The sequence below is a fragment of the Paenibacillus sp. MSJ-34 genome (assembly GCF_018918005.1).
GTDB lineage: Bacteria > Bacillota > Bacilli > Paenibacillales > Paenibacillaceae > MSJ-34.
Genome location: NZ_JAHLPR010000027.1, coordinates 1 through 57,671, shown reverse-complemented (window position 1 = coordinate 57,671; position 57,671 = coordinate 1). Strand labels below are relative to the sequence as shown.

General features: G+C 53.2%; 53 protein-coding genes, 1 rRNA gene, 1 pseudogene and 1 riboswitch (1 of these 56 running past the window's edge). Of the genes and pseudogenes, 44 read left to right on the top strand and 11 right to left on the bottom strand.

What is annotated here, in order from left to right; all coding sequences use genetic code 11:
- The 4 genes in view from KQI79_RS14885 to KQI79_RS14870 are tightly spaced (at most 31 nt apart) and all read left to right on the top strand, a layout consistent with a single transcriptional unit that may run on beyond the window.
- Positions 1 to 326, top strand: the final stretch of a protein-coding gene (locus tag KQI79_RS14885) for an ABC transporter substrate-binding protein (RefSeq protein WP_216539047.1). The gene continues 1,033 nt to the left of window position 1, outside the view; 326 of the gene's 1,359 nt are visible here — the last part of the coding sequence; its start codon lies beyond the left edge, outside the window; the stop codon is at positions 324 to 326.
- Positions 327 to 341: 15 nt separating this feature from the next.
- A complete protein-coding gene (locus KQI79_RS14880; protein ID WP_216539046.1) occupies positions 342 to 1,262 on the top strand; it encodes a carbohydrate ABC transporter permease in 921 nt (306 codons plus the stop codon).
- A 12-nt stretch (positions 1,263 to 1,274) separates the two neighbouring features.
- On the top strand, positions 1,275 to 2,141 hold the full coding sequence (locus tag KQI79_RS14875) for a carbohydrate ABC transporter permease (RefSeq protein WP_216539045.1): 867 nt from the start codon (positions 1,275 to 1,277) through the stop codon (positions 2,139 to 2,141).
- Between the two features lie 31 nt (positions 2,142 to 2,172).
- Positions 2,173 to 3,264, top strand: a complete 1,092-nt coding sequence (locus KQI79_RS14870) for a family 43 glycosylhydrolase (RefSeq protein ID WP_253298164.1) — start codon at positions 2,173 to 2,175, stop codon at positions 3,262 to 3,264.
- A 318-nt stretch (positions 3,265 to 3,582) separates the two neighbouring features.
- Here KQI79_RS14870 and KQI79_RS14865 read toward each other — a convergent pair whose 3' ends face one another.
- Positions 3,583 to 4,197 carry a superoxide dismutase gene (locus KQI79_RS14865; RefSeq protein ID WP_216539044.1) on the bottom strand — a complete coding sequence of 205 codons (615 nt, stop codon included), beginning with the start codon at positions 4,195 to 4,197 and terminating at the stop codon, positions 3,583 to 3,585.
- Between the two features lie 220 nt (positions 4,198 to 4,417).
- Between KQI79_RS14865 and KQI79_RS14860 the strand changes: the two genes are divergently transcribed.
- From KQI79_RS14860 to folE, 7 genes are all read left to right on the top strand, one after another.
- Positions 4,418 to 6,202, top strand: a complete 1,785-nt coding sequence (locus tag KQI79_RS14860; protein ID WP_253298163.1) for a peptidase G2 autoproteolytic cleavage domain-containing protein — start codon at positions 4,418 to 4,420, stop codon at positions 6,200 to 6,202.
- 271 nt (positions 6,203 to 6,473) lie between these two features.
- Entirely contained in the window at positions 6,474 to 6,896 is a 423-nt protein-coding gene (locus KQI79_RS14855) for a GNAT family N-acetyltransferase (RefSeq protein WP_216539043.1), read from the top strand.
- An 87-nt stretch (positions 6,897 to 6,983) separates the two neighbouring features.
- Complete coding sequence (locus KQI79_RS14850) at positions 6,984 to 7,541, top strand: DUF402 domain-containing protein (protein WP_216539042.1); 558 nt, start codon at positions 6,984 to 6,986, stop codon at positions 7,539 to 7,541.
- Positions 7,538 to 7,975, top strand: coding sequence for a ribonuclease HI (gene rnhA / locus KQI79_RS14845; protein WP_216539041.1), 438 nt, complete (start codon positions 7,538 to 7,540; stop codon positions 7,973 to 7,975). Before KQI79_RS14850 ends, rnhA begins: the two co-directional genes overlap by 4 nt.
- 293 nt (positions 7,976 to 8,268) lie before the next feature.
- Positions 8,269 to 9,957, top strand: a complete 1,689-nt coding sequence (queG, locus tag KQI79_RS14840; RefSeq protein WP_216539040.1) for a tRNA epoxyqueuosine(34) reductase QueG — start codon at positions 8,269 to 8,271, stop codon at positions 9,955 to 9,957.
- 81 nt (positions 9,958 to 10,038) lie between these two features.
- The gene (locus KQI79_RS14835) at positions 10,039 to 10,245 is read left to right on the top strand and encodes a YneF family protein (protein ID WP_216539039.1); all 207 of its coding nucleotides are present in this window, start codon (positions 10,039 to 10,041) and stop codon (positions 10,243 to 10,245) included.
- Positions 10,246 to 10,269: 24 nt separating this feature from the next.
- Positions 10,270 to 10,863, top strand: coding sequence for a GTP cyclohydrolase I FolE (gene folE, locus KQI79_RS14830; protein ID WP_216539038.1), 594 nt, complete (start codon positions 10,270 to 10,272; stop codon positions 10,861 to 10,863).
- 54 nt (positions 10,864 to 10,917) lie between these two features.
- Here folE and KQI79_RS14825 read toward each other — a convergent pair whose 3' ends face one another.
- Both KQI79_RS14825 and KQI79_RS14820 read right to left on the bottom strand, forming a co-directional pair.
- A complete protein-coding gene (locus KQI79_RS14825) occupies positions 10,918 to 12,177 on the bottom strand; it encodes a Fe-Mn family superoxide dismutase (protein WP_216539037.1) in 1,260 nt (419 codons plus the stop codon).
- 133 nt (positions 12,178 to 12,310) lie between these two features.
- Positions 12,311 to 13,291: an alpha/beta hydrolase gene (locus KQI79_RS14820; protein WP_216539036.1), complete on the bottom strand. Its 981-nt coding sequence runs from the start codon at positions 13,289 to 13,291 to the stop codon at positions 12,311 to 12,313.
- A 328-nt stretch (positions 13,292 to 13,619) separates the two neighbouring features.
- Here KQI79_RS14820 and KQI79_RS14815 point away from each other — a divergent pair, with 328 nt between their 5' ends.
- On the top strand, positions 13,620 to 14,372 hold the full coding sequence (locus KQI79_RS14815) for an IclR family transcriptional regulator (RefSeq protein WP_216539035.1): 753 nt from the start codon (positions 13,620 to 13,622) through the stop codon (positions 14,370 to 14,372).
- Between the two features lie 115 nt (positions 14,373 to 14,487).
- Here the strand turns inward: KQI79_RS14815 and KQI79_RS14810 are convergent, their stop codons facing one another.
- The gene (locus KQI79_RS14810; RefSeq protein WP_216539034.1) at positions 14,488 to 14,796 is read right to left on the bottom strand and encodes a winged helix-turn-helix transcriptional regulator; all 309 of its coding nucleotides are present in this window, start codon (positions 14,794 to 14,796) and stop codon (positions 14,488 to 14,490) included.
- 261 nt (positions 14,797 to 15,057) lie between these two features.
- On the opposite strand from KQI79_RS14810, the gene KQI79_RS14805 reads away from it, so the two are divergent.
- Positions 15,058 to 15,456: a DoxX family protein gene (locus KQI79_RS14805; RefSeq protein WP_216539033.1), complete on the top strand. Its 399-nt coding sequence runs from the start codon at positions 15,058 to 15,060 to the stop codon at positions 15,454 to 15,456.
- A 438-nt stretch (positions 15,457 to 15,894) separates the two neighbouring features.
- Here KQI79_RS14805 and acnA read toward each other — a convergent pair whose 3' ends face one another.
- Positions 15,895 to 18,606 carry an aconitate hydratase AcnA gene (acnA, locus tag KQI79_RS14800; protein WP_216539032.1) on the bottom strand — a complete coding sequence of 904 codons (2,712 nt, stop codon included), beginning with the start codon at positions 18,604 to 18,606 and terminating at the stop codon, positions 15,895 to 15,897.
- Positions 18,607 to 18,864: 258 nt separating this feature from the next.
- Between acnA and KQI79_RS14795 the strand changes: the two genes are divergently transcribed.
- The 15 genes from KQI79_RS14795 to KQI79_RS14730 all read left to right on the top strand — a co-directional run bounded on the left by KQI79_RS14795 (position 18,865) and on the right by KQI79_RS14730 (position 31,594).
- Positions 18,865 to 19,884 carry an amidase domain-containing protein gene (locus KQI79_RS14795; RefSeq protein WP_216539031.1) on the top strand — a complete coding sequence of 340 codons (1,020 nt, stop codon included), beginning with the start codon at positions 18,865 to 18,867 and terminating at the stop codon, positions 19,882 to 19,884.
- Between the two features lie 40 nt (positions 19,885 to 19,924).
- Positions 19,925 to 21,082, top strand: a complete 1,158-nt coding sequence (locus tag KQI79_RS14790; RefSeq protein WP_216539030.1) for a D-alanine--D-alanine ligase — start codon at positions 19,925 to 19,927, stop codon at positions 21,080 to 21,082.
- 60 nt (positions 21,083 to 21,142) lie between these two features.
- Positions 21,143 to 21,466 (top strand): hypothetical protein, encoded by a 324-nt coding sequence (locus tag KQI79_RS14785; RefSeq protein WP_216539029.1) that lies wholly within the window; start codon positions 21,143 to 21,145, stop codon positions 21,464 to 21,466.
- 204 nt (positions 21,467 to 21,670) lie between these two features.
- Positions 21,671 to 22,441 (top strand): enoyl-ACP reductase FabI, encoded by a 771-nt coding sequence (gene fabI, locus KQI79_RS14780; protein ID WP_216539028.1) that lies wholly within the window; start codon positions 21,671 to 21,673, stop codon positions 22,439 to 22,441.
- Positions 22,442 to 22,552: 111 nt separating this feature from the next.
- Complete coding sequence (locus KQI79_RS14775) at positions 22,553 to 23,380, top strand: sulfite exporter TauE/SafE family protein (protein WP_216539027.1); 828 nt, start codon at positions 22,553 to 22,555, stop codon at positions 23,378 to 23,380.
- Positions 23,381 to 23,473: 93 nt separating this feature from the next.
- On the top strand, positions 23,474 to 24,343 hold the full coding sequence (locus tag KQI79_RS14770; RefSeq protein ID WP_216539026.1) for an inositol monophosphatase family protein: 870 nt from the start codon (positions 23,474 to 23,476) through the stop codon (positions 24,341 to 24,343).
- 110 nt (positions 24,344 to 24,453) lie between these two features.
- The gene (locus tag KQI79_RS14765) at positions 24,454 to 24,717 is read left to right on the top strand and encodes a hypothetical protein (protein WP_216539025.1); all 264 of its coding nucleotides are present in this window, start codon (positions 24,454 to 24,456) and stop codon (positions 24,715 to 24,717) included.
- Between the two features lie 139 nt (positions 24,718 to 24,856).
- Positions 24,857 to 24,991 carry a hypothetical protein gene (locus tag KQI79_RS28010; protein WP_301287925.1) on the top strand — a complete coding sequence of 45 codons (135 nt, stop codon included), beginning with the start codon at positions 24,857 to 24,859 and terminating at the stop codon, positions 24,989 to 24,991.
- Positions 24,992 to 25,200: 209 nt separating this feature from the next.
- Positions 25,201 to 25,443 carry a copper amine oxidase N-terminal domain-containing protein gene (locus KQI79_RS14760; protein ID WP_216539024.1) on the top strand — a complete coding sequence of 81 codons (243 nt, stop codon included), beginning with the start codon at positions 25,201 to 25,203 and terminating at the stop codon, positions 25,441 to 25,443.
- 474 nt (positions 25,444 to 25,917) lie between these two features.
- Complete coding sequence (locus KQI79_RS14755; protein ID WP_216539023.1) at positions 25,918 to 26,739, top strand: C40 family peptidase; 822 nt, start codon at positions 25,918 to 25,920, stop codon at positions 26,737 to 26,739.
- 227 nt (positions 26,740 to 26,966) lie between these two features.
- Complete coding sequence (bioD, locus tag KQI79_RS14750) at positions 26,967 to 27,767, top strand: dethiobiotin synthase (RefSeq protein WP_216539022.1); 801 nt, start codon at positions 26,967 to 26,969, stop codon at positions 27,765 to 27,767.
- Positions 27,764 to 28,756, top strand: coding sequence for a biotin synthase BioB (gene bioB / locus KQI79_RS14745; protein ID WP_216539021.1), 993 nt, complete (start codon positions 27,764 to 27,766; stop codon positions 28,754 to 28,756). Before bioD ends, bioB begins: the two co-directional genes overlap by 4 nt.
- A 33-nt stretch (positions 28,757 to 28,789) precedes the next feature.
- Positions 28,790 to 29,980, top strand: a complete 1,191-nt coding sequence (gene bioF / locus KQI79_RS14740) for an 8-amino-7-oxononanoate synthase (RefSeq protein ID WP_253298162.1) — start codon at positions 28,790 to 28,792, stop codon at positions 29,978 to 29,980.
- Positions 29,977 to 30,747: an alpha/beta fold hydrolase gene (locus tag KQI79_RS14735; RefSeq protein WP_216539020.1), complete on the top strand. Its 771-nt coding sequence runs from the start codon at positions 29,977 to 29,979 to the stop codon at positions 30,745 to 30,747. Before bioF ends, KQI79_RS14735 begins: the two co-directional genes overlap by 4 nt.
- Complete coding sequence (locus KQI79_RS14730; protein ID WP_216539019.1) at positions 30,731 to 31,594, top strand: methyltransferase domain-containing protein; 864 nt, start codon at positions 30,731 to 30,733, stop codon at positions 31,592 to 31,594. Before KQI79_RS14735 ends, KQI79_RS14730 begins: the two co-directional genes overlap by 17 nt.
- A 62-nt stretch (positions 31,595 to 31,656) precedes the next feature.
- Here KQI79_RS14730 and KQI79_RS14725 read toward each other — a convergent pair whose 3' ends face one another.
- Both KQI79_RS14725 and KQI79_RS14720 read right to left on the bottom strand, forming a co-directional pair.
- Positions 31,657 to 32,967: a glutamate-1-semialdehyde 2,1-aminomutase gene (locus KQI79_RS14725; protein WP_216539018.1), complete on the bottom strand. Its 1,311-nt coding sequence runs from the start codon at positions 32,965 to 32,967 to the stop codon at positions 31,657 to 31,659.
- Positions 32,968 to 33,782: 815 nt separating this feature from the next.
- Entirely contained in the window at positions 33,783 to 34,868 is a 1,086-nt protein-coding gene (locus KQI79_RS14720) for an LCP family protein (protein ID WP_216539017.1), read from the bottom strand.
- Between the two features lie 130 nt (positions 34,869 to 34,998).
- Between KQI79_RS14720 and KQI79_RS14715 the strand changes: the two genes are divergently transcribed.
- From KQI79_RS14715 to bcp (KQI79_RS14695), 5 genes are all read left to right on the top strand, one after another.
- On the top strand, positions 34,999 to 36,072 hold the full coding sequence (locus KQI79_RS14715) for an ABC transporter ATP-binding protein (RefSeq protein ID WP_216539016.1): 1,074 nt from the start codon (positions 34,999 to 35,001) through the stop codon (positions 36,070 to 36,072).
- The gene (locus KQI79_RS14710) at positions 36,065 to 36,859 is read left to right on the top strand and encodes an ABC transporter permease (protein ID WP_216539015.1); all 795 of its coding nucleotides are present in this window, start codon (positions 36,065 to 36,067) and stop codon (positions 36,857 to 36,859) included. Before KQI79_RS14715 ends, KQI79_RS14710 begins: the two co-directional genes overlap by 8 nt.
- A gap of 4 nt (positions 36,860 to 36,863) precedes the next feature.
- On the top strand, positions 36,864 to 37,649 hold the full coding sequence (locus KQI79_RS14705) for an ABC transporter permease (protein WP_216539014.1): 786 nt from the start codon (positions 36,864 to 36,866) through the stop codon (positions 37,647 to 37,649).
- A 41-nt stretch (positions 37,650 to 37,690) separates the two neighbouring features.
- Entirely contained in the window at positions 37,691 to 38,167 is a 477-nt protein-coding gene (bcp, locus tag KQI79_RS14700) for a thioredoxin-dependent thiol peroxidase (RefSeq protein ID WP_216539013.1), read from the top strand.
- A 327-nt stretch (positions 38,168 to 38,494) separates the two neighbouring features.
- Positions 38,495 to 38,956, top strand: coding sequence for a thioredoxin-dependent thiol peroxidase (bcp, locus tag KQI79_RS14695; RefSeq protein ID WP_216539012.1), 462 nt, complete (start codon positions 38,495 to 38,497; stop codon positions 38,954 to 38,956).
- A 442-nt stretch (positions 38,957 to 39,398) separates the two neighbouring features.
- On the opposite strand, the gene KQI79_RS14690 is transcribed toward bcp (KQI79_RS14695), so the two are convergent.
- Entirely contained in the window at positions 39,399 to 39,971 is a 573-nt protein-coding gene (locus KQI79_RS14690; RefSeq protein ID WP_216539011.1) for a hypothetical protein, read from the bottom strand.
- A 71-nt stretch (positions 39,972 to 40,042) separates the two neighbouring features.
- The gene (locus KQI79_RS14685; RefSeq protein ID WP_216539010.1) at positions 40,043 to 40,681 is read right to left on the bottom strand and encodes a DedA family protein; all 639 of its coding nucleotides are present in this window, start codon (positions 40,679 to 40,681) and stop codon (positions 40,043 to 40,045) included.
- 113 nt (positions 40,682 to 40,794) lie between these two features.
- Between KQI79_RS14685 and KQI79_RS14680 the strand changes: the two genes are divergently transcribed.
- The gene (locus tag KQI79_RS14680; RefSeq protein WP_216539009.1) at positions 40,795 to 41,994 is read left to right on the top strand and encodes a polysaccharide deacetylase family protein; all 1,200 of its coding nucleotides are present in this window, start codon (positions 40,795 to 40,797) and stop codon (positions 41,992 to 41,994) included.
- Between the two features lie 11 nt (positions 41,995 to 42,005).
- On the opposite strand, the pseudogene KQI79_RS28465 reads toward KQI79_RS14680, so the two are convergent.
- Positions 42,006 to 42,151, bottom strand: a pseudogene (locus KQI79_RS28465) (IS4 family transposase); the annotation flags it as partial.
- 19 nt (positions 42,152 to 42,170) lie between these two features.
- Positions 42,171 to 42,305, bottom strand: a complete 135-nt coding sequence (locus KQI79_RS28005; RefSeq protein WP_301287924.1) for a hypothetical protein — start codon at positions 42,303 to 42,305, stop codon at positions 42,171 to 42,173.
- A gap of 203 nt (positions 42,306 to 42,508) precedes the next feature.
- Here KQI79_RS28005 and KQI79_RS14675 point away from each other — a divergent pair, with 203 nt between their 5' ends.
- From KQI79_RS14675 to KQI79_RS14630, 10 genes are all read left to right on the top strand, one after another.
- Positions 42,509 to 43,915, top strand: a complete 1,407-nt coding sequence (locus tag KQI79_RS14675) for a cytochrome ubiquinol oxidase subunit I (RefSeq protein ID WP_216539008.1) — start codon at positions 42,509 to 42,511, stop codon at positions 43,913 to 43,915.
- Positions 43,899 to 44,915 carry a cytochrome d ubiquinol oxidase subunit II gene (gene cydB, locus KQI79_RS14670; protein ID WP_216539007.1) on the top strand — a complete coding sequence of 339 codons (1,017 nt, stop codon included), beginning with the start codon at positions 43,899 to 43,901 and terminating at the stop codon, positions 44,913 to 44,915. Before KQI79_RS14675 ends, cydB begins: the two co-directional genes overlap by 17 nt.
- Positions 44,915 to 46,654 carry a thiol reductant ABC exporter subunit CydD gene (gene cydD, locus KQI79_RS14665; protein WP_216539006.1) on the top strand — a complete coding sequence of 580 codons (1,740 nt, stop codon included), beginning with the start codon at positions 44,915 to 44,917 and terminating at the stop codon, positions 46,652 to 46,654. The genes cydB and cydD overlap by 1 nt, the downstream gene beginning before the upstream one ends.
- A complete protein-coding gene (cydC, locus tag KQI79_RS14660) occupies positions 46,651 to 48,411 on the top strand; it encodes a thiol reductant ABC exporter subunit CydC (protein ID WP_216539005.1) in 1,761 nt (586 codons plus the stop codon). The genes cydD and cydC overlap by 4 nt, the downstream gene beginning before the upstream one ends.
- Positions 48,412 to 48,835: 424 nt before the next feature.
- On the top strand, positions 48,836 to 49,828 hold the full coding sequence (locus KQI79_RS14655; protein ID WP_216539004.1) for an AAA family ATPase: 993 nt from the start codon (positions 48,836 to 48,838) through the stop codon (positions 49,826 to 49,828).
- The gene (locus KQI79_RS14650; protein ID WP_216539003.1) at positions 49,825 to 51,066 is read left to right on the top strand and encodes a DUF58 domain-containing protein; all 1,242 of its coding nucleotides are present in this window, start codon (positions 49,825 to 49,827) and stop codon (positions 51,064 to 51,066) included. The genes KQI79_RS14655 and KQI79_RS14650 overlap by 4 nt, the downstream gene beginning before the upstream one ends.
- Positions 51,053 to 53,506, top strand: coding sequence for a transglutaminase TgpA family protein (locus KQI79_RS14645; RefSeq protein WP_216539002.1), 2,454 nt, complete (start codon positions 51,053 to 51,055; stop codon positions 53,504 to 53,506). The genes KQI79_RS14650 and KQI79_RS14645 overlap by 14 nt, the downstream gene beginning before the upstream one ends.
- Before the next feature lie 156 nt (positions 53,507 to 53,662).
- Positions 53,663 to 55,201: a glutamine-hydrolyzing GMP synthase gene (gene guaA, locus KQI79_RS14640; RefSeq protein WP_216539001.1), complete on the top strand. Its 1,539-nt coding sequence runs from the start codon at positions 53,663 to 53,665 to the stop codon at positions 55,199 to 55,201.
- A gap of 157 nt (positions 55,202 to 55,358) precedes the next feature.
- A riboswitch (purine riboswitch) is annotated at positions 55,359 to 55,458 on the top strand.
- A 177-nt stretch (positions 55,459 to 55,635) separates the two neighbouring features.
- The gene (locus KQI79_RS14635; protein ID WP_216539000.1) at positions 55,636 to 57,018 is read left to right on the top strand and encodes an NCS2 family permease; all 1,383 of its coding nucleotides are present in this window, start codon (positions 55,636 to 55,638) and stop codon (positions 57,016 to 57,018) included.
- A gap of 531 nt (positions 57,019 to 57,549) precedes the next feature.
- A 16S ribosomal RNA gene (locus KQI79_RS14630) occupies positions 57,550 to 57,671 on the top strand; the annotation flags it as partial.

The window sequence follows — 57,671 nt, the reverse complement described above, 5'->3', positions numbered from 1 at the left end:
TTCTGCAATACTTGGTAAGCGAGGAAGTCAATCAAATCCGCGCGGAAGCGGGATTGTCGATGCCGATCTATAAGGAAATGGCCAATTCGGACGTGTTCCTGCGGCCGGATTTAAAACCGCAGCACGCGGAAGTTTTCCTGAAAGCGGCCGAGCATCAGCAGCCAGGGCCTTGGACGTATGTGCCGAACAATAAATGGTGGGATACGGTCAACCAAAATCTAGGGCAATTGTGGGAAGGCAAGAAGACGGCGCAGCAGTTGATGGACGAAATTAAGCCGGCCGTCGAGAAAGCGTTGAAGGAAGGAAATCCCGATCTTTTTCGGTAAGAGAGGTTGAGAATAATGGCGCAATCTATAACGGGCCCGTCCGTCCCGCCTAAGAAAAAATCCCGTTATTATCGAAGGGAGCATTGGTGGGGATACTTGTTCGTCGCCGCTCCGATTGTCGGGTTCCTGATCTTCGGCTTTATTCCGATCTGTTATTCGGTATACGTCAGTTTTACCACTTTCGACGGATTTGGAACGCCGGAGTTGCAAGGAGCGGCGAATTATGCGAAGCTGCTGTCCGAGGATCCGCTCTTCTGGAAAACGTCGTTGAACACGGTCTATGCGGCCGTCGGGATTCCGCTCACGATGGCGGTTTCCCTGGGCATTGCGGCGGCGCTAAACCAGAAGATTCGCGGCATCCGCCTGTTCCGTACGGCGTTCTTCCTGCCGACGATCAGTTCGGTCGTTGCGCTGACGTTGCTATGGAAATGGATTTTCAATTCCGATTTCGGATTGCTTAACTATTTGCTGGGATGGGTCGGCATACACGGCCCGTCCTGGCTGAACGACGAGAATTGGGCGATGCCGGCCATGATCGTGCAGGGCGTGTGGGGCGGTTTGGGCTTCAATATTGTGCTCTATTTGGCGGCGCTTCAAGGCGTGCCCGGCAGCTTGCACGAAGCGGCGGAAATCGACGGCGCGGGCGGTTGGCAAAGATTTCGCCATATTACGATACCGTGCATTTCGCCGACGACGTTATATATTTTGGTCACTTCCATGATCGGCGCATTGCAGGATTTCCCAAGATTCCAAATTATGACCGAAGGCGGGCCGAATTTCTCGACCATGACGATCGTGTACTATATTTTCCAGAACGCCTTCCGGTATATGGACATGGGATACGCCGCGGCGATGGCCTGGATGCTGGGCATTGCGATTATGATCATTACGGTATTGAATTTTTACTTCTCCAAACGTTGGGTTCATTACGATTAAGGGGGCGGGAATATGGCGCAAGCAGCTTACCATTCATTGTACGTTCAACGCCGGAGAAGAGAACAAGTGAAACAAGCGTTTGCTTATCTTTTTCTGACGATCGGATCTTTCATTATGGCGGTTCCGTTTCTATGGATGCTGTCGACATCGTTGAAGGCGGAAGGCGCCGTGTTCGATATGCCGCCGCGCTGGATTCCGGAAGTATTTGCTTGGGAGAATTACACGCTCGTGTTTACGAAGGCGAATTTATTCGGCGGCTTTATCAATACGATGCTCATTATTATGCCCCCGCTAGTCGTCGGTCTGTTTACAAGCTCGCTCGCGGCATACGGATTTGCGAAGCTTAGATTTCCGGGGCGGGATCTGTTGTTCGCCCTGCTGCTGGCCACCGTTATGATTCCCGGCGTCGTTACGATGGTGCCCGCGTTTATTCTGTACAAGTATCTCGGCTGGATCGACAGTTGGAGGCCGCTGATGATTCCGGGAATGTTCGGCGCGGCGATGACCGTATTTTTCCTGCGCCAATTTTTCAAGACAATTCCTTCCGAATTGGAGGAAGCCGCCAAAATGGACGGATTGAATCCGTTCGGCATTTTTGCCCGCATCATCGTGCCGCTGTCGAAACCGGCGCTGGCGACGCAAGCGATTTTCGGCTTTCTGGGCGGGTATAACGATTATATGGGACCGCTCATTTACATTAACAGCCCGGAGAAGTTCACGCTCCAGTTGGTGCTCGCTTCCTTCCAAGGCGCGTACCGCGCGGAATGGACGTTAATTATGGCGGGCTCGGTGCTGGCGTTAATACCGACCGTCGTATTATTCTTTTTCGCGCAAAAATATTTCGTGGAAGGAATTACGATGACCGGTTTGAAAGGATAATTCGTACTCGAGAATACGGGGGGAACGGGATTTGACCGGAAACAAACGATTCATATGGATTGGTATTGGCTTGATCGTCGTACTGGCCTGCGTGGCGGCCGCATTGGCGGCGGGCGTTTGGACAGTGAAACGGAATGGGGGCGAAGCGGGTGATTCCGCGTCCTCAACTTATCGGAATCCGGTATTCGAACCGGTATTTGCCGATCCGGCATTGATACGCGGGGAGGACGGTATGATCTACGCATATGCCACCGAAGACGATTGGGGCGACGGGGAAGGAAGCCGCGTCGTTCCGATTCTACGTTCCGGCAATTTGCAGGATTGGGAGTATGTCGGCGAAGCGTTCGACCGGAAGCCCGAATGGAAGGGAGGCGGAGTATGGGCCCCCGACATCGCTTATTATAACGGGAAATATTATTTGTATTATACGATGTCGTTATGGGGCGATCCGGACCCGGGCATCGGCGTGGCCGTGGCGGATTCCCCCGAAGGACCCTTTACGGACCGGGGCAAAATTTTCACAAGCTCGGAGATCGGCGCTTACTCGATCGATCCGATGTTCTTCGTCGAAGACGGGAAGCCGTATCTGTTCTTCGGGAGCATCGAAGCGGGCATCTTCGGGATTGAATTGACGGCGGACGGAATGCAAACGGCGGGCGACAAATTTCAAATCGCGTCTTCGGGATATGAAGCTCCTTATATGATTAAGCGGAACGGGCATTATTACTTTTTCGGCTCGATGGGAACATGTTGCGACGGCGCCGACAGTACGTACCGCGTGGCGGTCGGCAGAGCGGAATCGCTGAAAGGGCCTTACTTGAACCGCGAAGGCGGGGATCTGCTCTATAATGAGGGAAATGTCATGTTGACCGGATATTTCCCGCCTGAACCGGAGGGCGCACCGTTCGTCGGCCCGGGACATAATGCCGTCATAACGGACGACCGCGGGACGGATTGGATCGTATATCATGCGATCGACGTCAACGCTCCCAAAGTGGGAAGCGGCGCAACGCGCAGGCCCCTCATGATCGATCCGATCGTATGGGAGGACGGCTGGCCCACCGTGGCCGATGCCAAGCCGAGCGTCGGGGAAAGGGAAGGGCCGGTCTTTCATCGGAAATGAGCTCGATCGCGGCATGGTAACGGTTCGAAAGAGACAGTCGACGAACTGTCGTCGCCATTCAAAACTGTAACGGAACTGGAAGACCTTAATGTGGCAAAAAACAGTCTTTTTGAATTCTAACGGAAGCCAGCGCTCTTATTTGTTGTTTTCCAAGCAAGAAATGAACAAATGAACGCAAATAAGGTTCCTCACTTCCGTTACATTTTGAAAAGTCTCGATTTTGTACAAATAGAGTCTCCTGTTTCCGTTAGACGTGAAAAGGCTGCATCCGGTAGAATCCATCTACTCGCGATGCAGCCTTCTTCTTGCCGAAACGTCTTATTTTTTCGCCGCTTCGTAACGTTTGCCCACTTCGTCCCAGTTGACTACGTTCCAGAACGCAGCAATGTAGTCAGGGCGTTTGTTTTGATATTTCAAGTAATATGCATGCTCCCAAACGTCAAGCCCGAGGATTGGCGTGTCGCCTTCCATGATCGGATTGTCTTGGTTCGGCAAGGAATATACTTTCAATTTGCCGGAAGGGTCAACGGCAAGCCATGCCCAACCGCTGCCGAAACGGGTAGCAGCCGCTTTGGCGAAATCTTCTTTGAACTTGTCGAAGCCGCCAAGCTCGTTGTTGATCGCTTCGGCCAATGCGCCTGTCGGAGCGCCGCCGGCGTTCGGGCCGATCGTCGTCCAGAACAAGGAGTGGTTCGCATGGCCGCCGCCGTTGTTGCGAACGGCAGTGCGGATGCTCTCCGGCACGCTGTTCAGATCGGCGATCAGATCTTCAACGCTCTTGCTTTGCAATTCAGGAGCGGACTCCAGCGCCGCGTTCAAGTTGGTTACATAAGTGTTGTGGTGACGATCGTGGTGAATCATCATCGTCGTTTCGTCAATGTGCGGTTCGAGCGCGTTGTTTGCATAAGGTAACGGTGGTAATTGATGTGCCATAATTGAATACCTCCCAAAATATGTAGTCTTCACTATTTTATTAAACCTTATTTTTCATAATAAATCAATATAAATGTTTAAAAAGTCGAACGCTTTTCATTCCCCGACTAGGATTGCCGTGTTTTCGTCGGTTTATACAGGGGAAAACCGCGGTCGCCGCTTCCCGGACAGGCGTTGCGAATACAATATAGCATTTCCAATAGAAGAAAGGATGATCGCAATGTCAAACGAATGCAATCGCAACGCGCCGGGACAATGTGCGGACGCGGAAGGAAGGGATACGATCGCCGACGGGACGGCCGCACATGCGGAAGGAATTGCTACCGCCGCCCATGCTGCCGCATCGCATGCCGAAGGATTGTCCACGCTGACATACGGGCCGGCGGCGCATGCGGAGGGAGCCGATGTTTGGGCCATCGGAACGGCTTCGCATGCCGAGGGAAGCGGAACCAGAGCGGTGGCCGCCTTTACGCATGCCGAAGGTCTGGGAACAATGGCAGGCTTGTTCCCGGACAAAGGGATTGGGGCGCATGCCGAAGGAAATGCCACGGGCGCGTCCGGCGACTTTGCCCATGCGGAGGGATCTGGGTCAAGCGCTGGCGGCGACTTCGCCCATGCGGAAGGACAACTATCCTCAGCCGACGGGACGGGCTCGCATGCCGAAGGTTACAGCACTCTGGCGCGAGGGGAATTTTCTCATGCGGAAGGCGACTCAGCAGAGGCAGTCGGAATAGGTTCACATGCCGAGGGCTCCGGCTCGGTTGCCGGCGGCGCGTACTCGCATGCCGAAGGGGTCGGGACGGAGACGACGGGAGAAGCTTCGCATGCGGAAGGGGAACGATCGGCCGCCGGCGGCAGAGGCTCTCATGCCGAAGGCTATAGAACGATTGCCAGCGGCCGCTATTCCCACGCGGAAGGATTTTTCACTTTGGCGAGCGGGGATTATTCCCATGTGGAAGGATGGGGCAACGAATTTCTGGATGTTCGGAATACGGCCAGCGGCGCTGCAGCTCATGCCGAGGGGGGAGGGTTCCATCAGGCATACGGATATGGCCCGACTCTCGCGGCAGGCGATGTTTCCCATGCGGAAGGATACCGTACGGTTGCCGGTGGTTTTGCTTCGCACGCCGAAGGCGACCGCTCGGTGGCGGGAGAATATGCCAGCCACGCGGAAGGAAGGGCGACGCAGGCATACGGGATCGCTTCGCATGCCGAGGGAGATCAATCCACGGCGAGCGGGGATGCGTCGCATGCGGAGGGCAGCGCTACGATCGCGAGCGGCAACAGTTCCCATGCCGAAGGAATAAGCACGGATACGAACCTTTATACCGGCGCGCATATTATGGGACGCTACGGCCAAGCGAATGAAGAGTATTCATGGCATCTGGCTTACGGTACAGGGACAACCCCGCACTTGGCAGCCAAAATATCCGGGCCGCAGGGGCAGGGCATTGCCGAGAACGGTTGGGTGACAGGCGCGGCCGATTATGCGGAAATGTTTGAAACCTGCGACGGCAGGCCGATCGACGTCGGCTACTTCGTCACTTTGGAAGGAAGCAAGATCCGCAAGGCAACGGCCTCGGATATTTATATTCTGGGGATTACGAGCGCGACGCCCGGAGTTGTAGGGGATGCGGCCGAATTAAGCTGGAAGCATAAATTTATGAGGGACGAGTGGGGCAGGACGATCATGCGCGAGGTAATCTATCCCGCCGAACAAGACGAATACGGCGTGGTCATTAAACCGGAGCGAAAAGTAAGAGAAGCGGTCGTCAATCCGGCATTCGATCCTTCCCGCGAATATATTCCGCGATCGCAAAGGCCCGAATGGGTTGCGGTCGGCTTGCTGGGCAAATTGCTCGTTCGGGATGACGGGACATGCCCGGTCAACGGATATTGCAGGCCGAACGATCAAGGCATCGCTACGAATGCCGTTACCGGTTATCGCGTGTTGGAACGTACCGGGCCGAATCAAATCTTAGTGTTGTACGCGTTCATGATTTGATGTAATCGACCTGTCGGAACATCGCCTGCATGTCTATCCATGTAGATAGGATAAGTATCGTCATGCCGAAGGGCGGCGTTCCGGCATTTTTATGTAAGCGCTTAAAATGAAGCGTTTTCAAGAGGAAAAGCGAGGAAATTAATGTTTTTTTAAGATTAAAGGAGGATTTCATCGTTTTTTGTCGTATTTTATAAAGATCGCTGAAAAAAGGCATACGACAGTCAGTTCAGTTTTTGAAAATCACATAAGATAAACATAAGGGGAGTAGAACATGCGTATTCGTTCCTTTCAATTGTCGGATTACATTCAAGTGACGGAGCTGTTGCAAGAATCGTTGTCGGAGGAGTGCTACGAGCAGACGATGGAGGCATTTGCCAGACAATTATCGCTCGATAGCGATCTAGTGTTGGTGCATGAACGGGATGACGCTCTCGTTGGCGTTATTATCGGAACGATTGAGAATAGCCAGGGTTGTTATTACCGGTTGGCGGTTCATCCGAAGTATCGCGGCCAAGGCAGCGGCAAGGCGTTAATTTCCGCATTGCAGCAAAGATTCTTGCAACGCAAAGTAACGCGCATTTGCATTGCGGGCGACGAACATAACGAACCGGTGTTGCCGTTATATGCCGCGATGGGGTACGGGGCGGCGCATGTTTTACGAACTTTTCAAAAATTAAGAATCGTGGCTGGATAATATTTCTGCACTTATAGGATTGGCAAGGAGACGAAGCATATCTTTTCATCTATTGCAAACGATGGGGAGATATGTTTTTCTATTGATATGAAAACAAACAACCGATACCAACCGTTAACGATTAAAAGCTTTAAGCATGACGGCCGTTTGCACCGGATGTGGCTGGAAAACTGGCTCGTCCCGGAAGAAGAGCTCGGACCGGACCATACGGAACAGTCGATGACCGTCGCCATCAATTCCCAAACGCCGATCGTCGAAGCGGACGGCAAGCGCTGGTTCAGCAAAGTGCCTGCGGTAACCTTTTTTATTCCGCAAATGTGGTTTAATGTCGTCGCGCTCGTTGAAGATACGGGAATCCGATATTATTGCAATATCGCTTCCCCGCCCTATAAAAGCGATGCCGATCATGTCATTACATATATCGATTACGATCTGGATGTCGTGCTTCATCCGGATGGACAAGTTCAACTGCTGGATTGGAACGAATATGAAAAGAACCGGGCCAATTACCGGTATCCCGAACTTGTGGTGCGGAAATTGATGAATGGGCTCGAACAATTGAAACTGCGAATGGAGGGCGGCTTGGCGCCGTTTCAGGATGAGGCCGTGCTGCGTTATTATTCGGCTTGGAGGGAATCGCAATGAAAGAAATTACGTTATATACGGACGGCGCTTGCTCCGGAAATCCCGGCCCCGGGGGATGGGGCGCTATTCTCATGTACGGCGGTCACCGCAAAGAGCTGTCCGGCGGGGAGCGGGATACGACGAACAATCGGATGGAAATTAAAGCCGTCATCGAAGCGTTGAAGCTGTTGAAGGAGCCGTGCAAGGTCAAAGTTTACAGCGACTCGGCCTATGTCGTGAACTGCTTCAAGCAGGGATGGATCCGGGGCTGGCTGCGCAACGGTTGGAAGAACAGCAAAAACCAGCCTGTCGAAAATCAGGATCTATGGAAGGAGCTATGGGCTTTAATGGGAACCCATGAGGTGGAATATATTAAAGTGAAGGGCCATAGCGACAATGAATTGAACAATCGCTGCGACTTGCTGGCGCGGGAAGCGATCAAGCGGTTGTCGTGAGATCCGGCAGCCGGTTTCCCGGTGCGAGTCGGATTAGGGGATTAGGGCGGTAATAGGTACGATTGTACCTTATTAGCGACCCAATAGGAGTCTAAGTTTGGGGGAAGTTGGGGTGAATTTAAGCTTTTGAGAACGAATATACCTTATTAACGAATGAAAATTCTTAAATATGCTTCGCGAATCGAAAGCATATCTTTCCACCCATTGCAAATGGAGGGGAGATATGCTTTCCTATTATTATGTAAAAAAACGAAGCGCAACAAGGTGGCGCGAACGGAAAAGGGGTGGGTGGAATGACGAAGCCGGAGAAGATGGAAGCGGGAACGGAGAGCGGGTACTGGGGACAATTGAAGGAAGAAATCAAGCGAGCCGCGCCGCAGCTTGGCATCGATCAAATCGGATTCGCCTCGGCCGCCCCGTTTGAGACGTTGAGACAAAGGCTGCTCGCACACCGGGCCAAAGGGCATGAATCCGGATTCGAGGAGAAGGATATCGAGAAAAGAGTGCGTCCCGAACTAAGCTTGAGCGAACCGCAATCGATGATCGCCATCGCGATCGCCTACCCGTCGAAGATGGCGAATCCGCCGAAGTCGGAGCCCGGAGCGTATCGCGGCATATTGGCCCGGTCCGCATGGGGGGAAGATTATCACCATGTATTGCGCAATCGGCTGGCCCGATTGGAGACGTTTATACGCGATCGGGTCGAAGGCGCACGGATGGAGAGCATGGTCGATACCGGGGCGCTGGTCGATCGGGCGGTTGCCGAGCGGGCCGGCATCGGCTGGAGCGGCAAGAACTGTTCGATTATATCGCCGGAATGGGGCTCGTGGATTTATATCGGCGAGATGATCACGAATATTCCTTTTCCGCCGGACGAGCCGGTCACCGACGATTGCGGGGACTGTACCGCATGCATCGACGCCTGTCCGACAGGCGCGCTTGTCGGCCCGGGCCAATTGAACGCGCAGCGATGCATCTCGTTCTTGACGCAAACGAAGCATACGCTGAGCGACGAATTTATGCGCAAAATCGGCAACCGGCTATACGGCTGCGACACTTGCCAGATCGTGTGCCCGAAGAATCGCGGCAAGAACTGGACGCATCAGCCGGAACTGCAGCCTGATCCGGAATTGGCCAAGCCGCTTCTTATCCCGCTGCTCTCCATGAGCAACAAGGAATTCAAGGAACGATTCGGCAGCAGCGCCGCCGCGTGGCGGGGGAAGAAGCCGATCCAGCGCAATGCGGTGATCGCCCTGGGCAATTTCAAAGACCGCAGCGCCGTTCCGCATTTGCGGACGGTGATTATGGAAGACCCGCGGCCGGAATTGCGGGCAACCGCCGCATGGGCGCTCGGGAAAATTGGAGGAGATGAGTCGATGCGGGCATTGACGGATAGCTTGGGACAGGAAAAGAACGAAGAAGTGCTCGAGGCGGTGCAAGAAGCACGAGCGAAACTGGGGGCCGCCGGGAAAACGTTATTTTACGGCGAGATGGATTCCCCCATCGGCACGCTTACGTTATGCGCGACCGACAAAGGGTTATGCCATATCGAATTCGGCGCCGTGTCCGAACGGAAGCAAGAGCTCGAACGCTGGGCGCAGCGTTGGTGGGGCGAGGCGGAATTTATAATGAATCAGGGGAAATTGAGCGGCGTTATCGAGCAATTGGAACAATATTTTGCGGGAAGCCGGCATTCGTTCGATTTGCCGTTCGAGACGCTCGACTTGCAAGGGACGGAATTTCAACGCAAAGTTTGGCGGGCGTTGACGGAAATTCCGTACGGCGAGGTATGTTCGTATAAACACATCGCCGAGCGGATCGGCAATCCGAAGGCGGTGCGCGCCGTCGGCGGAGCCAACAACAAAAACCCGATTCCCATTATTATTCCATGCCATCGCGTCATCGGCGCGGGAGGCCAAATGGTCGGATACGGCGGAGGTTTGGATAAGAAAGAAACATTGCTGGCGCTCGAACGGCTGTGATGTTTGTCATAGGCGAACGGACGTGCTATGATAGTTTTTATCGAATGGAACAATTATCAAGTGAACAAAGGGTGACGCATAATGAATTATATTATTCCGATTATCACGCTGGTTGTCGGTTTAGTGCTCGGGTTTATTATTGGCGTATTCTATTTGCGCAGGCAGTTGACCAAAATGCAAAGCGATCCGGACATGCTTGCCAAAATGGCGAAGCAAATGGGTTACAACTTGAACAACAAGCAAATGCAGCGCGCTCAGCAAATGATGAAGAACAAAAAATTCAAATAACGCGAATTGTTAGGAGGGGAGCCAGTGGCAGGAGTTAAAGATTACAAAAACTTGCACGCAGCGGAAAATCATGAACAAATCGAATATCACGTGAGGGAAATTTTGCGGTTGATCGGCGAGAACCCGGATCGTGAAGGTTTGTTGGAAACCCCGGAACGCGTAGCCAGAATGTACGAGGAGATTTACGCAGGATACAGCGTCGATCCGCGCGAAGTGCTCGGCGTCACGTTCGACGAACAGCATGAAGAACTCGTTATCGTCAAGGACATCGTATATTACAGCCAGTGCGAGCATCATACGGCGCCGTTCTTCGGCAAAGTGCATATCGGATATATTCCGAGCGGGAAAATAGCCGGTTTGAGCAAATTGGCGCGATTGGTCGAAGCGGTTACGCGCCGCCTCCAGGTGCAGGAACGGATTACATCGCAAATTGCGGATACGATGGAGGAAGTGCTTCAGCCGCACGGCGTTATGGTTGTGGTGGAAGGAGAGCATTTATGCATGTGCGCCCGCGGCGTGAAGAAACCGGGCAGCAAAACGGTTACGTCCGGAATTCGCGGCCGTTTCCGCGAAGACTCCGCGCTCCGCGCCGAATTTTTATCGTTGATCAAGCAATGAAACAGTTAGGGACGGTGCGGCGCGCCGTCCCTTTTGCCTTAGATTCCTTACTTATCAATACGGAATCCACTTCAGTTTCTTGGCTTTGCTGAACCGGTCGGCAACGTACGGCCAGTAGACGACGTTCCACCAGTCTTGAATATAGGCGGCCCGGTTGTTCTGATGCTTCAAGTAATAAGAGTGCTCCCATACATCGAGCGGAAGCAGCGGAATGACGTCCCATTGCGTCCGGTTCTGATGTTTTTCGGCTTGCAAAATTTCCAAACGCCAACTGCGCGGGCTCCAGACGAGGATCGCCCATCCTCCGCCCTCGGTCTTATCGGCCGCTTCGGTAAATTGCGCCTTGAACTGTTCGTAGCTGCCGAAATCCTGCTTGATTTGCGCAGCCAAAGGCCCGGATGGCGTGCCGCCGCCTTTCGGGCTCATCACATTCCAGAAGATCGTATGTAAATAATGCCCCGCCCCATGGAAAGCCAGCTCGCCTTCCCAATGTTTAATCAGATCGAAATTGCCGCTCTTTCTCGCTTCCAGCAGCGCCCGTTCGGCTTTGTTCAGTCCGTCGACATAGCTTTTGTGATGCTTGTCGTGGTGGATGCGCATCGTCGCTTCATCGATATACGGCTCCAAGGCGTTATACGGATACGGCAAAGGCGGCAATTGATGTCCGCCGATCGGTACCGGCTTGCCGTTCATATCCAAGGCGTCCGTCCAGCTGAGCAAATCGCCGCGTTCCACCTCATTGACCGGCGCCCCGTCCCCCGTTGTCTCATTTCCGCCCGGTTCGTCTTGGGATGAAGAAGGGTTGTTGTCGGCTCTGCTCTCCTCCGGCGCCCGTTCGTTCCAAGGCATGCCGTCTTCCTGCCGCTCGCCGCGCAGATCGCCTTCCCTGGCGTCGAGATGAGTGAGCGTCTGCAACACGTTCAAGAAGTATTCCGATTCCCGGATAATATGTTCCAATACCGTCGGAGCGAGAGGGACTTGTTTGACCGCCTGGCTGGTGCGCTCGATATGTCGCAGGTGGGCGATAAATCGATTCGATTGCTCGCAGGAAACGCGCAGCAGATCGTTGATTTGCGCTTTAAACTGCGGGCCGATCTGTGCGGGCGCCTGTAGGGCGGCGTCAAGATAGGCTTGCGCAGCTTGTTCGGTTTTGTCGAACACGTTTTCCCACTCGCGCATCAGGTTCACAAACGGTTGTTCCAGATTAGGGATAATGGCGGTAATGACGGATGTATGCTCTTTTTCCTGCGTCTTCCAAAACCGGATCTCTTCCAGCAAGCGCACGGGCATCAATGCGCCATATACTTGCAGCATAGGCACGAACCTCCTCTACGTAACGTTTCTACTTACTACTATATTCAAGGAGGTCCATGTCCTATGTCCTAATCCATGTCGTTTCTTATGCGCGCACGCGAATGAGATCGCGGAGCCGCTTATTCGAAGTGCGTTAATGGATGCTGCTCAAGAAGCTGGCCGTTCTGCTCAAATATTGCCGGGCGTTTTGCTGGAAAATCATTTCATGCAGCGCATCCTCGGCAATCCATACGCCGGAGGAAGGATTCGTTTGATTGGCGGCGATTTGCTCGGCGATCGTGTACGGCGCCTTATCGTCTCTCGTGCCGTGAATGAACAAAATCGGCATCGGGTAGTCGGTATGTTTCACTTGCTCGTAAGGAATTTGCTGCAGTCCGGTTCCGCTGAGCAACGGGAAAAACAAACGCAGCATCGTTATCGAAAGGTCGCGGGGCAAATCGATATATTGCTCAATGTTATGATAAATCGTATCCGGTTCGGGCAAGAACATGCTGTCCAATATCATCGCGTCGATCTCGTCCGTTTGCAGGGCGGCTTGCAGCGCAGTGCCGGCGCCCATGGAGAAGCCCCATACGAGAACTTGCTCGGCTCCTCGCTGCTTCGCGTAATGAACGGCGCCGAGCAATTGCCGGCTTTCCGTCTTGCCGCCGGTGGCCGCCGTTTTATGCGTAGCGGAAGCGAAGCCGTAATCGAACAGGATGACGTTGTAATTCAAGCGATGGGCGAATTGGGCCAGATCGTAGACTTTGACCCACGGTTCCTCGCGGTTCGTGCCGTATCCGTGGCTGAATACAATGGTTCGTTTCGATTGATCCGCAGGAATATACCATCCGTTCAAATCGGTGCTATGATCGATAGCGGGAAAAACGATATTTTCATACTGCAGGCCTTTTTCCTGATAAGGATTCGAGACGATCGCAGCGGTGTGCGGATTGGAGAGCAGCAGAACGATAAATCCGTGCAGCGCCATAAAACAGAAGATGATGAAAAACAACATCGATAGAAGCAGAGCGACAAGCAAATGTTTCAAAGGCTTTCTGCGTTTGGCGACAACAGGCAAATTGCCGAGGAGATTGCCTTGCAGCGGTACGTTTGTCAATGTCGATGTGCTCATAACCGTTTCCCCCGATTCTATGATGATGGTTCGCTAAACTGCGTTCATTTGAAAGCGCTGCAGATGATAGTAGTACTATAGTATGATGCTCCAACGTCCCGGTCAACGGAAATTGTCGAATTGTAAGGTGTTTGTAATCTACTTGTAATATAGAAAAATTGGTGCAATATTTCGCTGCGGCAAGCCGGTTATTTGGTCTTCGCACTTTACGCGGGATTCGAAATTAGGTTATACTGTACGTAACGAGGTTTCATTCTATGAAACTATTTGCATAGAGTGAATTTGGAATTTTACCCGATCTTATAGATGGGAAACGGAGGTATCGCCGATGGAGGATCGTAAGCTAACGGTTCGTGCGGTCGAACGGGCTTTGGATATATTAATGTGCTTTACGTCGGGCAAAGATTTGAGCCTAACGGAAATCTCCGGCAAGATCGGATTGCATAAAAGTACGGCGCATCGCCTGCTGACGACGCTGGAGGAGAAAGGATTCGTCATTCGCGACGGGGCGACGGACAAATACCGGCTCGGTTTTCGCATTTGGGAACTGTCGGCGGGCTTGTCGCAAGCCGGCGATCCCGCGGTGCTGCTGCTGCCTGAGATGGAGCGGCTGCGCGATCTGCTGGGCGAAACGGTCAGTTTATATTTGCGGGACGGCAAAGAACGGATCCGCATTCAAGCCGTACAGAGCAATCAGGCGATACGCCGCGTTGCGCCGGTAGGGGTAAGGCTGCCTTTGAACGTCGGCGCGTCGAGCAAAGTGTTGGTCGCTTTCGCGGAGCCGGAGGAGCGGCAGGAACTTATCGACGAATTCCCATGGACATCGGCCGCGGAGAGGGACCACTATACGGAGCAATTGTCCGGCATCCGGTCGGCAGGCTATGCCACAAGCATCGAGGAGCGCGAAACGGGGGCCGCCGCCGTCTCGACGCCGATCTTCGACCGTTCGGGCCGATTGTACGGCGCGTTATCCGTATCCGGACCGGTAAACAGGCTGTCTCTCGAGACATTGCGGCAGCATGCCCCGATCGTGATCGAAGCGGCGGACCGGATGGGCAAAATGTTGAGCCGGAACGCTTAAAAAATAATAAAAAAGGGTTAAAAACGTTCAACGGAACGAAATAGCTGTCAAACGATAAGAAAAGCCGATGCGCTCGATTTGTTCGAGCTGCACCGGCTTTTTGTTGTAGGCGCTGTTACATCCATTTATCGCCCCATGCTTGAATTTTCTCGATAATCGGCTCCAAGGCTTGCCCTTTCTCGGTTAATTCGTATTCGATCCGAACGGGAGTCTCGGGGTAGACGTTCCGTTGAAGAATTCCGCCTGCTTCCAGCTCTTTAATGCGGTCCGTCAACATTTTATCGCTCATTTCCGGGATTTGATGTTTAATGTCTTTGAAACGCTTCGGTCCGTCAAGCAGCACACGCACGATTAAACCTGTCCATTTCTTGCCGAGCACATCCATGGCAGATTCGTATTTCGGGCACATTTTTGAGTAATCCATTTCCAATCACACCTTTCGGGACTTTTCGAAGCAACGATTTTACATCTTGTTTTTTATTTTATCATAGTAGAGTAAAAAAAGTAAGTGAATATCAACTTTTTATAAGTTACTTTAATTATATTAGTATAATTGGCTGTTCTAAATTTCCATTCTCAAAATATTCATATTAATAGTTACTTGACATAAGTGAGTTAATTAAGTATATTATAAAAAGTAAGTAACATATTAAATTAAAGTAAAATAGATGAAAGGATGGTCAAGATGGCGGATATAGGTTTGTTGATTGTTCGGGTAGTAATCGGTCTGCTGTTTATCGGTCATGGGACGCAAAAATTGTTCGGATGGTTTGGCGGATACGGCGTGAAAGGGACGGCGGGCTGGTTCGAATCGATCGGCATCAAGCCGGGCGTACCGATGGTGGTGTTCGTCGGGCTTGCGGAATTAGTGGGAGGCTTGCTGTTTGGAGCGGGGTTATGGCTTCCGGTCGGTTCGGCGTTGATCGTCATCGTCATGCTGGGGGCGATTTTCAAGTCGAACGGCGCGAAAGGCTTGTGGATCACGCAAGGCGGTTTCGAATACGATCTCGTCCTGCTCGTTGTCGCTGTCGGCATTGCGCTGACCGGCGCAGGAGCGTACTCGATCGACGCTCTGTTGAAATAAGGGGAGAGGGTCGTCCGCGGAAACGGGCGGCCTTTTTTCTTGGAGTATGGGATCGCTCGCCCTCTTCTACAGCAGTTGCAAAAATCCAGCTATGCTAGCTTGTTTTTCTCGTTTTGCGCACTAGCGTTGCATCGGAGAATTGGTATCCGGACCGCAGGGCCGTTATTTCGCGTCAAAACCGCATATTCGCTGTTTAGGCGGACACTGGTTCCGTTATTCCTTCGTTGAAGGGCTTATTTTTACGCTTTTATCGCGAATAAAGGATCGTATGTCCGCAAACTGTCCCAAATCGAGCCTTTTGTCACAATTAGCGTCTCCTGTGTCCGAGATCCTGTTTTGGAGCCGTGAAAACGCGCCGGATAAGCGGATAGCTTCATCGTTTGCGGAGGGCGGACAAAACAAAACCCGGGAGGCTGATCACCCCCCGGGTATTATGCGTTATTGTGCGATCATTTGGCGCAACACGGTTTGCAGAATGCCGCCGTTATGGTAGTAATCCACGTCGACCATGCTGTCAAGCCGCGCAGTTACGTTGAACTCGAAGCTGCTGCCGTCTTCGCGGGTAGCGATGACTTTCAACGTTTGGCCAGGCTGTACGTCGTTGTTCAAGCCGAGAATGTCGAACGTTTCGCGGCCGGTAATGCCGAGCGATTTCCAGCTTTGGCCGTCCTGGAATTGCAGCGGCAGTACGCCCATGCCGACCAGGTTGCTGCGGTGAATACGCTCGAAGCTTTCGGCGATAACCGCTTTGATGCCGAGCAAGAACGTTCCTTTCGCCGCCCAGTCGCGCGAGCTGCCCGTTCCGTACTCTTTGCCGGCGATGACGACAAGATCGGTGTTCCGATCTTGATATTTCATCGAAGCGTCGTAAATCGACATCACTTCATCGGCAGGCAGATAGGTCGTTACGCCGCCTTCCGTACCCGGAGCCACTTGGTTGCGGATCCGGATATTCGCGAATGTTCCGCGCATCATGACTTCATGGTTGCCGCGGCGGGAGCCGTAGGAGTTGAAGTCCTGTCTCTTCACGCCATGCTCGATCAAATACGAACCGGCCGGGCTGTCGACTTTAATGTTGCCTGCAGGCGAGATATGGTCGGTCGTAACCGAATCGCCGAGCAAGGCCAATACTTTGGCGTTGCGAATTTCTTGAATATCGTTCAAGTTCGTGCCCAAGTTTTCGAAGAACGGCGGATTTTGAATGTACGTCGACTTCGCATCCCATTCGTACAACTCGCCTTGCGGCACATCGATTTGGTTCCATCGTTCGTTTTGCGTAAACACGTTTTCGTACTTCGCGCGGAACATATCCGGGCTTACGGCCGTTTGAATCGCTTCTTGAATCTCTTGCGAAGTCGGCCAAATATCTTTCAAGAAGACCGGTTGGTCGTTCTGATCGTAGCCGATCGGCTCGTTGGCAAGGTCGATATTGACCGTTCCCGCAAGCGCGTAAGCGACGACGAGCGGAGGCGAGGCGAGATAGTTCGCTTTCACCTGCGCGTGAACGCGGCCTTCGAAGTTCCGGTTGCCGGACAGAACGGCAGCAACCGTCATATCGTTGTCGGCGATCGCTTGGCCGACTTCATCCGGCAACGGACCGGAGTTGCCGATGCAAGTCGCGCAGCCGTATCCGGCCACGTGGAAACCGAGCGCTTCGAGCGGCTCGAGCAGGCCGGCTTTGATCAAGTATTCGGTAACGACGAGCGATCCCGGCGTCAAGCTGCTTTTGACGTATCCCGGTTTTTTCAAACCGCGCTCGACCGCCTTTTTCGCCACCAAGCCTGCGCCAAGCATAACGCTTGGGTTGGACGTATTGGTGCAGCTCGTAATCGCTGCGATGACGACGGCGCCGGTGCCAAGGCGGCTCGTTTCGCCGTTCGGATGCTTCACTTCGACCGTTTGCGCGATGTTGTCTTCGCTTAAGCCGTATCCGCCCTTATCGATCGGGGTACGGATGATGCTGTTGAACGATTCTTTCATCGCCGTCAATTCCACGCGATCTTGCGGACGTTTCGGACCGGCGAGGCTCGGTACGATCGATCCGAGATCAAGCTCGATGACGTCGGTGAAGACAGGGTCCGGCGTATCGTCCGTACGGAACATGTTCTGCGCTTTGTAATATTGCTCCACAAGCGCGATTTGCTCTTCGGAGCGTCCGGTGCTGCGCAAATAGTTCAGCGTCTCGCTGTCGACCGGGAAGAACCCGATCGTCGCGCCGTATTCCGGAGCCATATTGGCAACCGTTGCGCGGTCCGCCAAGCTGATATTGCTGAGGCCAGGGCCGTAAAATTCTACGAATTTGCCGACGACGCCTTTCTTCCGCAGCAATTCCGTTACGGTCAGAGCAAGGTCGGTTGCCGTCGAGCCTTCGGCCAGGCGGCCCGTCAATTTGAAGCCGATGACTTCCGGCGTCACGAAATAGAGCGGCTGCCCGAGCATGCCGGCTTCCGCCTCGATGCCGCCGACGCCCCAACCTACGACGCCAAGGCCGTTGATCATCGTCGTATGCGAGTCCGTGCCGACGAGCGAATCCGGATATACTTCCGTCACGCCGTCAACCGATTTCGTCGCGGCGACCGATGCGAGGTATTCCAAGTTTACTTGGTGCACGATTCCCGTCGCCGGAGGAACGGCGCGGAAATTGTTGAACGCCGTTTGCGCCCAGCGGAGGAAACGATAACGCTCTTCGTTGCGCTCGAACTCAACGTTCATATTGTATTCCAGCGCTTCCTTGGAACCGAACGCGTCAACCATGACCGAGTGGTCGATGACGAGGTCGACCGGTACGAGCGGGTTGATTTGTTTCGGGTCGCCGCCCGCTTTTTTGACCGTATCGCGCATTGCCGCCAGGTCTACGACAACCGGCACGCCGGTGAAGTCCTGCAGCACGATGCGTGCGGGAATAAACGGAATTTCTTTGTTATCGTCGCGGCCTTCCGCCCAGCCGGCGATCTGTTTCACATGCTCGTTCGTAATCGCTCTGCCGTCGAATTGACGAACCGCCGCTTCCAATAACACTTTAATGGAGAACGGAAGTTTGGAAATGTTGCCTAATCCTTGTTCTTCGAGGCTTTGCAGACTGTAGTAGCGGTACGATTTGCCGCCGACCTGCAGTTCCTTTGCCGCGGAGAAGTGGTCTTTCTTAGACATGTTGATGCGCCTCCTTCTGTATCATGGTTTTGCTTTGGAATCGTTTTTGTTTCACTAGATGAAACTCGATTTCAAAATAATAACTACTTTTATTATAGCGTCTTTCCTCGGAGGGGTAAAGATTTTTTTGCGGAAAGGCAATCGGTTAATGGGAGTAGCTGCGCCCGGCTATTTTTTGTTCATGGAAACGCCTCTTCTTTCATATATTTCATATATTGAACAAAGTCGTTTTTAGCTTGTCTAGAAGGAGGGGGAGCGATGCAGCGGGAATGGAAAAACACATTATATATGTACGTTAATCAATACAATCGCTCGGAGGTCGATTATCGGCCGCAAGCAGTTAACCCGATCGTCACCGACCTGGATCATGTGATGCGCAAAAGCGAACGGATGCAATTGCTTGAGAGATGGTACAGGGAGCGCGCATCGGTGCCGCTGCGCAGCGAAACGCGCACGAAGCTGCTGCGGACGAGGGAAGGGGACGGGGAGGTTGTCGTCGATCTTGAATTTCATATCCGGCGGTATTATGAGAAACGTAATATAACCCATATGGAGGAACGATTGGAACGGGAACGCCTCACGTTAAGCCGCGACGGGCAAGCCTGGCTCGTCACCCGGGTCGAAACGGCCGTGCCGGAGAGGCATCCCGTGATGGTTCACGCTCCGTCGATCGCCGTACCGGCCGCAGCCGAACTGCAGGAAGAACCCCTAAAAGCCCAGTCCGTGCCTTATTTAAATATGGATGTACTAGGTTTTGCCAAATCGTCCCGGGCTATACCTTATTACCGGCAGCGGGCCGTGCAATATGCGGACCAATGGTGGAACGAGCCGAATCCGGATTTTCTTACGTTTGAAGTCGATTGCACCAATTTTGTTTCACAATGTCTCTTTGCAGGCGGGGCCCCAATCTACTATACTGGTAGAAGGGAATCGGGCTGGTGGTATAAAGGCCGGATCAACGGGCGCGAAGAATGGAGCTTTAGCTGGGCGGTCTCGAACAGCTTGCAAGCATATCTCAGTGCCAGCCGAACCCATTTGCGCGCGGAAGCCGTAAGCGGCCCGGAAGAGCTGCAGCTTGGCGACGTCATCCTCTATGATTGGGACGGCAACGGCCACTATCAGCATAGCGTCATCGTAACCGCGTTCGACGCGGGAGGCATGCCGCTAGTGAACGCGCGGACGACCAGCAGCCGCCATCGATATTGGGATTACCGCGATTCCTACGCTTGGACGGATCAAACGAAATACCGTTTTTTTCATATTGCAGATCAGTTTTGACAAATTCGATATCAAATAATTACGCATTGCGGAGGTTGTCATGGGAGACAAGGGGAAGATACGCGTAGGTCTCATCTACGGAGGCAAATCAGGCGAGCATGAGGTGTCCTTATCGACGGCGCTTGCGGTGATGAAAGCATTCGATTACGGCAAATACGATATCGTGCCGTTTTATATAACGAAAGAAGGGGAATGGCGCACAGGGCCGCAGCTGATGTCCCCGCCGGATGATTTGGAATTTCTGCAGTTCGGGCCGGCCGAGGACGGGAATGCGCGGGAAGCGGCGCTCCTGCCGGTATTGTCCGGACTGAGCGCTCCGCAGGAGAAGCCTTTGCAAGGCAATGACAGGATGCTTGACGTCATGTTTCCGCTGCTGCACGGAACGTTCGGGGAGGACGGAACCATTCAAGGGCTGTTCGAAATCGCCAATATCCCTTATGTCGGGGCGGGCGTCCTGGCATCGGCCGTCGGCATGGATAAGGTGATCATGAAGAAAGTGTTCGCCCAGGCGGACTTGCCGCAATGCATGTACCGTTATTTTACCCGGAAAGAGTGGGAGAAGGATTCTTCCTATCATATTATGGAGATCGAAGTATCGCTCGGCTATCCGTGCTTCGTGAAGCCGGCCAATCTCGGATCAAGCGTCGGCATCAGCAAAGCGCGCAACCGCGAGCAGTTGATTGCGGCGGTGGAAACGGCGCTCCGTTACGACCGGAAAGTCATCGTCGAAGAGTATGTCGAAGCGCGTGAAATCGAAGTAAGCGTGCTCGGCAACGACGAGCCGAAAGCGTCCGTTCCCGGCGAGATTATGTCTTCCAACGATTTTTACGATTATAAGGCCAAGTATACCGACGGCAAATCCGTTATGACGATACCGGCCGAGATTTCCCCCGAATTAACGGAAGAAATTCGAGAAATGGCGGTGCTCGCTTTTCAGGCGATCGACGGTTCGGGATTGGCGCGGGTCGACTTCTTCGTCCGCAAATCGGACGGCCGCCCGTTAATCAACGAAGTGAATACGATGCCGGGATTTACCCCGTTCAGCATGTATCCTCTTCTATGGCGCGAATCCGGCGTATCGTACCGGGAATTGCTCGATACCCTCATCTCGCTTGCTTTCGAGCGGCATAACGATAAACAGCAATTATTGTTCGGGGACGAGGCCAAATTGATGACCAACGTTACACCGGGAGAGTAGATGCTTGCCAATAGATGGAGCAATAAATCGAATCTTAACGACGTTTAAGGAGGGGTTCCGATGGGATTTCAAACGGAATTTAATTCGGTCTGCAAGTTTAAATCGGAGCAGGAACTGTACGAATTGCTGGAATACGGCCGCGGCAAAATGGTCAAGAACGGATTTCGCGTTTATCCGACGGGGCAGAAAGTGATCGCTTATACGCCGGACAATCGAGCCATCGCTATCGTCAAAATCGTCGCTTCGATCGCCGAAATCAATTTTCAAGGCCAGGAAGTGACCGAAGTAGAGATGGAATTGGTGCGCAAGCTGACCGACGAGGAGTCGCGAATTCAGACCGATTTGGCGTATGAAATGTTTTTCGGAGAGCAGGAAGGCAAATAAACGGCCTAGTGCTTGGCGCAAGCGCAGTGATTGGCGCTAGCGGCGGATCGGCTTAACGGGCAATAGGCAAGCGCGAGGGGCGCGGCTTCGTTTGCGGCGAAAACGGACAGGCTGTCGGTTTGATGGTTTTTACTTGAAATTCAACCGGAAATAGGGTACTTTTTACAAAGAGCCGCTATCATGCGGCGAGAGGAGGATATTGGAATGAGTCAATTATTGAACGGCAAAAATATCGTCATCATGGGAGTTGCGAACGATCGCAGCATCGCATGGGCGATTGCGCAATCATTGGCAGCCCAAGGAGCCAGATTAGCATTTACATATGAGAGCGAACGGGTACAGGAACGTGTGCGCAAACTGGCGGACACGATTCCGAATTCGATCATACTCCCTTGCAACGTGACCGTTGACGAGGAAATCGACGCGCTGGCGGCGCAGTTGAAGGAGCATTTCGGCGTGCTTCACGGCGTCGTGCACAGCATCGCGTTTGCCAAAACGGAAGAATTGGAAGGACAGTACGTCAACACTTCCCGCGACGGATTCGCCTTGGCGCACGATATTAGCGCTTATTCGCTGACCGCGGTGGCTCAGCGGCTTCATCCGCTGATGACGGAGGGCGGCAGCATCATGACGATGACCTATCTCGGCGCCGAGCGCGTGCTGCGCAACTACAACGTCATGGGCGTGGCGAAAGCCGCATTAGAAGCTTCCGTTCGCTATCTGGCGAACGATTTGGGTCCTGCGAACATTCGCGTCAACGCGATATCGGCAGGTCCGATCCGCACTCTTGCGGCCAAAGGGATTAAAGACTTCAACTCCATCCTGCACGAAGTGGAGCAGAAGGCGCCGCTGCGCCGAACGACGGAAACGGCGGAAGTGGGAGACACGGCGATGTTCCTGATGAGCCATCTTTCCCGCGGCATCACCGGCGAAGTCATCTATGTCGACAACGGCTATCATATCGTCGGCGTGTAGCATTGCATATCAGGGAGTTCGTTTCTATGCGTTGGCCCGAAGGCTCGTATTGAAACGGACTTTTTCTTTCATTTGCAACTTTTTGGCAGAAAGAAGGCGAAAGAGGGCCATATGCTCATCGTTACCATTATCGTTCTTGTTATCATCGGTCTTGTTTCATCCACGTTCGGCGCGATCGTAGGCCTCGGAGGAGGCATTATCATTGTGCCTGCGCTTATTTACTTCGGTCCGTCGCTTATGGGCGAGGAGATATCGACTGCCACGGCGGTCGGGACTTCGTTGGCGGTGCTGATTTTCACGGCATTATCTTCCACAATTTCTTACTCCAAAAAGAAACTTGTCGATTTTCGAAGCAGCTGGCTGTTTTTCGCGACGAGCGGTCCGGCTTCGATGATCGGCGCCGCTTTGACGGGAAAACTGCAAGATCAATTATTTCAGCTTGTGTTCGGTTTTTTTATGCTTTTCATGGCGATTCTAATGATAGTGAAAGAAAAAATGAAGCCGCGTTCGATCGCGTGGAGAACGGAACGAACCTATACGGATAGCGACGGGAACGTTACGACATACGGCTATCATTGGATCCCCGTATTATTGATCGGTTTTGCGGTGGGTTTCATTTCCGGATTGTTCGGAATCGGGGGCGGCTCTTTATTCGTCCCGCTCATGGTGTTATTGTTTCGTTATCCGCCGCATGTCGCTACGGCAACGTCGATGTTCGTCATCTTCTTGTCCTCCATTCTCGGCAGCGGGATGCATGCTTATTATGGCGAGATCGATTGGCTGCCGGTGGCCGTCCTCGCGCCAAGCGCTTATATCGGCGGCAGAATCGGCGCGTATATTGCGGGGCGAATGAGCGGCAAAGGCTTGCTGTGGCTGTTGCGGATTACGCTGCTCGTATTGGCCGTACGCATGATTATCGGCGGGATGACGTCCGCTTGATTTGGTGTTATCTCGGAATTAGGGCGAAACTTCGCTACCCCAGCAACGTATATTTAAGGGAGAAAAGAATCGATAGAAAGTAGAGTGAAAATCTTGAACCAGCCGAAAGAGCAACCGTATGTCGTTACCAGTAAAAGTTTTACGGCCGTAGCGATCAATTGTGCGGCCAAAGCGGGGGAATGGATCAAAAGCAAACTCGGAACATATCAACAATTAGATATAAAATATTCTTCGCATGACTTGGTTACGGAAGTGGATAAAGGGGCGGAAAAGATGATCCGCAATTTGATTGCGACGCATTTCCCGAACCATTCCTTCCTGGGAGAGGAGGGCTCGGGCATCGGAGCGGCGGCTTCCGTTAAAGCGCTTCAAGAGGCGAGCGATGCGGAATATTTATGGATCGTCGATCCGATCGACGGGACGACCAACTACGTTCACGGATATCCGTATTATTCGGTGTCGATTGCGCTTGCCCATCAAGGCGAAGTGATCGTCGGCGTCGTCTACGACCCGTCGCGCGACGAATTGTTCGTCGCCGAGAAGGGGAAAGGGGCGTACGTTCACGGCGTGCCGATGAAAGTGTCGGGGGAATCGACGCTGCAAGAAAGTCTCATCTCCAGCGGTTTTCCCACAGACCGGGAGAATATGCTGCCTTTAAATTTGGCGGGAATCGGCGCGCTTGTCCCGCGCGTCCGCAACATTCGCGCTTCCGGATCGGCGGCGCTCCAGCTTGCCTATGTGGCCGCGGGCCGATTGAGCGGCTTCTGGGAGTTGAACTTGAATGCGTGGGATGTAGCAGCCGGCGCGCTGCTCGTTGCGGAATCGGGCGGGCGCGTGACGGATACGGTAGGAAAGCCGTATCATTTGGGAGTGCGCCATTTTGTCGCGACAAACGGGCATATTCATGACGAATTGATGAGCGTGTTGGCCGAGGCGAACGCCACGGGATATGAGAGCAGATAACGCTCTTTGCCCGATCGTCCCGAGGCTTTGTTCATAAAGCGGGCGAATTAAGCCCAAACTACCTTTGACGCGGACGCGAATTTGCGTTCCCAATGAAGGAGGTTACGGACATGAATGAACACGAAATGGAGCGGAAAATAACTGAAATATTAACCGACGGCGAGATGAAGGAATCGGATCGGGAACAAGAGCAGCGCAAACGGATCGTCCCCAAGTACGAAATCCGGATTCAAACGCAGCTCGATCCGATCGTGGAAGAAACGCGGAAATACCGTATGATGGCCCAAGAAATCGACGATCGGTACGACCGGTATATGTCCCGGGTGAAAGACCGGGTGAAGGATCGGGGCGATAAGGAAGAGGCCGGCGAATAACCGGCGTTCTCGCGGATTGAGTGTGTTCGGATGAAGAGCGTGTGGAAGCGTAGGAATAAGAGGCTTCAAGGCATAACGGCGGGGGCGCTGGTTGCCGTTATGATTCTCGGCCTCTCCGCGATTGTGGCGGCGACTGTTCATGCGCCTTGTGGCCGCAGCAAACGCCACTAGCGTCGTTTTCGGGGATTCGGTGGCAGCCGGTTTCGAACCGTACATGGCGGACGAACCCGATCGAACGATCGAAGGCTTACGGTTTCGCGGAGCGCATCTATGAACAGGCGTTGTTTCGCGGCCGCGCCGCATTGCGAAATTACGGGATTTTAGGACTTACAAGCGAAGGCTTCAAAAATTACATAGCAGCGATTAAGGAACAACGCCGAATTGCGATGGACGATATTCAGGCGAAGCTGCCCGATCCGCGCACCGAACTGTTTACGGGAACGGCAGCGCAAGCGCGGTGCGATATCGAATCGGCGACGCTCATTGCAATTATGGTTGGCGGCAACCGCCGCAACGATTGCTTACAGGGACAGAGAATTAGTCCTGACCGTCGGTTCCGCTGCGATGACATTGAACGGCAGCCCGATCGCAATCGATGCGCCGCCGTTTGTGCAGCAAACGGGCAATGAACTTAAAACGTACGTGCCGCTCCGCGTCCTGGCCGACGGGCTCGGGTTCAGCGTCGAGAGCGGCGGCCAATCGAAAATCGTTTTCATTAATCAATAATGCAGCGCATATTTGCCTTGACCGGTTATTCTCGAATAGCCGGTTTTTTTGTTTTTTAGGCATATAGGGACGATTTCGCGGCTAACGGAAACAAATTGCGATACGTGTATGAAATTTCGAATAAAATCGACTGATTCGAAGCGCGTGCGGCTCAAAACTCGACCTATCCTGATAACTAATAGACCTAGCATAAGGATCGCTGGAACGATTTGTTTCCGCGGTCTTTTTATAATCTATTACTTTTTACCAATATTGCCAATGTTTAATGATGGATTAATGGGACTTAGGTCCTTTTTTTGTCGAATTTTGCGAAAAAGGTCGCATGGAAACGAAAAGGTTACAAAATTATAATAATTTACGAGACAGAAATGTGAGGTGATAACATACATAGCATATTTTGGTAGTTTGATAGGATGAGACAGGTTAGCTTTCACTAAAAAACATCTAAGAGGATGCATCAATCAGGAGGTTCGTATGAAAAAACTGTTAATGGGGTTACTTCTCGTATCTTTGGTGGGACAAGCTTACGCAGCGACGGCGGCGGCTGCGACGCAGCCGGCAACGCAATCGGCGGCAATCGCTGCAAGCAGCGCACAAACGGGAACGGTAAAAGCATCGGTTAATCTACGAAACAAACCGTCACTGTCAGGATCCGTTGTTCGTCTGATGAAAAAGGGAGAACAGGTTACAATTCTCGGTCAGGAGAACAGCGCTTGGTATAAAGTACGCGATGGACTCGGGAATGTCGGTTACATGAGCACAAGCTCGAAATATATGACGGTAGCCGGCGGCTCCGTAACGCCTGAGCAACCGTCGGACAAGCCGGCGGAAAAACCGGCGGCGGGAACGGCTTCCGAGAAAATAGAGAAAGTCATCTCGACAGGCATGAAATATTTAGGCACGCCGTACGAATTCGGATCGAACCGGAATTCCACGAAAACGTTCGATTGCTCCGCTTTTGTCCGGCAAGCGTTTAAAGAAGCGATCGGGATTACGCTGCCTACCGATTCCCGCAAGCAAGGAAATTGGATTCGTCAGAACAGCACGGTGAAAAAGAGCATCAGCGAATTAAAGCGCGGAGACTTAATGTTCTTCTCGTCCTATAAAGGAACTAAAGCTTCTTCCTATGCGAATATGCAATGGGATAAAGAACGCATTACTCACGTAGGCATTTATTTAGGGGAAGGAAAGATACTGCATACCTATTCCAAGACATCCGGCGGCGTTCGCACGGATACGATTAAGGGCAAACATTGGGAGTATCGGTTCTTGTACGGGGGAAGCGTCGTAAAATAGAGTTTCTTCGGACTATATAATGTAAAACATAAGCGTGTAACCGAAAATGGGCACGAGCTTAACGAGGCGACTCGGTAAGTTCGTGCTTTTTCTATTGAACTCATTTTCGAAGTAGAAAAGGAACGTTCTAATGTAGTAAAATGGTACGCACATATTGTTAACCAAAAATACAATTAAAATGGTTGACAATAAATTATGATTAAGACAAAATAATGAGGTGTTAACGGATGAACAAAAGACGGCGTGGCATTTTTGTAACCGGGACCGATACCGATGTCGGCAAGACGCAGGTCGCTTCGGGATTGGCTGCGGCGCTGCGTTTGACCGCCTCCCGGCATTGGCCGGAAATCCGGTTATGGAAACCGGTGCAGAGCGGGGTGCGGATGGGCAGTCCCGATGCGGACAGCAGCCGTTTGTTATTCGGAGGCGGGAGCGGGTACGGACAGAAGGAAGAAGATATCGCGTCCGTCACTTTGCCGGAGCCGCTGGCTCCCTGGATGGCGGCCCGCCGTGCGGGCAAGGAGATCGATTTCGAGCGGCTGGCGCGCGAAGGATCGGACCGGCTGGAGGACGGCTGTTTCTGGATTGTCGAGGGAGCCGGAGGTTTGGCGGTCCCGCTGACGGAGCGTCATCTGGTCGCCGATTTGGCTGCGGCGCTCGGGCTGCCGCTGTTGATCGTCGCCCGCCCGGGACTGGGCACGGTGAACCATACGCTGTTGACCGTTGACTATGCGCGACGGCAGGGGCTGGCGATGGCAGGCGTCATTCTGAACGGCTGCCGGGCCGGAGAGGAACGCGGCATAACGGAAAATGCCATGATGATCGAAACGTTCTCGCAAGTTCCGGTCATCGGAATGCTGCCTTGGCTGGAGCCATCGGATTCGGAAGCTCCGCGCGCGGCGGAACGATACGAACGGGGCGGCGTAAGCGAGACAGGGAAATCGCCCGCATGGCAACGATGGGTAACTTGCATAACGGAACGAGTCGATATGAATGCAATCATAAACGGATGGGAGAATGAACGATGATCAAACTGGAACCGAACTGGAATCATTATGCCGACAAAGCTTTGCAAGGCGAACGGTTAACGAAAGAGGAAGCGCTTAGCGTGCTTGAAGCCGACGACGACGAACTGCTTCCTTTGATGCATGCCGCATTTCGAGTCCGCAAACATTATTTCGGCAAAAAAGTAAAATTGAATTTGATTGTCAATGCGAAAAGCGGACTCTGTCCCGAGGATTGCGGTTATTGTTCCCAATCGATCGTCTCTTCGGCCCCCGTGTCGAAATATCCGCTGCTCGAGAAAGACGTGCTGGTGGATGGGGCGCGCAAAGCGATGGAGTGGAAAGCGGGAACCTACTGCATCGTGGCGAGCGGCAGAGGACCGACGAAGCGGGAAGTGGAGCAAGTGGTGGAGGCCGTCAAGGAGATCAAGGCGACGATGCCGCTGAAAATATGCGCATGTCTCGGCATTTTATCCGACGATCAGGCGGCGCGATTGAAGGAAGCGGGAGTAGACCGTTACAATCACAATTTGAATACGAGCGCAAGCCATTTTGCGAACATCACGACGACACATACATATGACGATCGCGTGCGTACGGTAGAGCAAGCGAAGACGGCGGGGATGTCTCCATGCTCGGGCTGCATCGTCGGCATGGGAGAATCGGACGAGCAAATTGCGGATGTCGCTTTTGCGCTGCGCGAATTGGATGCGGACTCGATCCCGGTCAATTTTCTCATCCCGATTCCGGGGACGCCGCTGGAAAAAGACAGCCATTTGAACCCGCGGAAATGCTTAAAGGTGCTTGCCTTATTCAGATTCATTTATCCGGATAAGGAGATACGGGCTTCAGGCGGCCGCGAAGTGAATCTTCGTTCCTTGCAGGCGCTGGCGCTGTATGCGGCCAATTCGGTATTCGTCGGCGATTATTTAACGACGGAAGGGCAAGAGGCGACCGCCGATCATCGCATGATCGAGGACCTCGGCTTTGAAATCGAGCTATGCGCGCTATAGGCATATGGAGTCGGCCGGGAAGGAGAGCATCGCATGGAAGGAACGGATCGATGGCAATGGATGAGGGATGAGCTGCGGCAATTGTCGGAGCGCAATCAATACCGGCGCTTGGAGCCGACCGGATGGTTGGAAGGGGGCTGGATCGAACGATCGGGCCGCCGCATGTTGAATTTGGCGTCCAATCATTATTTGGGCCTTTCCAATCCATTGCCGAACGGCACGGACGGAGCGGAAGAAGGGGATGCCGATATGAGGCTCGGAGCCGGCGCATCCCGTCTCATTACGGGCAACGATCCGGTATACGACCGGTTTGAACGTGAATTTGCGGCTTACAAAGGAACGGAGAGCAGCCTCGTCTTCAGCAGCGGATATATGGCGAATGTGGGCGTCATCAGCGCTCTGGCCGGTCGGGGAGACTATGTGTTCAGCGACCGCTTGAACCACGCAAGCATTGTGGACGGGATTGCACTCAGCCGCGCGAAATGCAGCCGTTATCGCCACCGCGATATCGGCCAGTTGGAGCGGATGCTGCGCAGCGTTCCGACCGGAGCGAAGAAATTGATCGTTACGGATGCGGTATTCAGTATGGACGGAACGACGGCTCCATTGCCGGAGTTGGTTGAACTCAAGGAACGATACGGGGCGATTTTGATGGTTGACGAGGCGCATAGCGGGGGCGTTTACGGCGAAGAAGGGCAAGGGCTCGCGCATGCGCTCGGTTTGCAGCGGAGGGTGGACGTGCAGATGGGCACGTTCAGCAAAGCGTACGGCGCATGCGGTGCTTATGTGGCGGGCGATGCGGTGCTCATACAATATTTGATCAATAAGGCTCGCACATTGATATACAATACCGCCCTGCCGCCGATTGTGATGTCCGCCGTCCGCGCCAACTGGCTGACGATCCGCAGCGAGCCGTGGCGGCGCGAAGCGCTGTTTCAACGTGCGGCCTGGTTTCGCCGCGCGTTGAACGAATGCGGATTCGATACGGGGGATAGCGAATCCCATATTATACCGCTGCTGCTGGGCGATAACGCGCGGGCCGTCGATTTTGGCGCCGCATTGCAAGCGGAAGGCATCGCAGCCGTGGCGATTCGGCCGCCGACCGTTCCGGAAGGGGCGGCGCGCATCCGTTTTACCGTCATGGCGACGCATCGGTTGCAAGATTTGCAATGGGCGGTCGAACGGATCGCGGCCGTCGGCCGCAGAATGGGGATCGTGCCATGAACCGACGCTTTGCGCCGCCAAGCCGTCATATCTTATGGATTCACGGCTGGGGATCGAGCTCGAAAATATGGGCCGATCTCGCGAAAGAAATGCCGGAGTATCGGCATCACTATATACACTTTGGCAAATGTCGGACCGTTGACGACTTGCGCGGGACGATCCGCTCGGCCATGCTGGAGTTGCCCCGGCAACAGCCGGGAGATTGGCATATCGTCGCATGGTCGATGGGCGGCATGCTCGTATTGGAGCAATTGCTCGAGCGGGCCGCCGAACAGCGCGAGACGACGCTTCATATCAGGTCCGTCGCTCTCGTCTCGACAACGCTGCGCTTTTCCCATCCGGATCGCGCCAAAGGCTGGCCTGCACGGGTACTGGAACGAATGAGGAGCGGGCTTCGTACCGATCGGGAAGGGACGCTGCGGCAATTTGCTTCGTTTATGTTGTCGGCGGAAGAACGGGAAGCCGGGCATCGCATCGATGACGACGCAGAATTCAGCGACGAGGGCCTGGATGCCGGGTTGCGCTATTTGCTGGAAACCGACTTGACGGCCCGATGGGGGGCGTGGGAGTCGAAGCTGCGCCCGATTCGCCTCATCCGGATGCATGGAACCGACGATGCGGTTTGCTTGCCGGGCGCGCTGCCGGCGGCTTGCGGAGAGACTCCGATACTTCTGTTTCCGGGGGCGGGACATGCGCCGTTCCTGACACAGCGGGACAAGTTTATCGGGAAGATCAGGGGAGGATTTGCGCATGAACATCATCGATAAGCGGCTCGTTCGCAAACATTTCAACAGGCATGCGCATGAATACGACCGGTATGCGCTCGTGCAACGAATAATGGCGGAACGGCTTCTTGCGGACACGGCGAAGCTGGCGAGCGGGACGACGACGCGCCGCATTCTGGAAATCGGCTGCGGTACGGGATTGCTCACGGAACGAATCGTCCGGCAATATCCCGATGCGCGGCTCGTTGCCATCGATTTATGCGAAGAAATGGCGGAGCGCACGAGATGGAAGCTGGACGCTGCAGGAATCGGACGCCATACGGAACTGATCGTGGCCGATGCGGAAGAATGGGCGGCGGCGTACGCGGGACAGCCGTTCGATCTTATTATTTCCAACGCCGTCTTTCAATGGTTCAACGCGCCAGCGGCAACTTGCGCCGCCCTGCGAAGCATGCTGAATCTCAAGGGGATTCTCGCCTTCGCTACCTTTGCTCCGGGCACTTTCGCGGAACTGCACGAAGCGTTCGCCGCCGCGGAGCGCCGGCTTGGCTTGCCGCACATCGCTCATGGCCAAACCTTTCGCGGCGGGGAGCAATGGAGAGAGGCGCTGGCGCTCAAGACCGGTGAAAACGTTCCGGAACGGACATTCGATTGGCGCTTGCAGCGGCATACTTGCCAATATCCGAGCGTTCGGGATTTTATGTACAGCGTGAAGCGGGTCGGGGCGGGCAATGCGCTTCAAGGGCAAGCGAAACCGGCCGCCGTGAAAGCTTTGTTTCAAGCGATGGAGGAGGAGTATGCGAGGCTGTATCCTGCGGTACCGGCAGGGCGGCATAGCGGCGGAGCTGTTCGGGCGACGTATTGGATCGGATACGGCTTTCTCCGATAAAATAAAAACCTTTATTCACATGAAAAGTACTAACGTGAATAAAGGTTTTTTCGTTCGTCGGCTTAGCTGTTCATGCGCGCGAAAGCTTTGTCCGCCGCCGCGATCGTTTGCGCGATATCGTCTTCCGTATGCTCGGTGGTTAGAAACCACGCCTCGTATTTGGACGGGGCGAGGCAAATGCCTTGATCGAGCATATGGCGGAAGAATGCGGCGAATCGCTCGCCGTCCGTATTTTGCGCTTCCTCGTAATTGGTGACCGGATGATCGCAGAAGTGGGTCGACAACGACCCGCGAATCCGGTTAATCGTCAGCGGGATGCCATGTTTATCGGCAGCCGCTTGGAGACCGTCGGCAAGGGCTGCCGCAAGCAGGTCCATTCGCTCGTATACGCCCGGCGTCTGCAGCACCTCCAGACAGGCGATGCCGGCTTGGATCGAGGCGGGATTGCCCGCCATCGTGCCTGCCTGATACGCCGGACCGAGCGGAGCGACCTGCTCCATGACTTGCTTGCGGCCGCCGTAGGCGCCGATCGGCAAGCCGCCGCCGATAATTTTGCCGAGCGCGGTCAAGTCCGGCTCGATCGCGGCATGGTCGGCGAAGGCGCCGTACGTTTGCGCGGCGCCGTAATGGAAACGGAAGGCGCAGATGACCTCGTCGTAAATGACAAGGGCGCCATGTTCACGGGCCAGCCGGCATACGCCTTCGAGGAAGCCTTGATGCGGCATCACCATGCCGAAATTGCCGACAATCGGTTCCACCATGACCGCGGCCACATCGTCGCCCCAACGTTCCAGCGCGGCGTGCAGCGCGTCCAGATCGTTGAAAGGCACGGTGATGACTTCCTGCGCAATGCTTACCGGGATGCCGGCGCTGTCCGGAATGCCGAGCGTGGACGGGCCGGAGCCGGCCGCGACAAGCACCAGATCGGAATGCCCGTGATAGCAGCCGGCAAATTTAATGATTTTGGCGCGCTTCGTATAAGCGCGCGCCACGCGGATCGTCGTCATGACCGCTTCCGTGCCGGAGTTGACGAAGCGGACTTTGTCCAGCGACGGAATCGCTGCCTTGATCATCTGCGCGAATTGGTTCTCCCATTCGGTCGGCGTGCCGTACAGCGTGCCGTTCTCGGCGGCGCGCACGATCGCCGCCGTGACATGCGGGTGCGCATGGCCGGTTATGATCGGCCCGTACGCCGCCAAGTAGTCGATATACTTGTTGCCGTCGACGTCCCAGAAATAGGCGCCTTGCCCGCGCTTCATGAATACCGGCGCGCCGCCGCCCACAGCCTTGAAAGAGCGCGACGGACTGTTTACGCCGCCGACAATATGACGGAGGGCCGTCTCATAATGCTGTTCCGATTTGGTTCGATTCATGTCACTTTCTCCTTATTTTCAATATCGATTTTGTCTGCCCTCTGTGAAAATCCCCCTCGTTCAGATGCTGGAAAGTCAGGGTTTAATACATTCGAAGCGGGATTGGATTGCTGCATGCAGTCCTGAACGATCATTTGCCGCAGAGGTGATGGAAGCTGTATAGCGTGCTGGCAAGCGATTCCCATGAGGTAAAAAAGGTAAAGCCTGCGATCAGAGTCCACTTCATCATACCGCTGGCGGCTGACGATTCGCCCGAGCGGGCTAACGAAACTGATACACGCTAATAGCCTGTAAATCATCATGTTGCAATGTCTAACGAAACTCAAACACGCTAATGTGGGAAAAAGGCGGTAAAACCGCCGATTTCCACTGAATAACGATGCGTACTTTCGCTAGAATGGGGACGTCTTCATTTTGAGCCTAATAAGAATTGCCAGTTTCGTTAGCGCCAAATGCGCAATAAAGCCAGTACCATCAACGGCGGCGAATGATGAAGCAGACTCCAATTCGGGTTTTCGAAGCTATCAACTTCTCGATGCAACGCTAGTGACTATTTGCGCAAATACGGCATGAAGTTACCTTATTAGCGAATTGGAATTCGTTAATAAGGTAACTTCGTTCTTTAGCAGCTGTATTTAATGGATGAGTGCTCAATAATTGACTCCAACATAACGCTAATAAGGTACAATCGTTCCTTCATGGCTGGTGCAGCGTCGCCTAAGCGCATCGCGCCGTTAGCTTCGTCCCGCTTTCGCGAGGCCGCTCGTGGCGCTAGCTCCGTCGCATCTTGCCGGGGTCGGCGCATTGCAGCCGTCCTAGCGCCGGCCTCCCGCCGTACCGCCGTCGCTGTCTTTGCTCGCATTGCCGCCGTCGCCGCCGTCAGCGCCGACCGTTTCGGCATCCGTATTCGAAGCCGGTTCGTCCGCTTTCGCAAACAACTCTTGCACATACTCCTTCAGCTTGTCTTCGTCCCGTACCGCCAATACCGACGCCCCGCCGACTTTCATGTCGGAGATCATATTCATCGGGGGGATTTGCTCGCTCGCGACGAACTTGCTGTCATAGCCGACGCCGGCCAGCTTCCACATGTCGTCAAGCGTCATATTCGTCTCGATGTAAGGATTGACTTCCTTCAAAATATCGGGAAGTTTAATGATCGACCAGGTGGACAGCATTTTATCCGCCACAGCCTTCAAAAATTCCCGCTGCCGCTCCGACCGCGCGAAATCGGACATGGCGTCATGCCGGAAACGAACGTATTGCAGCGCGGCGTTGCCGTCCAAATGCTGCATCCCTTTTTTCAGGTTGATATCGTATTCGTGTTTGTCCGCTTTGCTCGTATATCTCATATTCTTCTCGACTTCGAAATCGATGCCGCCGATCGCGTCGATCAAGGCGATGAACCCTTTAAAATCGACGTAAACATAATATTGAACAGGCACGCCGAGCAAATCGCTGACCGTCTTCATGGCCAGATCGGGCCCTCCCAAAGCGAGGGCTGCGTTAATGCGGTCTTTGCCATGGCCGGGAATCGACACGTACGTATCGCGCAGCACCGATAACAATTGCGCTTTTTTCGTGACCGGATCGACCGATGCGACGAGCATCGAGTCCGAGCGGGGCACCTCGTTTTTGGACAGGCCGCGCGAATCGCCGCCCAGCAGCAGGACGTTGACGCGTTCCGTTCCTTCCCATTTCGGAGGACCGACCTCTTCGGCCGGTTTCGGGGCGTTCTTGAAGATCGATTCCCCGTCCGCTTTGTTCATTCCTTTAAGACCGTTTACTATATCAATTGTATAAAGACCGACTAAAATCAAAATAATTGCGAATACTGCGATCACCGATGTCCATATCCACTTTTTCGCGCTAGGTTTCTTTTTCACTTTCGATTTTCTGCTCATACAATTTTCTCTTCCATTCCTTTCTTTTGCAATAAAATGGTTTTCATGTATCATTAAATTATAGTTTCTTTTCGGCATACAATCAAATAAAGGTTGTCGAATCAGATCACATACACGCAGGAGGGGCAGAATGCTTGCAATAGATGTCGAAAATCTACGCAAAAATTTTAAGGTGCAAAAGAACAGAGAAGGATTGAAAGGCGCGCTTCTCGATCTCTTTAAACGAGAATATAGGGAGGTCGCCGCCGTTAACGACATATCTTTCCAAATTCCGCGCGGGGAAATATGCGGATATATCGGCGAGAACGGGGCGGGCAAGTCGACGACGATCAAAATGCTGACAGGCATTCTTGTGCCGACCTCGGGCCATATTCGCGTGAACGGTTACGTTCCGTACCAGGACCGGGAAAAATTCGTGCGCGGCATCGGCGTCGTCTTCGGCCAGCGCAGTCAGCTATGGTGGGACATCGGCGTCATCGAATCGTTCCAATTGCTGCGCAAAGTGTACCGCGTTCCCGAACAGGAGTTCAAGCAAAGGCTGGACGAGTTGGTGGAACGTCTCCAACTGCAAGATTTGCTGACCCGGCCGGTGCGGAAGCTGAGCCTCGGCCAGCGGATGCGCTGCGAATTGGTCGCTTCGCTCTTGCATAATCCTTCGATTTTATTTCTGGACGAGCCGACGATCGGCCTTGATATTGTCGTCAAAACGGAAATTCGCGATTTTCTGAAATCGTTGAACCAGCGTTACGAGACGACGATTTTGCTCACGACGCATGATTTGCAGGATATTGAAGCGCTTTGTTCGCGCGTTATCATGCTCGATGACGGGAACATAATTTACGACGGAGGCTTGGAGCAATTAAAGGCGAAATGGGGCAAAGGAAGAGAGGTTCATTTCCAATTCGCCGCTCCGTTCCGCCTGGAACAATTGCAGAAGCTTACGCAAGGCTATGAGGTCGCCTGGTCTGCCGAGAATGAGTATGTTGCGAAAATATGGATTCCGCTGCACGTGAACGTTTCCGATGTGCTTAGCCGGATCGTTGGCACGGCGGACATTCGGGATCTGAAAATCGTCGAGACGAACACGGACGATATCGTACGTGAAATATACAAATCGGGCAACGCCGATGCGGGCGATTCCAACGCAAACGGAGAGACATTATCGCAAACGGAAGAAAAGGAAGGAAGCGTCGCCCATGTTTAGCGCTTATCTCGATTTTATTCGAATTCGATTTTTAATGATGCTTGCTTATCGCGTGAACTATTATACCGGCATTTTAATTTATACATTGAACATCGGCGTTTACTACTTTACATGGCAAGCGATTTACGGCGGGCAAGGGCAGCTCGGCGGCTTCACGGCCGACCAGATGACGACCTATGTCGCCGTCTCCTGGATGGCGCGCGCATTCTATTTCAACAATTTGGACCGGGAAATCGCGAATGATATTCGCGACGGCAGCGTGGCGATTCAGTTCATTCGTCCGTACAATTATATTTTGGTGAAAATGATGCAAGGGCTCGGCGAAGGATTGTTCCGGCTGCTGTTGTTTATGGTGCCTGGCATGATCATCGCTTGCCTGCTCTTTCCGGTACGTTTGCCCACCGACGTTACGGCATGGACTTCGTTTATGTTTATGTTATTGCTCAGCTTTCTAATTAATTCGCAAATCAACATTTTTACCGGCTTGCTCGCGTTCTTCGTGGAGAACAACGAAGGGATGATGCGGATGAAGCGCGTCCTGGTCGACTTGTTCTCTGGCGTCATCGTGCCGATCTCGCTCTTTCCCGGCTGGCTGGAAGCGATCATGAAATTTTTGCCGTTTCAGGCGATCACTTATTTGCCAAGCTCGGTTTTTACCGGAAGAGTGCAAGGGACGGACATTTGGAGCGTCATCGGCATTCAGCTCGTTTGGTTCGCGGTGTTGATCTTGCCGATTATTTGGATTTGGCGCCGGGCGCGGAAGCGTTTGTTTGTGCAGGGAGGTTGAAGTCATGTTTTATATCGGACTCGTATGGGAATACATGAAAAATTACATGAAAACAAGGCTTACCTACCGCGCCGACTTCTGGGTGGAAGTCATTTCCGATCTTCTGTTCCAAGCGACGAATCTGATTTTCATCTTTGTCGTCTTCATGCATACCGATACGCTCGGAGGCTGGACGGAGCTGGAAGTTGTGTTCGTTTACGGTTATTTTATGGTGCCTTACGGCGTGTTCAGCTGTTTCGTCAACTTATGGGCGTTCTCGGAACGATATATTACGAAAGGCGAGATGGACCGCATTTTAACCCGTCCCGCCTACAACTTGTTTCAAATTTTTCTGGAAAATATCGATCCCCCGGCCATTATCGGCTCTTTTGTCGGCTTGGGCATTATGGGCGTGTGCTGGGCTCAACTCGGCTTGCCGTTCCATTGGTACGACCCGCTGGTGCTGCTCGTCATGGTCATCGGTTCCGTCATGATCTATATGGGCATTAATACGGGACTGACGGCGATTTCATTTTTCTCGGACGCGCCGACGGGCATATTGCCGCTCATGTTTAACATTCAATCTTACGGGCGCTATCCGATTACGATCTATAACCGGGTCATCCAGATCGTTTTGACGTGGATTTTGCCGTTTGCGTTTGTCGGCGTTTATCCCGCCGCGTTTTTCCTCGACCGGGAAGTGACGAAATCGTTCGCGCTGCTTACGCCGGCGATGGGAGTCTTGTTCCTGGCGCTCGGCTTAACGGCATGGAATATCGGCGTGCGGCGTTACCGCGGCGCAGGATCATAATAGCATTAATAGGGATCGACTAAGCATAAGGAGTGGTTACGATGTCACAAGTGCAAATCGGAGAACGGATCCCCGATTTCAAGCTTCCGGCTTCGAACGGAGAAGAGGTAGCGCTAAGCGATTACCGCGGCAAGAAGGTCGTCCTTTACTTTTATCCGCAGGACATGACGCCGACTTGTACGCAGGAGTCTTGCGATTTCCGCGATTTCAACGGGGAATTCGCGCGGCACGATGCGGTCGTCCTCGGCATCAGCCCCGACGACATCGAGAAGCATCGGAAATTTATCGGCAAATACGAGCTTCCTTTTTTGCTGCTGTCGGATACGGATCATCGCGTATGCGAACTGTTCGGCGTGTGGCAGCGGAAAAAAATGTTCGGCCGCGAGTACATGGGCGTCGTTCGCTCCACCTTTCTCATTGACGAGGAAGGGAAGCTGGCGCAGGAATGGCGCAACATTCGAGTGAAGGGCCATATCGAACGGGTGCTTGAAGCGGTCGGAGAGCTTGGGGAGGATTAACTTTACGCTAAACGAATATATTACTAAGCCCAAGGATAACAATACATTGTAGAGGTTGTTCAAAAAGTCCCCTTTTGATCACGATGCAAGTCTCGGTGCAGATTCGACATCGAATCTTGCGTTCACCCTCGAAGAGCGTATGCTTACGAAGGATGTTTCCTCCGGAAACATTTCAGGTGCTCATGTAGGTTTTGCCTACACTCCGCTCCTCCTGAAAGTTTTTCGTAGCAAAACTCGCTTCGGAAGCATGGGCCAAGGGTTCTCGCAACCTTCTCGGTGCTTTGTAGGTTTTCTCGATCAAAATCCAAGTAGAGGAGTCGATGGAAGATGGCACAGGCGCAAGCGCAAGTAGCGGTGGGACAGCCGGTCCCCGATTTCCGGCTGCCGGCGTCGAACGGCAAGACGGTGGCGTTAAGCGATTATCGCGGGAAGAAAGTCGTTGTCTATTTTTATCCGAAAGACATGACGCCGGGTTGTACGATCGAAGCGGGAGATTTCCGCGACGCGCATGAAGAGTTTACGAACAGCAATACCGTTGTGCTGGGCATCAGCCCGGACGACTTGCCGTCTCATGAGAAATTTATCGAAACGTACAATTTGCCGTTTCTGCTTCTGGCGGACACGAATCACGAAGTTTGCGACATGTTCGGCGTATGGCGGGCGAAAGACGGCTCCGAAGGCGTAGAGAGATCTACCTTTCTCATCGACGAGCAAGGCAAGCTGCTGAAGGAATGGCGCGACGTGCAGGTGGAAGGACATACGAAGATGGTGCTGGAAGCCGCGAAATAACGCGCCGAAAATCGGGGGCGATACGTCCGTGCGGCCGGCGGCGGGAGGACCGGCGGACAGGCGGCTGCCGGATCGTTGCCGGACGCTCCATACATGCGGCCGCACGACCGGCGGTGGGCGGGCCGTTGCCGGACGCTCCATGCGGGCGATTCGGCTTCCGAGGGCAGAGCGGTAGACGTTTTTTCCGGGATCGAAGGCAGACTCGTTATCCATTAGCGGGAAATGCTACCGTTAATTTGTCCTAATTGAGTGGAAGGATCAGGCTAACGGTATTTCGTGGAGCTAATTTCCGGCAAGCTCGGTGAAAATGCCGATCTGCGGGAAATTAACGGTAGTTTTTACCGTTCATGAGGTTTTAATCGAGGCAAACGTACAAATTAACGGTACGATTTGGAGCTAAACAAACCGCTGGAGCTAACTGCCCCAGCGGTTTTCTCGTACCTTATAAATTCAATCCAAGCGTGAACTTCCAACCGTCGGCGCCGAAATCTACGCTTTTCACCTTGACCCAAGCGGGAAGCTCCGACGCGAGCGGAATTTCGATCGGCTTCAACGCGAACCAGTCTTGCGGAACGGTAAGATCTTTAATTTTCGTCAATTCCGGAACCGCGCGGATCAACTGCTCGTCTTCATGCCATTCCAACCGATACGTAACCTTGGCTACGGCCTGCACCATCAAGACCGGTTCGATCTTGACGGAAGCTTCTATCGTATCCTGATCCAGACGCATGCGCAATCCGGTTATTTTGCCTTCGCCGATGTAAGAGCGGTACGGCTCCGTCTCCTGCATATAGGCAGCCGCCAACGAATTGATCTCTTCCTCCTTCAGATGCAAGACCGGCGCCCGGTCTTGAACCATTCCTTTCACGCGGTCCATGAGGGAGACTTCGATTTGCTGCGGCCAGCCGACAGCCTCGGTCGGGCGAATATAGAAGTATGCCGCAATGGCGATAATGATGATGATACTAATCATAAAGGCCAACAATTTGCCAAAAAATCTAACTAATGTTCGCATTTCTATCATTCCTTTCCGGAGTGAGTCCGATGAAGGGAAATTGCCTATGAAGGACGGACGACTCCAAGTTGCTAGTTTTGTTTCCGATTGCCTATCCGTTTATTCCACAGCTTCATTATCGGCTTCCGAAAACGAAAAATCAAATAGACTGCGAGAAGAATGCACGCGGCAACGATCGTTTTCATCGCATATTTCTCGAATACTTGAAAAGCAACCGCCCAATGCGGTCCGAACAGCTTGCCGATTGAAATGAAAATAATGACCCAAAATAACGCCCCCGAATAAGCGTACATCGCGAATTTGCGGAACGGAAGACGGATAATGCCGGAGAAATAGCCGGTGAAATGGCGGATGCCCGGAATAAAATAACCGATGAAAATAAGGCTGTTCCCGTATTTTTCGAACCATTTTTCCGTTTTCTCCATTTTGGCCGGACTTAGCAGCACCCACTTGCCATAACGCCGGATAAACGGCATCCCCAACTTATAGCCGACATAATACGTAATGGTCATGCCGATCGTCGTTCCTATAAATGCGACTGCCATGAGCGCCGGCCACAGCAGATGCCCTTCGTAGGACAAATACCCCGCATATGCCATCGTCGTTTCTCCCGGGAAGGGGAGGGCGATAAATTCCAACAGCAATCCGAAAAAAAGCACATAATACCCGTAATCGTGAAACAATTGCTCAATATGATGCAAGAAATCCATCTCCCCACCCAAAATCTATTTCTAATATTATATTTCCTTAGTCATAGTCTTTCATGCTCCTCCATATACTCTAGCAAATAACATTTCATAGAGAAAATTGGAGGTAGCAAAATATGGCGCTTCGTTTCGTTCTTCCAAAATGGATTTATTTTATTTTTTGTTTTGCGCTTTTGTCAGGAGCGGGATTCGGATCGTTCGTTCCCGTTTCTTATGCAGGATCCGCCGAGCAGCAGCAAGAGGATCAGCCGACCGTTTATTTAACTTTTGACGACGGACCGAGCAAAAACACTTCAACGGTGCTCGATATTTTGGCCAAGGAAAATGTTTTGGCGACCTTTTTCGTGCTTGGCGAGCAAGCCGAAGCGCGGCCTGAGCTTATTACACGTATCGTTAACGAGGGACACAGCATCGGTAACCATACGTATAATCATAACTACAAACAGCTTTATTCCGATTTTCGCGAGTTTTGGCGGCAAATAAAAAAGACGGAAGACATTCTCGATTCGATCGCGGGCATCAGGCCGTCGATGATTCGCGCGCCGGGAGGGACGTACACCAATTTTGACGAAGGCTATTTCTCCTACTTGGAGCAAGGCGGTTACCTCGTCTACGACTGGAACGTCGACAGCGGCGACTCGAAACGCAGAAACGTACCCGCATCCGAGATCAAGAAGGGCGCCAAAGCCGAAAACATCAAAGGGGATGTCATCGTCCTGATGCATGACGGCGGCGGACATGAGGAAACGGTGAAGGCCTTGCCGGACATTATCCGTTATTACAAGGACAAAGGATATCAATTTGCGCCGCTCACGCCCGACGTGAAGCCAATTCAGTTCGGCGTCGCTTCGAAAATCAAATGGAACCGCACGCAGCCTTCCGAAGCTTGGCTGAAGGAACACGTCTCCGCCAACGCCGCCGTGCTGACATCGACCCAGAAGCAGCCGGAATTGCCGCTCCATATTATTAACGGGAAAGATACGGTCTCGTTGCAAAATAACGAATACAAACAGTTTGAACGAAGCTATTACGTACAACTGAGGGCGGCCGTAGAACGGTTCGGCGGAACGGTACGCTGGAGCCCGGAGTCCAAAAAAGCGGAAATCAGGCTCGGCGGATCGAGCATCGTGCTGGAGTCGGCTTCGGGAAAAGTGACGGTATCCGAGCCGCGCAAGGAGCCGCGAAGCTTCCAATCATCCATGTGGCTGACGGACGGAACGACGTATATTTCGGTGCGGAATTTGGCGGAAATGATGAACCGGCAAGTCGCGGACTATACATTGACGGAAACGAAGCGGGAAGTCGTTTTGAAATGACCGTTAATAACTCAACTTTCGCAGCTTAAATTCGGTAGATAAGCCTTGATGTAACCGGGTAAACCGGCAATCCATTGTTGAGTTGCATTTTAATAAGTGTTGTGATTTTCTTACTCGCTTTCTTAATGAGGTCTTCAAGGATTTCAATGATTAGTTGGCAATATTTCTTGTAATTTTCAAAGGTTGTTTCTACTGCTTTTAATAATGAGCTTTTTGCGGACGGCTTCATTATGAAGCCGTCCGCGCTTGCCGCTCGGCGTCTTGCCGCCGCTCGGCCGCTCGAATCCCCACTCCGTCGCTCGTTGCTTCACCGCTCGCTGATGAAATCTCGACTTTTTGAATGCGATCGGCAATCATTTTTGCTTAATCCATTACGATTGTGTGACGTTTAACGGAAAGTTCGGATTTTAGTCACCGCGGTATTTTAAAACGTGATAAATATCACAATCCCATATTGATCTATCTGACATAATGTTTGACAGAAACAACGAGAGAAAGGTGGAAGAATAAACCAATGGATACGGTTATACTGTCACGCATCCAGTTCGCGTCGACGACGATTTTTCACTTCTTCTTCGTGCCATTGTCAATCGGGTTGGCGCTGCTTATCGCGATAATGGAAACGATGTATGTCGTCAAAGGCAAAGAAGAATATAAGAAAATGGCGAAGTTTTGGGGAAAGCTATTTTTAATAAACTTTGCCGTAGGGGTTGTGACGGGGATTATCCAGGAATTTCAGTTCGGCATGAACTGGTCCGACTATTCCCGGTTCGTCGGGGACGTGTTCGGCGCGCCGCTGGCGATCGAGGCTTTGTTGGCCTTCTTTATGGAATCGACCTTTATCGGGTTGTGGATCTTCGGTTGGGACCGTTTGTCCAAGAAGGTTCATTTGGCCTGCATTTGGCTCGTAGCCGCCGGAACGACCATATCCGCTTTCTGGATCTTGGTGGCGAACTCGTTTATGCAAAGACCGGTCGGTTTTGCGGTCAATAACGGCCGAGCGGAAATGAACGACTTTTTCGCGTTAATTACGAACGGTCAAGTGCTTGTCGAGTTTCCGCATACGGTCTTTGGCGCATTTGCGACAGGCGCATTCCTGATCACGGGGGTTAGCGCTTGGAAGATTTTGAAAAAGCAAGATGTCGAATTTTTCAAAAAATCGTTTAAACTCGGCGTTATTGTCGCTTTAATATCCTCTTTCTTAGTCGCTATTTACGGACACCAACAAGCGCAATATTTGGTTCATACGCAACCGATGAAGATGGCGGCGGCCGAAAGCTTGTGGGACAATAGCGAAGACCCGGCCCCTTGGACCGTCATTGCGGCCATCGATCCGGATAAGCAAGAGAATAAGATGGAACTCAAAATCCCTTACCTGCTCAGCTTCTTGTCTTATAGTAAGTTCTCGGGAGAGGTGCGCGGCATGAAGGAGCTGCAAGCGGAATACGAGCAAACGTACGGACAGGGCAACTATATTCCTCCGGTACGGACGACATTTTGGAGTTTCCGCATAATGGTGGCGGCCGGATCGCTTATGATATTGCTCGGCATGTACGGTTTATATTTGGCGATGAAGAAAAAACTGGACAGGCCCAACAAGTGGTTTATGAGACTTATGGTCTTCGGCATTTTCCTGCCGCATATCGCCAATGCATCCGGTTGGATTATGACCGAGATCGGTCGACAACCTTGGACCGTCTTCGGGCTCATGCGCACGGAGGACAGCATTTCGCCTAGCGTCACTTCCGGAGAAGTTCTATTCTCGTTACTGTCGTTTTCCACAATTTATACGATTTTATTAATCGTAATGATATCCTTGTTTGTACGTGTCATCAAGAAGGGTCCGAATGCGGTGGATAAGAACGAAGCGCATTCTATCGATCCGTTCGATGGGGAGGTAAACCATGCTTTCTCTAAATGAGCTTTGGTTCATACTTGTCGCGGTATTGTTTATCGGCTTTTTCTTCCTGGAAGGATTTGATTTCGGCGTTGGGATGTCAACGAGACTGCTCGCGAAAACCGACGGAGAACGCCGCGTATTGATTAATTCGATCGGTCCGTTCTGGGATGCCAACGAAGTTTGGCTGCTGACGGCGGGCGGTGCGATGTTCGCGGCCTTCCCGCACTGGTACGCTACGTTGTTCAGCGGCTTCTACGCTCCGCTTGTCGTCGTGCTGCTTGCCTTGATCGGCCGCGGGGTGGCCTTTGAATTCAGGGGCAAAGTGGAGAACGAACGTTGGAAGAAGACGTGGGATATCGTTATATTCCTTGGCAGCTTGCTGCCGCCGTTCCTGTTCGGCGTCGTATTTGCCGGATTGCTCAAAGGCTTGCCAATCGACCGGCAGATGGAGATGAAAGCCGGGCTGTTCGATATGGTCAATCTCTATACGCTCGTCGGCGGCATTGCCGTTGCGCTGCTGTGCCTGGTGCACGGATTGATGTTCACGACGCTGCGTACGGTCGGAAGCTTGCAAGAACGCGCGCGCAGCATGGCCAGACGGTTGTTGATTCCGCTTGCCGCTTTGCTTGTCGTGTTCGGGGCAATGACTTACTTTATGACGGATGTGTTTAAAGTACGGGGAGCCATTCTGGTTGTCATTGCCGTCTGCGGCGTGGCGGCCTATATTATGGCGGGAGCGTTCAACTCCAAGAAAAGAGACGGTTGGGCTTTCGCCATGACGGGCACCGTCATCGCGTTGGCCGTCGCCTCCGTGTTCGTCGGTTTGTTCCCGCGGGTCATGATCAGTTCGATCGACAGCGCGTTCAACTTGACGATACACAATGCGGCGTCGGGTGCTTATTCGCTTAAAGTCATGACCATTGTGGCCTTAACTTTGCTTCCTTTCGTCTTGGGTTATCAAATTTGGAGTTATTTTGTTTTCCATAAACGTGTACATGAGAAGGGACATCTTGAATACTAATGGATAAAAATTTGCTTGGATACAAAGGGGTAAAGCAGGTTCTGGCGATATTAGCCTTGATTGCCCTGGTACAGAGCGTTTCCATTATATTTCTGGCGAAGTGGTTGGCGGAAGTCATTTCCGCCCTTTTTGCCGGAGAACCCCTACAGGAACAAACCGGCAAAATGGTGCTGTTCCTGTTTGCATTTCTCGTCCGTCAAATCTCGGCCTTGATTCAACAGAAAGTGGCGTACCGCTTCGCGGAAGCGACAGGTACCGGTTTGCGCAAGCAAATGATGAATAAGCTATTCGAATTGGGGCCGAGATTCGCCAAATCGGAGGGAACCGGGAATTTGGTGACGCTTGTGCTCGAAGGCATATCCCAGTTCCGCACGTATTTGGAATTGTTTCTCCCTCGCATGCTCGGAACGGCGATTACGCCGATCCTCCTGGTGATTTATATCTTTACGCTAGACGTCGCTTCGGGCGTCATTCTCGTCGTGACGATGCCGATCCTCATCGCCTTTCTCATTCTGGTCGGTCTGGCCGCGCGCAAGCAGATGGATCGGCAGTGGGAATCCTACCGAGTGCTATCGAATCATTTCGTCGATTCGCTGCGCGGATTGGAAACGCTGAAGTTTCTCGGACGGAGCCGCGCACATAGCGGCACGATCGGCCGAGTGAGCGACAAGTACCGTTCGGCGACTATGCGCACGCTTCGCGTCGCCTTCCTGTCTTCCTTCTCGCTCGATTTCTTCACGATGCTTTCCGTCGCTTCGGTAGCCGTTAGTTTGGGTCTTCGTTTAGTAAACGGCAACATGGAACTGGTTACGGGATTGACCGTGCTTATTTTGGCGCCGGAATACTTCCTGCCCGTCCGTATGGTGGGAGCGGATTATCACGCTACGTTAAACGGCAAAGAGGCCGGGAAAGCGATCCGTGCCGTCATCGACCGGGACGCCGCTCCGTCGGCGCCTATTGCGCCTTTGTCGGCGTTGCCGCCGTCCTTTGTCCGGACAAAGGAAAGCTCGCTTGTGCTGTCCGGCGTTTCGGTTTGCCATGAGCAAGAGGGTACGGCTTCTCTGCAAGACGTATCGTTTGACATTAACGGTCGGCAGAAAATTGGGATCATCGGAGAAAGCGGCGCCGGCAAGTCGACATTGATCGATGTGTTGGCCGGCTTCCTGCACCCGACGTCCGGTGAATTCGTATTGAACGGACAAGCGATGGAGGCGTTAACCGCTGAGGAGTGGCGGAAACAAACGACTTATATCCCGCAGCATCCTTACATTTTTAGCTGTTCGTTGAAGGATAATATCCGTTTCTACTCTCCCGATGCGCCGGACGAAGCGGTGAAGCGGGCGCTCGACGCCGCCGGCTTGTCCGCATTGGTCGGCAATTTACCGCGCGGCGTCGATGAAACGATCGGCAGCGGCGGACGCCGGCTGAGCGGCGGCCAAGAACAGCGGGTCGCGCTCGCTCGCGCTTTCTTGAGCGACCGTCCGATCATTCTGCTGGATGAGCCGACCGCTCACCTGGACATAGAAACGGAGTACGAGTTGAAGGAAACGATGCTGTCTTTGTTCGAGAATAAACTGGTTTTCCTGGCTACCCACCGCTTGCACTGGATGCGCGACATGGATTGGATTATCGTGTTGGACAAGGGGAAGGTGGCGGAGACCGGCACGCATGAGCAGTTGCTTGCGCATAAAGGCATCTATTACGACATGATTGCGTCGCAACGGGAGGGAATCGAGTGAAACGGGATGAATGGCTTCGCCCTTATATAAGGACTCATTACGGACGCTTTGCGGTCATAGCGGCACTGGGCGTGCTGACCGTTCTGTGCGCCGGTTCGCTGATGTTCACTTCCGGCTATCTGATTTCCAAATCCGCGATGCGTCCGGAAAATATTTTAATGGTCTATGTGCCGATCGTCCTGGTGCGAACGTTCGGGATCGGCCGGGCGGCTGTGCATTACATCGAGCGGCTTGTGGGTCACGATGCGGTGCTGCGTATTCTTTCCAAGATGCGCGTGCGGTTGTACCGTATTTTGGAGCCGCAGGCGCTGTTCGTTCGCTCGCGCTTTCGTACGGGCGATATTCTGGGTGTGTTGGCCGACGATATCGAACATTTGCAAAACGTATACTTGCGCACCGTGTTTCCGAGCGTTGTGGCTGTCGTTTCGTATGTAATCGTGATTGCCGCTTTAGGTTGGTTCGATTGGGCGTTTGCGCTTCTGATGGCGCTGTACGTTTCTGTTCTCGTTTTTATGATGCCGATTATTTCGCTATGGGTTACACAAGCGAAGCAGCGTCAGATGAATAGAGGCAGAAACGGTCTTTATCGGAAGCTGACCGATGCCGTGCTTGGCATGAGCGACTGGGTCATTAGCGGCCGTTCTTCGCAGTTCGTTCAATCGTACGAGAGGGATGAAGCCGAGGTGATGGCGATCGACGGCGCTTTGAAAAGCTTCGCCAGATGGAGATTCCTTATCTCCCAATGTGTGGTCGGCATCGCTGTGCTTTCTGTCGTATATTGGGCGGGAGGGCGATACGCCGAAGGGGAGATCGCGGCAACGCTGATTGCCGCGTTCACTCTCGTCGTGTTCCCGGTCATGGACGCTTTCCTGCCCGTTTCGGAGGCGATCGAGAGAATTCCGCAATATCAAGAATCGCTGCAGCGGCTGGCGAATATAAGCGATGCGAGGTCGACGGCTGGGGCTGAGGAGCGGCAAATTGCCGGCCAGCCGGCGGCGGCAGAGGAAGCGGTCCGGTTGGCGTCCGAGTTCGCGCATATTCGGTTGGATCGGGTGCGCTACCGGTATGATGCCGGGGGGCCATGGACCGTCGACGATCTGTCCTTGGAACTGCCGCAGGGCAAGAAGATCGCGGTAATCGGCCGCAGCGGCGCCGGCAAATCGACCCTTCTGCGTCTGATTCAGGGAGCTGTCGTTCCCGAGCAAGGTTCCGTTACAATTAACGGCGTCAATGCGGTCGCCTATGGCGAGTATATTCCGCGCGTGATTAGCGTGTTGAACCAAAGTCCGCACCTGTTCGATACGACGGTCGCGAATAATATCCGGCTCGGCAAAGGGGACGCTTCGGACGAAGATATTCGCCGGGTGGCGAAGCAAGTCCGGCTGGATGCGCTGATTGAATCGTTGCCGGACGGTTACCGGACGCCGATGCAAGAAACGGGGCAGCGCTTCTCCGGCGGCGAACGGCAGCGGATTGCGTTGGCTCGTGTGCTATTGCAGGATACGCCCGTCGTCATTTTGGACGAGCCGACGGTCGGACTCGACCCGCGTACGGAAAAAGAGCTGCTCGCCACCATTTTTGAGACAATTGAAGGCAAGTCGCTGATCTGGATTACCCATCATCTGGTCGGGGCGGAGCGAATGGATGAAGTCATTTTTGTCGAGGACGGCAAGATTGAAATGAGAGGAACGCATGCCGAACTTATGGAGCGGTATCCGCGTTATCGAAACCTGTACCATCTTGATCGCCCGGTTTGATCGGCTAAGCGGATGACATCGATCCGGATCGGCTGGTTTGATTCGTTAACATAACGCATCGATCTCGAATATTGGATTTGACCGGTAAGCCGATGCATCGATCGTAAACGGCTGTTTGGTCTTAAACAGCTGCATCGGCGAAAGTGATGAGCCGAGGATTTGTCTGCCCCGCCAATCGCTCGGCTCGATAGGTTGTCGGCTACGTTGCTCGGTGGAATCGGTCGGTCTGTCGGATGTTTCCGCGAGCGTCTGCTGCTTCCTCTCCTCACGCTTAAAATGTTATAAGGAGCAACATAATCACTGATATTTTCTCTAGAACGCTTTTTTAGTGTGAATTGTTCTAAATCTCTCGGTTTCTGGCGAAACTATAATGATAGATTCATCTATCAAACATTTCTTGTGATGGGAATGGAGGTTTCGCTATATGATTTCTCAAACTTCGTTATCATTTTACGAACGGCCTATTGAATTGATTGAAAGAGCGGTATCGCGCGTTGAAAGAGTCATAGTAGGAAAAAGAGAGAACATCGTGCAGACGGTCGTGGCCATGCTGTGCGGCGGCCATGTGCTCATTGAAGACGTGCCGGGAGTCGGCAAAACGATGCTGGCCCGCGCGCTGGCGCAAACGATGGGCTGTACGTTTCAACGGATCCAGTTTACGTCCGACGTGATGCCGACCGATATTACCGGGGTGTCGGTGTATAATCCGCAAACGCTTGAATTTGAATTTCGCCAAGGCCCGATTATGGCCAATCTGGTGTTGGCCGACGAAATCAACCGGGCGACGGCGCGGACGCAATCGGCGCTGCTTGAAGCGATGGAGGAACGGCGCGTGACGGTGGACGGAGTAACGCGGCCGTTGCCGGAGCCGTTCGTGCTGCTCGCTACGCAAAATCCGTTCGATTTCGAAGGGACGTATCGTTTGCCTGAGGCGCAGCTCGACCGGTTTATGCTGCGAATTTCGCTCGGTTACCCGAGCGCGGAGCAGGAAACGGAAATATTGACCCGTTTGCAGGAACAGCATCCGCTCGAAACGATTAAGCCGGTGCTGCTGGCGGACGAGCTTGCGCGCATGCAGCGTGAAGTGCGTTCGGTGCATGTGGACGAAGCGATCAAGCAGTATATCGTCGCGGCCGCCCAGACGACGCGAACCCATCCCGATTTGGCGCTCGGCGCCAGTCCGCGCGCTTCGCTGGCTTGGATGCGGGTCGCGCAAGCGCAAGCTTACGCACGCGGACGCACTTATGTCGTGCCTGACGATGTGAAGGCCATGGCCGTCCCGGTGCTGGCGCATCGCCTGGTACTGAAGCCGCAAGCGAGAATGGCGGGCAAGCGCTCCGAGGAGATCGTGCGCCAATTGATGAATACGCTCCCTGTTCCGATGTTTCGCGGCGAAGCGGGTGCGAGGCAGCGATGAGACGGATCGGCAAATGGGCGGTTGGCTTGGGCGTATTGGGTCTATGCTTCGCGGCAGCCGCTTGGCGAGGCGGGACGGCGGAATGGTTTTTGTTTTTCATCGTTTGCTGCGTCATTGTTAGCGGGGCCTTTATTCAAGGCATTGCGCTGAGACGGGTGCGGATCGAGCGTATGTTCGATCGGGAAAGCTATCGATCCGGCGACGATGTCGCCGTAACGTTGAACGTCGCGTTCGGGCTTTCATGGATACCGGTTCTTTGGCTGGCTGTAACGGATCGCTGGTCGAGCGGGAACGGCGCGAGGGAACAATTCGGCGGACAATTTCGCACCGTCTTGTTTCCATGGTTTCAATCGCAAATCACAATGAGTTACCGGATCCATGGGATTGACAGGGGGCTGTATCGATTCGGGAAGCTTGAATTGGAAACGGGAGATGTATTCGGATTCGTTACGAAAAAAAGAACGGTCGAAACCGGCGGACAGATGATCGTTTACCCTTCGCTGCTTCCGTTAGTCCGGCAACAGTCGGGCGGGACGCAGACAGATCAGGTTCGTTTCGCCTCGGTCAAGCCGAACGCGGAACCGCAAGGCTATGGCGCGCTAATTCGGGACTATGTGCCCGGGGATCCGTGGAAACAAATCCATTGGAAAAATTCCGCCAAACTCCAGCGTTGGCAAACTCGTTTGCCGGAAACAGAAACGGCGGAAACCGTGTGCGTCGTGCTTGACGCGTCCGAGGATGGTGGCTTGGAACGCCGGCGTTTCGAAACGGCGGTATCGTGTGCGGCGACATTGCTGCACCAATTGTCGGCCGCCGGCGCCCAATACAGTTTCGTATGCCATCATCGGGGACAATATACGCTGCGCAACGTAAGGGGCGAGCTTGCTCCCGAAACGTTGAATTGTTTGGCGGAAGTGGAGGCGGACGGCCGCGGCCATGTTGCCGGCTTGTTGGAGCGGGAATGCGAGTTGAACCGGAGAGGCGCGAACATTGCGATCGTTACTTCGCATATGTACGAGACGACCTGCATCGCGGTCCAAAGCATGCTGCGGAAAGGCCTTCAGCCGGAACTGTTCTGGATCGCAGGAGAACGGAAGGAACAGGCGGATCGCGACGATTGGCTCCGGCATCACGAATGGGCCGGGAAGCTGTTGGAGCTTGGCGTGAAAGTTCGGGTGGTAACCGAAGCGTATGCAAGTATGCAGGCGAGAGGCGGGATGAGCGATGTCAGCGCCTAGCCGGTTCGCAAGAAACGCTTTGCTGTCGCTTCTGTTGTTTTTATTGTTCGCGGAATGGCTGTATCCGTTGTACCGGATGGTTGAGGCGACCGAATTATATGAAGTGAAGCCGATTTTTATCGCGATCGCTAGCTTCTTGATCATCGGATTGCTGCCTCTTCGCTGGTATTCGGCATTGCTGCTGCATAGCGCAGTATGTGTGGCGATGCTTCTGCTGTTTTTTCACAGAGATATGGCGTCGTGGCCGCAAGGGTTGATCCAGATCGCGGATACGTTGATACAGGATGGGCGGCGATTGATCGTTTCGTTCCGGATGGAACGCATAAGCTCGGAAGGGCGGACATTACTCCTATTGATCGGTTGGGCGATGGTGGCCTCTTCCGTGCAATCGTTAGCGCTCTCGAGGCAACGGGGATTGTTCTTTGTCGCGGCAACGGCCGTTTATTTGGTGGCGCTGCAATGGTGGCTCGGATTGGACACGAATAACGGGCTCGTGCGCACGGCGGCAATCGGGTTGTCTCTGCTTGCGCTGCTGCGTTACGTGAAATTGGAACAAATGCCGGTCGCGGCGTTTGCCGAACGATCCTTCCGGCACGGCGAAGCAGTATCCGGGATGGGAGCTTTCACGCGGGGAACGACACCGTACTCGCTGGGGCAAGGCAATGGATGGCCCGTCTCCTGGATCGCCGGCAGTTTTGCCGTCATCGCATTATTCGTAGGAATCGGTCTGTCGGCAGCGTCGCAGGCCAATTCCGGGATTCACCCGGTTTCGTGGCAAGTCGAGAAAGCGAGCTTCGGAGATTGGGTAAGCCGGACGTTTGGTTCTCAGGCGGCCGAATGGCTGGGAGCGAGAGAATGGGCGGCCTCTCCCGGTTCATCCGTAGGCGCGACAGGATACAGCAAGGACGACAGCGAACTTGGGGCGCGTATCGCACCGGTCGATACGGTGCTGTTTACGGCGGAATCGCCGGTACCCGCGTACTGGCGCGGCGAAAGCAAAAGCGTCTATAACGGACGCGGCTGGTCGCAGCCGCGAACCCATTGGACAGGTACCGATTGGCGCGGAACGATATTCGGCGAACGGCTTGCTGACAGCGAGCGGCAGGGAGATACGATTTCCCAAAAGGTGACGCTGTCGGATGAGGCGGCCAAGAGCGGCATGCCTTTGCTTGCCGGAGGTACGATCGAGCGGATCAAGCGGCTGCAATATGCGAATCCATCCGCCGACATTCCGGACTTGGTTCAAATCGACGCTGCTGCGATAACGGCACGAATGCCCGCCAATGCAAGAACGGGCGATTTGTTGCAATACGAGCTGGAAGTACGTATGCCGAACGTTCCGGCCGATCGGCTTCGTTTGATGGACGGAGACGATCCGAGCGAGATTCGCGAGACGTATTTGCAGTTGCCGCCGGAACTGCCGGCGAGGGTAGCGGAGCTTGCGGAACGAATTACAGCCGAGGCGGGAGCGAGCAGAATCGAGCAAGTCGAAGCGATCGAGCGATATTTGCGGGAACATTACGAATATTCGATGAACGACACGAAAGTGCCGCCCAAAGGGGCTGACTTTGTCGACCATTTTTTGTTCGAGCAACAACGGGGGTATTGCAACCACTTCTCGACCGCAATGGTCGTCATGCTGCGGACGCAAGGGATTCCGGCCCGTTGGGTTAAAGGGTTTGCGCCGGGCGAACGAAGCGGGGACAACGCTAACTTATATACCGTTCGCGCCCGGGACGCGCATGCTTGGGTAGAAGTATATTTCGATGGAGTCGGCTGGCTTCCGTTCGAACCGACGCCGGGATTCGGCGTTCAAGCCGGCGAGCCTTCCGGCGCCGTAACCGCTTCGGCTCCGTCCGTCGTCTCGGCGCCGAACCGGACAGTTTCCGCTGCGCAAGACGGATCGCATTGGCGGAGCGCGGAATGGATTCGCAGCCTGGCGTCAACGGGATACGCCTCGTTGCTCCAAGCGGCCGAATGGTCGCGACCGATATGGGACGGCGGCGTACGGGCAAGCGGACCGATTGCGGCGATTGTCCTTGCGGTCATTCTAACCGTCGGAATCGTCTGGTTTGTCATGTCGCATTATCGAATCGATTGGCAGTTGAAATGGGCAATGCGGCAGTATGGCCGAACCGGAGGAGATCCGAATCGATTGCGCCGAGTCGCGCTGCTCATCTGGGCCCGGATGGCCCGGCAATACGGAGATAAGGGCCCTCATATGACGATGCGCGAATACGTGGAGCGTCTAACGCTCGAAGATGAACGCGAGAAGGGACGATTGGTGCGGCTCGTTTACGATATGGAAAAAATCGCTTTCGATTTCGCGGGCTGCGATCGTGCGACAAGACGGCGCCTCCTGGATGTTCCGCGCCGTACGTCGGCATCAAGACGTAAACAAACCGAATTAATTCAGCAAAATTTGAACGATATTCAGTGATATGCTTTCCCAAGTATCGCATCTTCCGTTTTGTCGAATAATAGACGGAAAAGATTGGCCGCGCGCGGCGGCGACCGGTCGGACCGAACTTGCCTTGACGTTGGGTTTTGTCGTTTCGTATAATTAACTTCATGAATTGAGGGAGGCGCACGGATAATGAACAAGCCAAATGAAATCATCGTTGTTCTCGATTTCGGGGGACAATATAACCAACTCATCGCAAGAAGGATTCGGGATTTAGGGGTATATAGCGAGCTGTTGCCGTACAATACGCCGGTGGAACGCATTCGCGAGCTTGCGCCGAAAGGGATCGTATTCTCCGGAGGCCCTTCCAGCGTATATGAAGAGAATGCGCCGCATGTCGATCCGGCCGTATACGATTTGGGCGTGCCGATTCTCGGCATTTGTTACGGGATGCAGTTGATGTCCCACCAATTGCAGGGCAAAGTCGAACGGGCGAATAAACGCGAATACGGAAAAGCGGAGGTGGAATTCACCGCCGACTGCCATCTCGCGCGCGGGCTGGAAGGCAAGCAAACCGTATGGATGAGCCATAGCGATCTCGTCGTGGATCCGCCGTCCGGATTTCAAATCGACGCCAGTACGGAACATGCGCCTGTTGCGGCCATGAGCCATCGGGAGAAAAAACTGTACGCGGTGCAGTTCCATCCCGAAGTGCGCCATTCCGTCAAAGGCAATGAAATGATCCGCAATTTCCTGTACGAAATTTGCGGTTGTGCGGGCAACTGGAGCATGGAAACGTTCATCGAGGATACCATACGCGAGATTCGCGAACAGGTCGGCGACAGCAAAGTGCTGTGCGCGTTAAGCGGCGGCGTCGATTCTTCCGTAGTGGCCATGCTCGTCCATAGAGCGATCGGCGACCAATTGACTTGCATGTTCATCGATCACGGCTTGCTGCGCAAAGGGGAAGCCGAGGGCGTCATGGACACGTTCGTCGGCAAATTCGACATGAAAGTCGTCAAAATCGATGCGCGCGATCGCTTCCTGTCCAAATTGGCGGGCGTATCCGATCCGGAACAAAAACGGAAAATTATCGGCAACGAATTTATATACTGTTTCGACGACGAATCGAAAAAATTGGGCAAATTCGACTTCTTGGCGCAAGGGACGTTGTATACCGATATCGTTGAGAGCGGCACGGCAACGGCTCATACGATCAAGTCGCATCATAACGTCGGCGGACTGCCGGAAGATATGGAATTCAAGCTGGTCGAACCGCTGAGCGCCTTGTTTAAAGACGAAGTGCGCAAGGTAGGCGAAGAGCTCGGCTTGCCGCGTGCGATCGTTTGGCGCCAGCCGTTCCCGGGACCGGGACTTGCGATTCGCGTATTGGGCGAAGTAACGGAGGACAAGCTGCAAATTGTGCGCGATTCGGATGCGATTTTGCGCGAAGAGATCGCGAACGCCGGATTGGATCAGGAAATCTGGCAATATTTCACCGCCTTGCCGAACATGAAGAGCGTCGGCGTAATGGGCGATGTGCGCACATATTCTTATACCGTCGGCATCCGCGCCGTTACGTCGATCGACGGTATGACCGCCGATTGGGCGCGCATTCCATGGGATGTGCTCGAGAAAATTTCAGTGCGTATCGTAAATGAAGTCGACAACGTCAATCGCGTCGTTTACGACATTACGTCGAAACCGCCTGCGACGATTGAGTGGGAATAACGACAGGCACCCGGAACCCTGCAACATGGGGCGATTCCGGGTGCTTTTTTATGGATCATTAGACTGTGAATCCGAACATTCTGAGAATTATATTCGACAATTATTCGTTTTTTTATTGACAAGAATCGCCCGTCTTTTTAGAATGAAATTGAGTGATAAGTGAATAACAAATGCTTTTCGTATAATCTCAGGAATTGGCCTGAGAGTCTCTACGAGGTCACCGTAATGATCTGGCTACGAAAAAGAAGAAATATTGCCTTTTCTGCGTCTTTTATGCAATGCGCTCGCGAAAGGCATGTTTTTCTTTCTTGTGCGGAACCTAGGAGATAAGCGGCCCGGGTTCTTTTTTTGTTGTTCCCATTCAATCGAGGTGCAGGCGGCGCTGCGCATGCTAAGGATGCCGCTCACAAAACTTTTAGGAGGAGTTCTAAACAATGGATCGTTTCTTTAAGTTAAAGGAACATGGGACAAATGTCAGAACGGAGATTATGGCAGGAATCACGACGTTCATGGCGATGGCTTACATTTTGGCCGTGAATCCGAACATTCTGTCGGGCGCGCCCGGCGGGGATTGGACGTCGGTATTTTTGGCTACCGCCATCGCGGCAGGGGTCATGACGATTCTGATGGGCTTGCTTGTCAACTTTCCTGTGGCGCTGGCGCCGGGGATGGGTCTTAACGCTTATTTTGCTACGGTTATTATTAGTTCGAACGGAACGTTTACATTTGAGATGGCTTTAACGGCCGTATTTATCTCGGGTATTATTTTTATATTGCTGACGGTAACGAAAGTGCGGCAAATGATGATTGTCGCCGTTCCGGACGGTATGAAGCATGCGATTACGGTCGGGATCGGATTATTTATCGGATTTCTGGGAATCAAAAATTCGGGCCTGATGTCGATCGCGCTCGAAGCGAAACAAGATTACGCGGCTAACGGTCACGTACCGCTGCTTTCGTTTGAAACGGTATTTCAGCTTGGAAGCTTGAGCGATCCGAACGTGCAAACGACCATTTTCGGCCTAGTGCTGATCGGCGTATTGATGGTCATCGGATTGCGCGGCGCGATATTGTTCGGCATTTTGGGTACGACGATTTTCGGCTTTTTCGTAGGGATTGTCGATTTCTCCAGCCTAAGCTCCCCGGAAACGACATGGATTCCGGATTTCTCTCAGCTGCGTTTCGCCGATTTCGATTTTAAAGGCGTATTACATGCGGGACTTATTACGGTCATTCTAACGTTTACGTTCGTGGAATTGTTCGACACGTTCGGAACGTTGATCGGTACGGCGAACCGTGCCGGCATCATGAAGGATAAAGAGAAAGGCACCAAGAAAGTCGGTAAGGCGATGCTGGTCGACGCGATCGGCGTTAGCGGCGGCGCGCTCGTAGGTACGTCGACGGTAACGGCTTTCGTGGAAAGCTCGTCGGGTATTGCGCAAGGCGGACGCACCGGTCTAACGTCGGTTACGACAGGCGTGTTGTTCCTTCTAGCCTTGTTCTTGGCGCCGATCGCTTGGTTGATTCCGGGCGCGGCGACGAATGCGGCGCTGATCATTGTCGGCGTGTTGATGGTGCAATCGGTTCGCGAGATCGATTTCTCCAATATGATTATCGCGATTCCTTCTTTCTTAACGATCGTGCTGATGCCGTTGACAGGCTCGATCGCCAACGGTATTTCGTTCGGGATCGTTACTTATGTGATTCTCGCTACGGTCGGACGCCTGAGCGGCAAAAGCGAACATAAAGTTCATTGGCTGATGTGGATTTTGGCCGTTATCGTCTTGGCTCGATATATTTTAATGGGCGGAGAATAATTGCGAATATAAGGAGTGCATATCGTTGCCGGTATGCGCTCCTTTTTCAATTTATAAGTGTGTCGTGTTGTTTCCGTGTGTCATCGTTTCCCATTAATTACAAGTTGATTATTTCCGAATAAGAGAGTATAGTAGTCGATGCCTGCTTAAGAGCAAGGTAAGTTGTTTACTTAATGGAAGTAACAATATAAAAAAATATCTTGCACTACTAGTTTAGATGTGCTATGATATAAGAGTTGTCGCTTAAAACGAGAGACAGCGAAATGGAAAAATGCTACGCTTGCATAAAGCGTGCGAGTGTGATATATTATATACCTGTCGCCAAAAACGACATGGATTGCGAAAGTCATTTGTTCTTTGAAAACTGAACAACGAGCGAATTAAGCAACAATAAATTGAGAACGACAAGTTCTCGTCAGCAACGAAATTTTGAGCTATTCGGCTCTTTCGTATTCGGTTTTATCGGTTCTGCCGATGGAACCGACCAGATTATATCTCAACATCCCGTTCCGGGCCAAGAGAATAATCGTTTTAATGGAGAGTTTGATCCTGGCTCAGGACGAACGCTGGCGGCGTGCCTAATACATGCAAGTCGAGCGGAGTTCGTTTTGTAGCTTGCTACGAAGCGAACTTAGCGGCGGACGGGTGAGTAA

Coding starts and splice junctions, on each gene's coding strand:
- KQI79_RS14685 (WP_216539010.1), bottom strand. CDS start 40,681: ATGGATTTCTTGCATCATATTGAGCAATTGTTTCACGATTACGGGTAT.
- fabI (WP_216539028.1), top strand. CDS start 21,671: ATGAGTCAATTATTGAACGGCAAAAATATCGTCATCATGGGAGTTGCG.
- KQI79_RS14875 (WP_216539045.1), top strand. CDS start 1,275: ATGGCGCAAGCAGCTTACCATTCATTGTACGTTCAACGCCGGAGAAGA.
- KQI79_RS14765 (WP_216539025.1), top strand. CDS start 24,454: ATGAATGAACACGAAATGGAGCGGAAAATAACTGAAATATTAACCGAC.
- cydD (WP_216539006.1), top strand. CDS start 44,915: ATGGATAAAAATTTGCTTGGATACAAAGGGGTAAAGCAGGTTCTGGCG.
- KQI79_RS14805 (WP_216539033.1), top strand. CDS start 15,058: ATGGCGGATATAGGTTTGTTGATTGTTCGGGTAGTAATCGGTCTGCTG.
- KQI79_RS14855 (WP_216539043.1), top strand. CDS start 6,474: ATGCGTATTCGTTCCTTTCAATTGTCGGATTACATTCAAGTGACGGAG.
- KQI79_RS14865 (WP_216539044.1), bottom strand. CDS start 4,197: ATGGCACATCAATTACCACCGTTACCTTATGCAAACAACGCGCTCGAA.
- cydB (WP_216539007.1), top strand. CDS start 43,899: ATGCTTTCTCTAAATGAGCTTTGGTTCATACTTGTCGCGGTATTGTTT.
- KQI79_RS14835 (WP_216539039.1), top strand. CDS start 10,039: ATGAATTATATTATTCCGATTATCACGCTGGTTGTCGGTTTAGTGCTC.
- KQI79_RS14705 (WP_216539014.1), top strand. CDS start 36,864: ATGTTTTATATCGGACTCGTATGGGAATACATGAAAAATTACATGAAA.
- KQI79_RS14650 (WP_216539003.1), top strand. CDS start 49,825: ATGAGACGGATCGGCAAATGGGCGGTTGGCTTGGGCGTATTGGGTCTA.
- KQI79_RS14860 (WP_253298163.1), top strand. CDS start 4,418: ATGTCAAACGAATGCAATCGCAACGCGCCGGGACAATGTGCGGACGCG.
- KQI79_RS14795 (WP_216539031.1), top strand. CDS start 18,865: ATGCAGCGGGAATGGAAAAACACATTATATATGTACGTTAATCAATAC.
- KQI79_RS14790 (WP_216539030.1), top strand. CDS start 19,925: ATGGGAGACAAGGGGAAGATACGCGTAGGTCTCATCTACGGAGGCAAA.
- KQI79_RS14775 (WP_216539027.1), top strand. CDS start 22,553: ATGCTCATCGTTACCATTATCGTTCTTGTTATCATCGGTCTTGTTTCA.
- KQI79_RS14655 (WP_216539004.1), top strand. CDS start 48,836: ATGATTTCTCAAACTTCGTTATCATTTTACGAACGGCCTATTGAATTG.
- KQI79_RS14730 (WP_216539019.1), top strand. CDS start 30,731: ATGAACATCATCGATAAGCGGCTCGTTCGCAAACATTTCAACAGGCAT.
- KQI79_RS14815 (WP_216539035.1), top strand. CDS start 13,620: ATGGAGGATCGTAAGCTAACGGTTCGTGCGGTCGAACGGGCTTTGGAT.
- KQI79_RS14725 (WP_216539018.1), bottom strand. CDS start 32,967: ATGAATCGAACCAAATCGGAACAGCATTATGAGACGGCCCTCCGTCAT.
- bcp (WP_216539013.1), top strand. CDS start 37,691: ATGTCACAAGTGCAAATCGGAGAACGGATCCCCGATTTCAAGCTTCCG.
- bioF (WP_253298162.1), top strand. CDS start 28,790: ATGGAAGGAACGGATCGATGGCAATGGATGAGGGATGAGCTGCGGCAA.
- KQI79_RS14675 (WP_216539008.1), top strand. CDS start 42,509: ATGGATACGGTTATACTGTCACGCATCCAGTTCGCGTCGACGACGATT.
- KQI79_RS14720 (WP_216539017.1), bottom strand. CDS start 34,868: ATGAGCAGAAAATCGAAAGTGAAAAAGAAACCTAGCGCGAAAAAGTGG.
- KQI79_RS14735 (WP_216539020.1), top strand. CDS start 29,977: ATGAACCGACGCTTTGCGCCGCCAAGCCGTCATATCTTATGGATTCAC.
- KQI79_RS14645 (WP_216539002.1), top strand. CDS start 51,053: ATGTCAGCGCCTAGCCGGTTCGCAAGAAACGCTTTGCTGTCGCTTCTG.
- KQI79_RS14785 (WP_216539029.1), top strand. CDS start 21,143: ATGGGATTTCAAACGGAATTTAATTCGGTCTGCAAGTTTAAATCGGAG.
- KQI79_RS14850 (WP_216539042.1), top strand. CDS start 6,984: ATGAAAACAAACAACCGATACCAACCGTTAACGATTAAAAGCTTTAAG.
- bioB (WP_216539021.1), top strand. CDS start 27,764: ATGATCAAACTGGAACCGAACTGGAATCATTATGCCGACAAAGCTTTG.
- bioD (WP_216539022.1), top strand. CDS start 26,967: ATGAACAAAAGACGGCGTGGCATTTTTGTAACCGGGACCGATACCGAT.
- KQI79_RS14635 (WP_216539000.1), top strand. CDS start 55,636: ATGGATCGTTTCTTTAAGTTAAAGGAACATGGGACAAATGTCAGAACG.
- acnA (WP_216539032.1), bottom strand. CDS start 18,606: ATGTCTAAGAAAGACCACTTCTCCGCGGCAAAGGAACTGCAGGTCGGC.
- queG (WP_216539040.1), top strand. CDS start 8,269: ATGACGAAGCCGGAGAAGATGGAAGCGGGAACGGAGAGCGGGTACTGG.
- KQI79_RS14820 (WP_216539036.1), bottom strand. CDS start 13,291: ATGAGCACATCGACATTGACAAACGTACCGCTGCAAGGCAATCTCCTC.
- guaA (WP_216539001.1), top strand. CDS start 53,663: ATGAACAAGCCAAATGAAATCATCGTTGTTCTCGATTTCGGGGGACAA.
- rnhA (WP_216539041.1), top strand. CDS start 7,538: ATGAAAGAAATTACGTTATATACGGACGGCGCTTGCTCCGGAAATCCC.
- KQI79_RS14690 (WP_216539011.1), bottom strand. CDS start 39,971: ATGCGAACATTAGTTAGATTTTTTGGCAAATTGTTGGCCTTTATGATT.
- KQI79_RS14680 (WP_216539009.1), top strand. CDS start 40,795: ATGGCGCTTCGTTTCGTTCTTCCAAAATGGATTTATTTTATTTTTTGT.
- KQI79_RS14880 (WP_216539046.1), top strand. CDS start 342: ATGGCGCAATCTATAACGGGCCCGTCCGTCCCGCCTAAGAAAAAATCC.
- KQI79_RS14825 (WP_216539037.1), bottom strand. CDS start 12,177: ATGCTGCAAGTATATGGCGCATTGATGCCCGTGCGCTTGCTGGAAGAG.
- KQI79_RS28010 (WP_301287925.1), top strand. CDS start 24,857: ATGCGCCTTGTGGCCGCAGCAAACGCCACTAGCGTCGTTTTCGGGGAT.
- KQI79_RS14710 (WP_216539015.1), top strand. CDS start 36,065: ATGTTTAGCGCTTATCTCGATTTTATTCGAATTCGATTTTTAATGATG.
- KQI79_RS14715 (WP_216539016.1), top strand. CDS start 34,999: ATGCTTGCAATAGATGTCGAAAATCTACGCAAAAATTTTAAGGTGCAA.
- bcp (WP_216539012.1), top strand. CDS start 38,495: ATGGCACAGGCGCAAGCGCAAGTAGCGGTGGGACAGCCGGTCCCCGAT.
- KQI79_RS14755 (WP_216539023.1), top strand. CDS start 25,918: ATGAAAAAACTGTTAATGGGGTTACTTCTCGTATCTTTGGTGGGACAA.
- KQI79_RS14810 (WP_216539034.1), bottom strand. CDS start 14,796: ATGGATTACTCAAAAATGTGCCCGAAATACGAATCTGCCATGGATGTG.